This is a genomic window from Vibrio genomosp. F10 str. ZF-129 (assembly GCF_000287055.2).
Lineage (GTDB): Bacteria > Pseudomonadota > Gammaproteobacteria > Enterobacterales > Vibrionaceae > Vibrio.
Genome location: NZ_AJYQ02000064.1, coordinates 1 through 57,671 on the forward strand (window position 1 = coordinate 1; position 57,671 = coordinate 57,671).

Annotated in this window: 53 protein-coding genes and 2 pseudogenes (1 of these 55 running past the window's edge); 29 read left to right on the forward strand and 26 right to left on the reverse strand. The window is 43.4% G+C overall.

From position 1 onward, the window contains the following. Nucleotides 1-1,085 (reverse strand): HAMP domain-containing protein (locus A1QO_RS06425; RefSeq protein ID WP_017041815.1); only part of this gene is annotated, 1,085 nt, incomplete at its 3' end. A gap of 677 nt (nucleotides 1,086-1,762) precedes the next feature. Between A1QO_RS06425 and A1QO_RS06430 the strand changes: the two are divergent. Further along, nucleotides 1,763-2,565: pseudogene (locus tag A1QO_RS06430) on the forward strand (DUF4172 domain-containing protein). Nucleotides 2,566-2,852: 287 nt separating this feature from the next. Here the strand turns inward: A1QO_RS06430 and A1QO_RS06435 are convergent. Then, complete coding sequence (locus A1QO_RS06435) at nucleotides 2,853-3,740, reverse strand: LysR family transcriptional regulator (protein ID WP_017041816.1); 888 nt, start codon at nucleotides 3,738-3,740, stop codon at nucleotides 2,853-2,855. Between the two features lie 107 nt (nucleotides 3,741-3,847). Here A1QO_RS06435 and A1QO_RS06440 point away from each other — a divergent pair, with 107 nt between their 5' ends. From A1QO_RS06440 to trpS, 3 genes are all read left to right on the forward strand, one after another. Next, nucleotides 3,848-4,714: an MBL fold metallo-hydrolase gene (locus A1QO_RS06440; protein WP_017041817.1), complete on the forward strand. Its 867-nt coding sequence runs from the start codon at nucleotides 3,848-3,850 to the stop codon at nucleotides 4,712-4,714. Further along, a complete protein-coding gene (locus A1QO_RS06445) occupies nucleotides 4,708-5,361 on the forward strand; it encodes a DsbA family protein (protein ID WP_017041818.1) in 654 nt (217 codons plus the stop codon). Before A1QO_RS06440 ends, A1QO_RS06445 begins: the two co-directional genes overlap by 7 nt. Nucleotides 5,362-5,919: 558 nt before the next feature. Continuing rightward, nucleotides 5,920-6,942 (forward strand): tryptophan--tRNA ligase, encoded by a 1,023-nt coding sequence (gene trpS, locus A1QO_RS06450; RefSeq protein ID WP_017040001.1) that lies wholly within the window; start codon nucleotides 5,920-5,922, stop codon nucleotides 6,940-6,942. A 284-nt stretch (nucleotides 6,943-7,226) separates the two neighbouring features. Here the strand turns inward: trpS and A1QO_RS06455 are convergent, their stop codons facing one another. Beyond that, complete coding sequence (locus A1QO_RS06455; protein ID WP_017035833.1) at nucleotides 7,227-7,520, reverse strand: 4-fold beta flower protein; 294 nt, start codon at nucleotides 7,518-7,520, stop codon at nucleotides 7,227-7,229. Between the two features lie 392 nt (nucleotides 7,521-7,912). Between A1QO_RS06455 and A1QO_RS06460 the strand changes: the two genes are divergently transcribed. Both A1QO_RS06460 and A1QO_RS06465 read left to right on the forward strand, forming a co-directional pair. Further along, on the forward strand, nucleotides 7,913-8,893 hold the full coding sequence (locus A1QO_RS06460; protein WP_017040002.1) for a Gfo/Idh/MocA family protein: 981 nt from the start codon (nucleotides 7,913-7,915) through the stop codon (nucleotides 8,891-8,893). Nucleotides 8,894-8,964: 71 nt separating this feature from the next. Further along, nucleotides 8,965-9,363: an OsmC family protein gene (locus A1QO_RS06465; protein WP_017040003.1), complete on the forward strand. Its 399-nt coding sequence runs from the start codon at nucleotides 8,965-8,967 to the stop codon at nucleotides 9,361-9,363. 74 nt (nucleotides 9,364-9,437) lie between these two features. On the opposite strand, the gene A1QO_RS06470 is transcribed toward A1QO_RS06465, so the two are convergent. Further along, entirely contained in the window at nucleotides 9,438-10,628 is a 1,191-nt protein-coding gene (locus A1QO_RS06470) for a DEAD/DEAH box helicase (RefSeq protein ID WP_017040004.1), read from the reverse strand. A 136-nt stretch (nucleotides 10,629-10,764) separates the two neighbouring features. After that, complete coding sequence (locus A1QO_RS06475) at nucleotides 10,765-11,388, reverse strand: 3'-5' exonuclease (RefSeq protein ID WP_017040005.1); 624 nt, start codon at nucleotides 11,386-11,388, stop codon at nucleotides 10,765-10,767. 136 nt (nucleotides 11,389-11,524) lie between these two features. Between A1QO_RS06475 and A1QO_RS06480 the strand changes: the two genes are divergently transcribed. Further along, on the forward strand, nucleotides 11,525-11,959 hold the full coding sequence (locus tag A1QO_RS06480; protein WP_017040006.1) for a hypothetical protein: 435 nt from the start codon (nucleotides 11,525-11,527) through the stop codon (nucleotides 11,957-11,959). 99 nt (nucleotides 11,960-12,058) lie between these two features. Next, nucleotides 12,059-12,832, forward strand: coding sequence for a substrate-binding periplasmic protein (locus A1QO_RS06485; RefSeq protein ID WP_017040007.1), 774 nt, complete (start codon nucleotides 12,059-12,061; stop codon nucleotides 12,830-12,832). A 77-nt stretch (nucleotides 12,833-12,909) separates the two neighbouring features. Here the strand turns inward: A1QO_RS06485 and A1QO_RS06490 are convergent, their stop codons facing one another. Then, nucleotides 12,910-13,968 carry a sensor domain-containing diguanylate cyclase gene (locus A1QO_RS06490; protein ID WP_017040008.1) on the reverse strand — a complete coding sequence of 353 codons (1,059 nt, stop codon included), beginning with the start codon at nucleotides 13,966-13,968 and terminating at the stop codon, nucleotides 12,910-12,912. Between the two features lie 261 nt (nucleotides 13,969-14,229). On the opposite strand from A1QO_RS06490, the gene yjjG reads away from it, so the two are divergent. Next, entirely contained in the window at nucleotides 14,230-14,904 is a 675-nt protein-coding gene (gene yjjG, locus A1QO_RS06495; RefSeq protein WP_017035842.1) for a pyrimidine 5'-nucleotidase, read from the forward strand. Nucleotides 14,905-15,186: 282 nt separating this feature from the next. On the opposite strand, the gene A1QO_RS06500 is transcribed toward yjjG, so the two are convergent. Then, complete coding sequence (locus A1QO_RS06500; protein ID WP_017035843.1) at nucleotides 15,187-16,662, reverse strand: peptide MFS transporter; 1,476 nt, start codon at nucleotides 16,660-16,662, stop codon at nucleotides 15,187-15,189. A 306-nt stretch (nucleotides 16,663-16,968) separates the two neighbouring features. Then, entirely contained in the window at nucleotides 16,969-18,339 is a 1,371-nt protein-coding gene (locus A1QO_RS06505; protein WP_017035844.1) for an L-serine ammonia-lyase, read from the reverse strand. A 152-nt stretch (nucleotides 18,340-18,491) separates the two neighbouring features. Between A1QO_RS06505 and A1QO_RS06510 the strand changes: the two genes are divergently transcribed. Continuing rightward, on the forward strand, nucleotides 18,492-19,352 hold the full coding sequence (locus A1QO_RS06510) for a YdcF family protein (RefSeq protein WP_017040573.1): 861 nt from the start codon (nucleotides 18,492-18,494) through the stop codon (nucleotides 19,350-19,352). A gap of 10 nt (nucleotides 19,353-19,362) precedes the next feature. Here the strand turns inward: A1QO_RS06510 and A1QO_RS06515 are convergent, their stop codons facing one another. Further along, nucleotides 19,363-19,626 (reverse strand): putative hemolysin, encoded by a 264-nt coding sequence (locus A1QO_RS06515; RefSeq protein ID WP_017035846.1) that lies wholly within the window; start codon nucleotides 19,624-19,626, stop codon nucleotides 19,363-19,365. A 185-nt stretch (nucleotides 19,627-19,811) separates the two neighbouring features. Between A1QO_RS06515 and A1QO_RS06520 the strand changes: the two genes are divergently transcribed. Then, entirely contained in the window at nucleotides 19,812-20,744 is a 933-nt protein-coding gene (locus A1QO_RS06520; protein ID WP_017040572.1) for an exopolyphosphatase, read from the forward strand. 199 nt (nucleotides 20,745-20,943) lie between these two features. Here A1QO_RS06520 and A1QO_RS06525 read toward each other — a convergent pair whose 3' ends face one another. Beyond that, nucleotides 20,944-21,960, reverse strand: a complete 1,017-nt coding sequence (locus tag A1QO_RS06525; protein ID WP_026026988.1) for a GGDEF domain-containing protein — start codon at nucleotides 21,958-21,960, stop codon at nucleotides 20,944-20,946. A 129-nt stretch (nucleotides 21,961-22,089) separates the two neighbouring features. Beyond that, nucleotides 22,090-22,986, reverse strand: a complete 897-nt coding sequence (locus A1QO_RS06530; protein WP_017040570.1) for a DMT family transporter — start codon at nucleotides 22,984-22,986, stop codon at nucleotides 22,090-22,092. Between the two features lie 125 nt (nucleotides 22,987-23,111). Between A1QO_RS06530 and A1QO_RS06535 the strand changes: the two genes are divergently transcribed. Continuing rightward, the gene (locus tag A1QO_RS06535) at nucleotides 23,112-23,600 is read left to right on the forward strand and encodes a MarR family winged helix-turn-helix transcriptional regulator (protein WP_017035850.1); all 489 of its coding nucleotides are present in this window, start codon (nucleotides 23,112-23,114) and stop codon (nucleotides 23,598-23,600) included. Between the two features lie 211 nt (nucleotides 23,601-23,811). Here A1QO_RS06535 and A1QO_RS06540 read toward each other — a convergent pair whose 3' ends face one another. After that, entirely contained in the window at nucleotides 23,812-24,738 is a 927-nt protein-coding gene (locus A1QO_RS06540; protein ID WP_017035851.1) for a chemotaxis protein, read from the reverse strand. 196 nt (nucleotides 24,739-24,934) lie between these two features. Between A1QO_RS06540 and ppiC the strand changes: the two genes are divergently transcribed. Both ppiC and A1QO_RS06550 read left to right on the forward strand, forming a co-directional pair. Next, nucleotides 24,935-25,213: a peptidylprolyl isomerase PpiC gene (ppiC, locus tag A1QO_RS06545; protein ID WP_017035852.1), complete on the forward strand. Its 279-nt coding sequence runs from the start codon at nucleotides 24,935-24,937 to the stop codon at nucleotides 25,211-25,213. Nucleotides 25,214-25,404: 191 nt separating this feature from the next. Beyond that, nucleotides 25,405-25,998, forward strand: coding sequence for an HAD family hydrolase (locus A1QO_RS06550; protein ID WP_017040569.1), 594 nt, complete (start codon nucleotides 25,405-25,407; stop codon nucleotides 25,996-25,998). A gap of 262 nt (nucleotides 25,999-26,260) precedes the next feature. Here the strand turns inward: A1QO_RS06550 and A1QO_RS06555 are convergent, their stop codons facing one another. The 5 genes from A1QO_RS06555 to A1QO_RS06575 all read right to left on the reverse strand — a co-directional run bounded on the left by A1QO_RS06555 (nucleotide 26,261) and on the right by A1QO_RS06575 (nucleotide 33,487). Continuing rightward, a complete protein-coding gene (locus A1QO_RS06555) occupies nucleotides 26,261-27,418 on the reverse strand; it encodes a GGDEF domain-containing protein (protein WP_017039072.1) in 1,158 nt (385 codons plus the stop codon). A gap of 113 nt (nucleotides 27,419-27,531) precedes the next feature. After that, entirely contained in the window at nucleotides 27,532-29,481 is a 1,950-nt protein-coding gene (locus A1QO_RS06560) for a tetratricopeptide repeat-containing diguanylate cyclase (RefSeq protein ID WP_017041819.1), read from the reverse strand. Between the two features lie 307 nt (nucleotides 29,482-29,788). After that, nucleotides 29,789-31,321 (reverse strand): GAF domain-containing sensor histidine kinase, encoded by a 1,533-nt coding sequence (locus A1QO_RS06565; RefSeq protein ID WP_017040567.1) that lies wholly within the window; start codon nucleotides 31,319-31,321, stop codon nucleotides 29,789-29,791. Between the two features lie 184 nt (nucleotides 31,322-31,505). Further along, nucleotides 31,506-32,486, reverse strand: coding sequence for a glutathione S-transferase family protein (locus A1QO_RS06570; RefSeq protein WP_017041820.1), 981 nt, complete (start codon nucleotides 32,484-32,486; stop codon nucleotides 31,506-31,508). Nucleotides 32,487-32,584: 98 nt separating this feature from the next. Beyond that, nucleotides 32,585-33,487, reverse strand: a complete 903-nt coding sequence (locus A1QO_RS06575) for a pirin family protein (protein WP_017035859.1) — start codon at nucleotides 33,485-33,487, stop codon at nucleotides 32,585-32,587. Nucleotides 33,488-33,614: 127 nt separating this feature from the next. On the opposite strand from A1QO_RS06575, the gene A1QO_RS06580 reads away from it, so the two are divergent. From A1QO_RS06580 to A1QO_RS06590, 3 genes and pseudogenes are all read left to right on the forward strand, one after another. Next, nucleotides 33,615-34,538: a LysR family transcriptional regulator gene (locus tag A1QO_RS06580; RefSeq protein ID WP_017035860.1), complete on the forward strand. Its 924-nt coding sequence runs from the start codon at nucleotides 33,615-33,617 to the stop codon at nucleotides 34,536-34,538. 112 nt (nucleotides 34,539-34,650) lie between these two features. Next, a pseudogene (locus tag A1QO_RS20730) lies at nucleotides 34,651-34,887 on the forward strand (PLP-dependent aminotransferase family protein); the annotation flags it as partial. 513 nt (nucleotides 34,888-35,400) lie between these two features. After that, the gene (locus tag A1QO_RS06590) at nucleotides 35,401-37,002 is read left to right on the forward strand and encodes an ATP-binding cassette domain-containing protein (protein ID WP_017041821.1); all 1,602 of its coding nucleotides are present in this window, start codon (nucleotides 35,401-35,403) and stop codon (nucleotides 37,000-37,002) included. Nucleotides 37,003-37,216: 214 nt separating this feature from the next. Here A1QO_RS06590 and A1QO_RS06595 read toward each other — a convergent pair whose 3' ends face one another. After that, nucleotides 37,217-38,257, reverse strand: a complete 1,041-nt coding sequence (locus tag A1QO_RS06595; protein WP_017041822.1) for an alkene reductase — start codon at nucleotides 38,255-38,257, stop codon at nucleotides 37,217-37,219. A gap of 140 nt (nucleotides 38,258-38,397) precedes the next feature. On the opposite strand from A1QO_RS06595, the gene A1QO_RS06600 reads away from it, so the two are divergent. Next, nucleotides 38,398-38,976 (forward strand): TetR/AcrR family transcriptional regulator, encoded by a 579-nt coding sequence (locus A1QO_RS06600; protein WP_017035865.1) that lies wholly within the window; start codon nucleotides 38,398-38,400, stop codon nucleotides 38,974-38,976. A 180-nt stretch (nucleotides 38,977-39,156) separates the two neighbouring features. Here A1QO_RS06600 and A1QO_RS06605 read toward each other — a convergent pair whose 3' ends face one another. Further along, complete coding sequence (locus tag A1QO_RS06605; protein WP_017039064.1) at nucleotides 39,157-40,032, reverse strand: AEC family transporter; 876 nt, start codon at nucleotides 40,030-40,032, stop codon at nucleotides 39,157-39,159. Nucleotides 40,033-40,243: 211 nt separating this feature from the next. Between A1QO_RS06605 and A1QO_RS06610 the strand changes: the two genes are divergently transcribed. The 6 genes from A1QO_RS06610 (at nucleotide 40,244) to A1QO_RS06635 (ending at nucleotide 47,631) form a co-directional block, all read left to right on the forward strand. Further along, nucleotides 40,244-41,386 carry a sugar diacid recognition domain-containing protein gene (locus A1QO_RS06610; protein ID WP_017040207.1) on the forward strand — a complete coding sequence of 381 codons (1,143 nt, stop codon included), beginning with the start codon at nucleotides 40,244-40,246 and terminating at the stop codon, nucleotides 41,384-41,386. Nucleotides 41,387-41,566: 180 nt separating this feature from the next. After that, nucleotides 41,567-42,922, forward strand: a complete 1,356-nt coding sequence (locus tag A1QO_RS06615; RefSeq protein WP_017035868.1) for a GntP family permease — start codon at nucleotides 41,567-41,569, stop codon at nucleotides 42,920-42,922. Between the two features lie 22 nt (nucleotides 42,923-42,944). After that, nucleotides 42,945-44,078 (forward strand): glycerate kinase, encoded by a 1,134-nt coding sequence (locus A1QO_RS06620; RefSeq protein ID WP_017041823.1) that lies wholly within the window; start codon nucleotides 42,945-42,947, stop codon nucleotides 44,076-44,078. A gap of 344 nt (nucleotides 44,079-44,422) precedes the next feature. Next, complete coding sequence (locus tag A1QO_RS06625) at nucleotides 44,423-45,181, forward strand: RecX family transcriptional regulator (protein WP_017041824.1); 759 nt, start codon at nucleotides 44,423-44,425, stop codon at nucleotides 45,179-45,181. A gap of 215 nt (nucleotides 45,182-45,396) precedes the next feature. Continuing rightward, nucleotides 45,397-46,119, forward strand: coding sequence for an oxygen-insensitive NADPH nitroreductase (nfsA, locus tag A1QO_RS06630; RefSeq protein ID WP_017039061.1), 723 nt, complete (start codon nucleotides 45,397-45,399; stop codon nucleotides 46,117-46,119). A gap of 162 nt (nucleotides 46,120-46,281) precedes the next feature. Next, entirely contained in the window at nucleotides 46,282-47,631 is a 1,350-nt protein-coding gene (locus A1QO_RS06635; protein WP_017041825.1) for a magnesium transporter, read from the forward strand. A gap of 78 nt (nucleotides 47,632-47,709) precedes the next feature. On the opposite strand, the gene A1QO_RS06640 is transcribed toward A1QO_RS06635, so the two are convergent. After that, nucleotides 47,710-48,681 (reverse strand): L-threonylcarbamoyladenylate synthase, encoded by a 972-nt coding sequence (locus tag A1QO_RS06640; RefSeq protein WP_017041826.1) that lies wholly within the window; start codon nucleotides 48,679-48,681, stop codon nucleotides 47,710-47,712. Between the two features lie 300 nt (nucleotides 48,682-48,981). Between A1QO_RS06640 and A1QO_RS20265 the strand changes: the two genes are divergently transcribed. Next, nucleotides 48,982-49,164, forward strand: a complete 183-nt coding sequence (locus A1QO_RS20265) for a hypothetical protein (RefSeq protein WP_141707119.1) — start codon at nucleotides 48,982-48,984, stop codon at nucleotides 49,162-49,164. Between the two features lie 323 nt (nucleotides 49,165-49,487). Beyond that, nucleotides 49,488-50,168 (forward strand): DUF1826 domain-containing protein, encoded by a 681-nt coding sequence (locus A1QO_RS06645; RefSeq protein ID WP_017041827.1) that lies wholly within the window; start codon nucleotides 49,488-49,490, stop codon nucleotides 50,166-50,168. A gap of 108 nt (nucleotides 50,169-50,276) precedes the next feature. On the opposite strand, the gene A1QO_RS06650 is transcribed toward A1QO_RS06645, so the two are convergent. The 6 genes from A1QO_RS06650 to A1QO_RS06675 all read right to left on the reverse strand — a co-directional run bounded on the left by A1QO_RS06650 (nucleotide 50,277) and on the right by A1QO_RS06675 (nucleotide 54,349). Continuing rightward, nucleotides 50,277-50,714 carry a GNAT family N-acetyltransferase gene (locus tag A1QO_RS06650; protein ID WP_017041828.1) on the reverse strand — a complete coding sequence of 146 codons (438 nt, stop codon included), beginning with the start codon at nucleotides 50,712-50,714 and terminating at the stop codon, nucleotides 50,277-50,279. Between the two features lie 76 nt (nucleotides 50,715-50,790). Continuing rightward, nucleotides 50,791-51,258: an OsmC family protein gene (locus A1QO_RS06655; RefSeq protein ID WP_017041829.1), complete on the reverse strand. Its 468-nt coding sequence runs from the start codon at nucleotides 51,256-51,258 to the stop codon at nucleotides 50,791-50,793. Between the two features lie 94 nt (nucleotides 51,259-51,352). After that, nucleotides 51,353-51,613, reverse strand: coding sequence for a DUF5062 family protein (locus A1QO_RS06660; RefSeq protein ID WP_026026777.1), 261 nt, complete (start codon nucleotides 51,611-51,613; stop codon nucleotides 51,353-51,355). Nucleotides 51,614-51,753: 140 nt separating this feature from the next. Next, nucleotides 51,754-53,217 carry a PepSY-associated TM helix domain-containing protein gene (locus A1QO_RS06665; protein ID WP_017035664.1) on the reverse strand — a complete coding sequence of 488 codons (1,464 nt, stop codon included), beginning with the start codon at nucleotides 53,215-53,217 and terminating at the stop codon, nucleotides 51,754-51,756. Between the two features lie 103 nt (nucleotides 53,218-53,320). Next, complete coding sequence (locus A1QO_RS06670) at nucleotides 53,321-53,671, reverse strand: hypothetical protein (RefSeq protein ID WP_017035663.1); 351 nt, start codon at nucleotides 53,669-53,671, stop codon at nucleotides 53,321-53,323. A gap of 234 nt (nucleotides 53,672-53,905) precedes the next feature. Then, the gene (locus A1QO_RS06675; RefSeq protein WP_017035662.1) at nucleotides 53,906-54,349 is read right to left on the reverse strand and encodes a MarR family winged helix-turn-helix transcriptional regulator; all 444 of its coding nucleotides are present in this window, start codon (nucleotides 54,347-54,349) and stop codon (nucleotides 53,906-53,908) included. 234 nt (nucleotides 54,350-54,583) lie between these two features. On the opposite strand from A1QO_RS06675, the gene A1QO_RS06680 reads away from it, so the two are divergent. The 3 genes from A1QO_RS06680 to A1QO_RS06690 form a co-directional block, all read left to right on the forward strand. After that, the gene (locus tag A1QO_RS06680; protein ID WP_017035661.1) at nucleotides 54,584-55,006 is read left to right on the forward strand and encodes an organic hydroperoxide resistance protein; all 423 of its coding nucleotides are present in this window, start codon (nucleotides 54,584-54,586) and stop codon (nucleotides 55,004-55,006) included. A gap of 107 nt (nucleotides 55,007-55,113) precedes the next feature. Beyond that, complete coding sequence (locus A1QO_RS06685; RefSeq protein WP_017041830.1) at nucleotides 55,114-56,043, forward strand: NADP-dependent oxidoreductase; 930 nt, start codon at nucleotides 55,114-55,116, stop codon at nucleotides 56,041-56,043. A 652-nt stretch (nucleotides 56,044-56,695) separates the two neighbouring features. Then, nucleotides 56,696-57,671: the 5' portion of an extracellular solute-binding protein gene (locus A1QO_RS06690; protein ID WP_241790421.1), read on the forward strand. 803 nt of this gene lie beyond the right edge of the window; the window shows 976 of its 1,779 coding nt (coding positions 1-976); the start codon lies at nucleotides 56,696-56,698; its stop codon lies off the right edge, out of view.

Sequence of the window (57,671 nt, forward strand, 5' to 3'; positions counted from 1 at the left end):
GCCGCTGCTGCATCGGCTTGCTCAGACGCATCGGCGGCAGAACTCGCACTTTGAGCCACTTCGTGAACGGTCGCTGTAAATTGATTAATCGCGGTTGCCACCTGCTCGGTCCGTGATTGCTGTGTCATGATGTTTTCTTTAGTTTGCATCGCAACCGCTGAATTTTCTTCAGCAGACCGAGCCAACTGACCAATCGAGTCCCTATTAGTTTGCACAACGTGTTGGAAGCTGGTCACTATTCGATTAACCGACTTAGCAATGTGCGAAAACTCATCGTCTCCAGACGCATTTAAACGCTGAGTTAGATCGCCTGCGGCGATTTTCTCCGAACGCTCTTTAAGTTCGGTTACCGCATGGTTGACACGTTTTATAACAAGCAGTGACATCGAAATAATGACCAGCAGCGATATGATGGTGATTGTACTCACGACCCAGACAAAACGTTCGCTATTTGCTTCGGCCTGTTCAAAACTCTTACGTCCCTCTTCCACTTGCATGGAAAAGAACTGCTCCGCATGCTGGTATGCTTGTTGGAACTTGGGGTTAATTTGCTGCAACAATAGAATGTTCGCGGCGTAATAGTCGCCACTTTTGAGTTTCGCAATCGCTGGTAAGAAGCCTTGTGTAGTAATGTCATCTAAAACTTGTGCTAGGCTATTAACGACTTGTTCTTCATCACTTGCCAGGTCGGATTGGAGTAGTTCGTTGTCAATGATGTGGTGTAATGTCTCAAGCGAATTCTCAATCTGCGTGATATGGAACTCAATAGGATGATCGTGCATCGATGCCGTGTTGGATGAAGGGTCATGCTGGAACGAGAGTAATAAGGCACTTCTCGCATTCCCGAGTTCATCAATCACCTTACTTGTGCGTATGGTATGTTGCATCCCCTGACTATAGAGATCTTCAATGTAACTGGCCGATGTTTGCATCCCAGAGATACCTTGATAACCCAAGAAGACAAAAGCAATTAAAGTCAGTAATACATTGAGTTTGAGTTTGGTTCCGACTTTAGCGAAAAAGCTCAACAACTTCATTTGTTGTTGGTCATTAGCGTTGGTGGATTCTATCTTGGCTGAAGCCATGTGCGATCCTTATTATTAAAATACATTTTACTAATATAGCCAGAATGGCAAATACTCGCCTGCTACTAATTGACATAGGTCATGAATAGGAGTTATCCAGCCAATTTTGTACGGTTTATTGCTGACTCAGCCAAATAGTAAATGAATCACAAGGACACACACCTTAAGTACTGCTCCACTCAGTGTGCAGGCGAACCATATATGACACCGTTCATTAATGCTTTTGCTCTGCAAAGTATGCTATATACCACGGTTTCCGGCAGCTTAGCTTAGTGTCATGGCCCAAGCTAAAGTCGCTTGAAGTTGTCGTAAATCTTCACTTATTTGTCCTTAAGAATCGCTATAATACGGCCTATATTTTGTCATTTGCTATCGGTTGAATAGAAAATTTTTAGGCAGCACAGATTCGAGGATGTCGAGCAAGTTCTTGGTATTTGGCTTAAAGCATCAATACAAGATTATTACTTAACGCGGCGTTATGATTTTAGGATGGAACCTTGATAACTCCAATAATAACAATTTTAATTCTATCTTCTCCCTTAGGGATTGCTTTTTCCTATTCAAAATTAACGAAGACATCTCTTAATATAATCAAATCATAATGTGATTTGATTATTTGAGATAAACGAATCACAATGTGATTTGATTATGGCCGTGTTACGAATCAAGGAATCCCTATGTGGATCTGGAAAAATAACGATTGGCCTAACTTCAGTTGGGACAAAGCTACTGTTGGGCCAATGGTTAGGCGCACTCGATTCAATCAAGGTATCTTATTGGGGAAAATGCTTAGCCATTCACAAGATGACAAAGAATGCATGCTCGATACTCTACTGGCCAACATTGTTCATTCAAGCGCTATTGAAGGTGAAAAATTGAATGCATTCTCAGTGCGTTCGTCGCTTGCGAGTAGGCTAGGACTGACTGAAGAACGACCGTTCCCAACGACTGAGCAAACAGACGGCCTCGCAGAAATAATGCTAGATGCCGTGGATAATCTAGATATAAAACTAACCCTTGAGCGCATCTTAGTTTGGCATGAACGGCTATTTCCTGAAGGTTATACGATGTTCAATCCTGTCGTCGGAGGCCAACTGAGAGGGGATACGCCAATGCAAGTTGTCTCTGGTCGGTTAGATAAACCCGTGGTCCATTTCGAAGCACCAGGACGCGACATTTTAGATCAAGAATTAGAGCAATTTATTGAGTGGTTTAACAGCTCAAAAGTTGACACCTCGCTTGACCCATTAGTTCGCGCCGCGATAACACATCTCAAACACTGCTGACCAATGAACAAGTCAAAGTGCTAAATAGATTGTTAGATGGTGACTTTATCGAAGGAGTGACAACGTCTCAATATCACAAGGTCGCAAAAGTCAGTAAACCGACAGCCACCCGCCATCTTAGGGCGCTTGTGGAGCAAGGGTGTTTAGAGAAATCAGGAGCAGGTAGGAGTACTCGGTACTTATTAAAGAGATAGACGCACTGCATGAGCGGTCAGTCTTCTCAACTCTATTACTCGTTATTGCCCCATTGTAAGCTTGCGCAACAGAACGTTGGTAATTCTTACCAGAAAATAACCTGACTTTTACTAATGACAGACCGCGCAGCACCGATGCGCGTAATCACCCAAAAGCTGTCACATTTTAACATTTCAATCTCTACATCACTTTTGCATAATAATTCGCTTGGGTGCTCTGACTGGCAGGGGGGCCAGTTTGAATGGAGCAGTTTAGTTTCTTGTAATGGCAAAAATCAGGCAAAACATTACCAACGAGTTTCGGCAAAATAGTCTGATAAATAATCAATCAGTGTACGAACAGTTGGTGACATATACTTTCTGGAAGAATAGAGAGCATAAATGGTAAGGTCATTTGGTTTCCAATTCGGCAAAACCTGCTGAAGCTGACCACTTTTAACGTATTGGTTTGCGAGATAAGTTGGCTGAATAGCTATGCCTGCGCCACACAATACTGCATGCAGTAAGGTTGTCGTTTCATTTGCTGTCAGATTACATCTAACTTCTACCGATTGTTGCGAGTTGTCTTTTGTCAAATGCCAGATATGTTGTTCGAAATTTTTATACCCAAGACAAGTATGATTGGTTAAATCGCTCGGTTCAGAAATGGTACTATTTCTGGTCAAATATAGTGGCGAAGCTACCACAACTGACTCACATACCGATATTGGCTTACCTATAAGAGATGGATCAGGTGCCGACGCGATTCGGATAGCAAGATCTATCTGCCTTTCAGTCAGGTCGGTTACTGAGTCTTGCAAGTCGATATCGATTTTTACTTTGGGGTTCTCCGCCATAAACTCTTGAATCGCTGGCACCAGTTGGGAATAACCAAATGACATGCTTGTTGCTAACCGAACTGTACCCGATAGTTCACCACTGGTGTCTGATAGCCCGCTTAGGCTTTCTGCCTGCCCAAGCCATTGTTTAACTTCTTCCAGACATGTTTCGCCCGCTGTTGTCAAAGAAACTTTTCGTGTGGTTCGATGTAACAGGCGGGTATTCAGCCAAGCTTCCATAGTCTCAATGTATCTGGTTACCATGGGACGAGACATATTCAACCTGTCTGCTGTGACGGTAAAACTGCCAGTCGTTGCAACGTCAACAAATACTTTTGCGGCTGTTAGCCTATCCATACACTTGCTCGATTTAAGAAACAATAATGCTCAGTTTGGTGTGTTTTTCTGAGCGCGTCAATTCCTTATTATCTTTTCCGTACCCAAACACATTCAAGGAGAACGGTATGAAAAAATCTACTCTAATGGCCACATCTGTCTTACTGGCTGCAAATGCAACCGCAGCAGAAAATACACCACTAACTTTTGATGTTTATAACGCTGACAAGAACAGCTTCCACGTAAACTCAACACTAGTAATCGGTGAGGGTGAAGTCATGGTAGTCGATACAGGCTTTACCAAAGCCGATGCTCTGCGCATTGCCGCAAAAGTTCTCGATAGTGGCAAAGAGCTCAAAACTATTTTTATTAGTCAGGCCGACCCAGATTATTACTTTGGTGCCGAAGTACTACATACACTATTCCCGGAGGCGCAAGTTCTGAGTACCCCGGCAGTCATTGAGGTCATAGAGAAAAAGCTCGCAGGAAAATTAGCGTTTTGGGGGCCTAAAATGGGGAGCAATGCTCCGGTTGAACCTTATCTACCACAAGCTATCGAAGACAATGTGTTGACAGTTGATGAACACAAAATCGAGATTCGTGGCACTCAAGGAGAATTGGCTCATCGTCCTTACTTGTGGATTCCTTCTAGCAAAACGGTTCTGGGTAATGTCGCCGTATACGGCAATTTGCATCTTTGGATGGCTGACGCGCAATCTGAGGGTAGTCAGAAAGCATGGGTTAAACAATTGGAAGAACTACAGGCGCTAAATCCAGAGATAGTCATTCCGGGACACATGAAAGCCGGAACGAAGCTTGATGCAAGCACTATAAGTTATTCGCAGCAGTATCTGGCAGACTTCCAGCAGGCGAAAAGTAGTAGCCAGAATAGCGCTGAATTGATAGACAAAATGTCTGCAAGCTATCCCGAAGCACAACTGCCTATGGCTCTAAGTATTGGTGCTAAGGCACATATGGGTGAAATGAAATGGTAAAAGTACACTACTTTTTCGACCCGATGTGTGGTTGGTGTTACGGTGCTACTTATCTGTTAGCTGCAATTGCAGCTAACACTGAGATTATGCTGACTCTCCACCCTGGCGGTATGATAGACAACAAGGCTATCGAGCCCAATTTTCGGAGCCATATCCTCGCCAATGACGAGCGCATTGCCAAAATGACGGGAGCACAGTTTGGAGAAAAATATATCCAGCGAGTGAAAGGCAACGATGAAATGATTTTGGACTCTTTCATCACAGCACGTGCAATTCTAACTGCAAAGCAATTGGGTATCGCCCCTTTAGATATGTTGAAAGCCATTCAGCAGGCCCATTATGTTGATGGTAAGCAGGTCAATCATCCCGAAGTACTTGAGGAACTATCAGCAAAATTAGGATTAGAGGGCGCACAGTGGCATAAAGCTATGAATGCAAATCTAGGTATTGAACAGGAAGAAATACAGAAAAGCCAACTGTTAATGCAGAAGTTACAGGTTCATGGGTATCCGACACTGATCCTTGAAGTTAATAATAAGTTTATAGTACTTCCTCACACTGAATTATATGGCAAGCCTGATGAGTGGCGTAAGCTTGTTGATAGCTATATCCGCAGCGATTCCAGTACCTCACAAACCAATATGTAAAAATATTGAAGCCTGAGTTGAGGTACGAGTATTTGCAGAGACAGTATATTGCATATCTCAAGGAAAGCTTTGCATAAAGTGAATCTGATGCCACGGTTCTAGGATGGAAGGTTTTGTCCAGTTCGGCGCAAATCTACCACCGCTGCCAACGGAGGTCTTTGAGGTTTTGGTATACGAAAAGTTATTCAAGGATCGTTAAATTAGCAAAGTCACTGGCAAGCTTTTGTCCAAAAGCTTCTCGGATTGAATTTTTACCCGTGGCACTTTCTAACTCGAAAGTGCCCCTTTATGATTTAGAGCATGTTAATTACCTTTCTCAGAAATAGAGTGTTATTAATTTTTCTATAGAGTAAATTATTTTCAATTGTTGCACTTCAAAACGGTTACTGTTAGCTTATTCGCATGAAATACATATCAACTATCACATCATTCTTCTTCTGGTGGCGCTCTAATTAGAGCGGCACGGAATTCTTACATTCTTGAGCTGCTGGAAGGTGGCTGAGACTGTAATTTCTTTTGTATCTCCAGTAGCGATCTATTTTAACTAGGAGATATACCATGAGTACAAAGCAACATAATGATAAACCAGAAATTATCTTGACTGGTGATAGAGCGACAGGTCCATTGCATCTCGGTCATTACGTCGGTTCATTACAGCAGCGCGTAGCTTTACAGGCAGATCATGAGCAAACGATCCTCGTTGCTGACATGCAAGGTCTTACTGATAATGCCCACAATCCGAAAAAAGTATCATCTAATATTCTAAATGTCGTTGCTGATTATCTGGCTGTTGGTATCGACCCCTCTAAAACCACTATTTGCCTTCAATCACAACTACCAGCCCTTGCTGAGTTGACTATGTATTACAGTAACCTCGTAACCATCAGTCGGCTAGAGCGAAATCCAACAGTAAAAAGCGAAATACAAAACAAAGGGTTTGAACGGTCTATCCCAGCAGGCTTCCTCACATACCCTATATCTCAAGCTGCTGATATAACGGGATTTAATGCATCATTAGTTCCTGTTGGAGATGATCAGTTACCTATGCTTGAGCAAACCAACGAGATTGTGAGGAAGGTGAACGCTCTGGCGGGTCGTAGTGTATTAACTGAGTGTCGACCTTTATTGAGCAATGCACCACGTCTTCCTAGTACAGATGGAAAAAATAAGATGTCTAAGTCGATGGGCAATGGCATTAATCTTGGGGCTAGTGAAAAAGAAATCTCTGCCGCTGTAAAATCTATGTATACAGATCCCAGCCATCTGAGGGTCGAAGAACCTGGTAAGGTGGAAGGAAATGTTGTATTTACCTACCTTGATGCTTTTCACTCTGATACAGACTATGTCAAGCAACTAAAAGAACACTATCGACGTGGCGGGCTTGGCGACGGTACAACGAAAACGGTGCTGGAAGAGTGCCTACAGGAAATGCTTCGACCAATAAGAGAAAGTAGAAGCCAGTTTTTGAATGATAAAGCCCAACTAGTTGATATTTTAGTGAAGGGAAGCCAAGTCTCCAGAGAAAAAACATCCAAAGTGCTTTTTGATGTTAAGGACATTTTTGGTCTGAATCTTTTCTGAGTATCATTTTTTAAAAGTCAGCTTCTAGAATTTCATTAGCTGAATAGCTGAATAGCTGAATAGCTGAATAGCTGGAAGCTGACTTCATACTTATACGTTTGCAGCAGAACTTGGTCACATGTAACTCATTTGTGTCCAAAAATGAGTCTCAAAACGATCAATCTTTAGTGTCAATAACATGAGGTCGAGCAAAATCAAGGCGGTCTGAGATCAATATATTGCCCTCCGACGATTAAAGTCATGAGCGTTCATTCAACGAACGCTTTTCGTCATTTTAGCGGGGGTTATGCTTCGTGAAATTCTTCATATCCATTGAACATGGCGTAGCTGGCAAAATCGGTACAAGGTTTAATTGGTGCTTGGTCGGCGTACGGCTTAAAGGGGCTACTCAACAATGCCTTTTTGGCTTGACTAAAAATCAGTCTTTCATGGTCCATTAACTCGCCTAAATACTGACCCTCTGGGCCATAGATTTCGCCTTCAACAAGCTTGGCAATATGTTTACCTTGGTTTGTCCAAAGATCTTCCCCATCGATATAACCAAAAGATTTACCGCCCCAAGTCCAAACTGATTTCATAGACATACCTTTTTACACGTAATGCATCTACGTAATGTACTGTTAAGTCGTAATAAAGTGGTCATAATTTACGCTAAATGAACACCTTAACCATGAGCGCTGACCATATCAAAAAGAAGGAGAACATTGGAATGGATGGGAATACTTTGTTACATGTTTCTTGGTGGCATAAGCGTGTCGATAAATGGACGCTTCACGATTAAAGTCGGATATCCAGTATGTTTGTTTGGGGGACGGTATCAAGGGTGTTTAGCATTGCTTTAGTAAGAATGATTTATTAACAATGATTGAGTAACAATTGATAGACCTACTTGCGACTCTGATTTAGATTAGCGCTTAAGCTAGAATTTTATGTTTTCATATTGTTTACATCACGCGACAAGGAAATACAGATGATCAGACTCGCTGTCATTGGAACGAACTGGATCACCGATCAATTTATTGAGGCGGCTCTATCGACGGGGCTCTATCAGCTATCAGGCGTTTACTCGCGAAGTCTTGAGAGTGCACAGCAGTTTTCAGAGAAATATGCTTCACCCAAACTGTTTACCGATTTTGAAGCCTTAGCTCACTCGACGCTGATTGATGCCGTTTACATCGCCAGTCCAAACTCTTTTCATGCTCCACAAGCAAAGCGTCTTCTTGAGGCGAAAAAACACGTTATTTGTGAAAAGCCACTGGCTTCAAATTATGCGTTAGCAGAGCAACTTTACCAAACTGCGAAAGACAATGAAGTCGTGCTGTTTGAAGCTTTCATGACACCGCATCTCCCCAACTTCAAGGTGTTAGAACAACAACTGACCACCATTGGCTCGTTAAGAAAAGCGACCATCAGCTACTGTCAGTACTCTTCTCGCTATCCGAAGTACCTTAACGGGGAAAACCCGAATACTTTCAATCCAACATTTTCCAATGGCTCGGTTATGGACATTGGCTATTACTGTGTTGGCGCCGCGATAGCACTGTTCGGAGAGCCTAAATCAATCAGTGCTCAAGCCCATTTACTTGACTCAGGTGTTGATGGTAATGGCACTATTATTTTCCAATACTCAGGCTTTGATGTGGTGATTAACCATTCCAAAACCAGTGATTCTTATTTACCCAGTGAATTTCAGGGTGAAGAGGCTGCTCTGCACGTTGATATGATTTCCATTTGTAATTCAGTGATAAAAATCACCCGTGGAGGCGACAAGCAAGACCTCAGTGTTGAGCAAACAGCAAACCGAATGGTTTACGAAGCAAACGTGTTCGCTCAGCAGGCTTTGGAAAATTCGATGGACGAACAGCACACTGCGCGTTCTTTGCTGGTGGCTAAAGTGCTCACAGAAATACGCCGTCAAACAGGGGTGGTTTTTCCAACTGATCCAGCTTGATTGAATTGCGTGATAACAGCATTCCCTGTTATCGTGCGCGTAAGATTTAATGTTGTTTAAGAGATATGAATATGCAAGCTGAAGTAAAATGGGTTGGAGAGTTTAAGTTCTTGGGTCAATCCCAGTCTGGTCATTCTATCGTTATGGATGGCAATGGTGGAGCAACAGCGCCTAGCCCGATGGAGATGCTACTCATGGCCGCTGGCGGTTGTAGCTCTGTGGATGTGGTAGATGGCTTAAAAGAAGCGGGTCAGCAGGTGAGTGAATGTGTGGCTAAATTGACGACTGAGCGTCGAGAAGTCGCACCGCGTATTTTTACCCAAGTTAACATTCATTTTGTTGTGTCTGGTACATCACTTGATGCCGACATTGTTGCGAAAGTCGCGGCCGATTCGTTAGAAAAATATTGCTCGGTTTGCTTAATGTTAGGTCAAGGCGTAGAAATGACACACAGTTGGGAAATTGTGTAATCTGCCGATATGTTTGTATAAAAAAGGCTTTACCTGATGAGGGTAAAGCCTTTTTTGATTCGCTTAACGAGCGATCAGTTCTGCTCACGTTTATGTTTTGGTACATAGTTTAGAATCGAAATTGGTACATCTTTGGTTGGCGTGAATCCGTCAATTTCTCTTCGTTCGATCAAATGGCCCAAACGACTCTCGATCATACATAGATTCTTGAAGTTATCGCGAGAAACAAATGAAATCGCTTCGCCTTTTGCACCCGCACGACCAGTACGCCCGATTCGGTGAACGTACTCATCCGCTGGGAATGGAAGATCGTAGTTCAATACCCGAGTAAGGTTTTCAATATCGATACCACGTGCCGCCACGCCCGTAGCCACTAGGAACTTGATGTTGCCATCTTTAAAGTCTGCAAGCAGTTGGGAACGAACGTCTTGGCTTCGGCCACTGTGGAAAGACTCTGCGGCAATACCACGCTTCTCGAGTTGTGAGACGAGCTTCGCTGCCCCTTTTTTAGTTTCAATAAAGATAAGGGCCTGATCCCAATTATTCTCTTGGATCATATGGCTAAGTAGTGCCGATTTTTTGTCTTTGTCGACTGTAACCAACCACTGCTCAATCGTATCTTTTGAGGCACTGTGTTTGGCGATAGAAATTTCAGCAGGGTCATCAATGGCTGATTTAGCCAAGTCGCGTACTGGGTTGGATAACGTCGCAGAGAAAAGCAGGTTTTGAATGTTTTGTGGCAATCGTGCGATGATCTTATTGATGTCTTCAATAAAACCCATATCGAGCATTCTATCCGCTTCATCCAGTACAAACGTTTCAACTTCTTCAAAATGAACCGCATGTTGCCCGTACAAGTCTAAAAGTCTGCCCGGTGTTGCGACCAAAATATCGATACCGTCAATCAGCAGTTGTTTTTGAGGCTTTTCACTGACGCCACCAAATATCGCCGTTGATGTTAGGTTAAGGTGCTTACCATATTCGGTCACACTCTTGTTGACTTGAATGGCAAGCTCGCGAGTTGGCGTTAAGATTAACGCTCGAATGCGTTTTTTACGTTGGGTTTCCCCTTTACTCAGCATCTCAAGAATGGGTAACACAAAACTCGCCGTTTTACCGGTACCCGTTTGAGCTGCAGCAATCAGGTTTTGGCCAGACAATACAAGCGGAATCGCCTTTTGCTGAATTTCGGTCGGTTTGTCATAACCTAATTCATTGATTGCTTGTAGTAGTGGATCGCTTAATCCTAGTTTAGAAAATGGCATTGATTGTCTCGGTAAGGGTCAATAAAGGTATGATAGCGCGAAATGTGTAACACCAAAATGTGCAACACTATAGGAGCATCGTAAAGTGGCGCATTTTAACACGCGTACAATGCATGCCAAGCGGTTTGCATCAATATCACGATTGTTTTGTTGCGCGCAGTAGTGTGCCAATTGCACTTTTTTTAGTCTGACTGATGGTTTTCATCAGAGCAAAAGTGACATCGGAATGAGTGTGTTGTTCAACATCTTCCACCATAGACAACCACAGTTTTGCAGTGACCTCTGCATCGGCTAGGGCTCGGTGAAAAACACCGTCATTGTCGATATGTCGATGCTTGACGAGTTCGCCCAATTTATGGCTTGGGGCGTCTTGGATCAGTCTTCTAGCGACAAGTAAAGAACAGACAAACTGACCATTGTATGATCGATTGATGAGCTCCAATTCAGCGTCGAGAAATCGTTGGTCAAAAGAGGCATTGTGGGCGACTAAATGACTGTTTTGAATAAAGTCACTAAATTCATTCATAACCTGCTGGTTACTGGGTGCCTGTTTCAGCATGTTATTGGTTATCCCTGTATACCCTTCAATAAAACTGCTGACACGAAAGCCAGGGTTCATGAGCTGCTGAAAGCTATCAATAACTTTTCCGTGTTGAAGTTTAACGGCACCGATTTCAATCGCTCGATCGCCTTGATTAGGGGAAAGCCCCGTTGTTTCGAAATCGAGTACGATAATGGATTTGGCGGAGGTAGGAATCATGGTAAACCTAGACATAATGAAAAGTACAAGCGCAATGATAACAAGGATCTCACCAGGTAAACTAGCGATTTACTTTCGTTGGCGTTGTTCTTAGATTATTAATGCTAATTAACGAAAAATCAGAAGAGTGAGTGACATGAATAAAGAGAAGGTTTATTTGCAGTTATTCCATCGTGAATGCAAAGGCTCTCCCGCTATTGAGATGGAAACGGTAGACAATGAGTGGTTAAACACATTGGATTATAAGAATTGGCTAGCGAGTAAGAGTGATATTCTACAAGACGAAGTGACGGATTCTCTTTGGATAAAAACATGCACAGAAGGGTACATTACCGAGGTTGAGTTCTTGCCAGATGGAACGTTGAACGAGTTCAAATTGTTTGACCGCTTACCGACAACAGGGCATTGGGCGCTTGTTGAGGGTGTGCTCAGCGTTTCTATTTCTAAGGGCGACAACCGATATCAATTTTTTGTGATTGGTCGAAGGGAGAATAGTATCTATTCAGCCATTGAGTACAAAAATAACCAATTACATTCTTACCTTAAGCTCATACCCTCTCGGCCCAAATGAGTTTATTCACTATCATGGTGTATTTGTATTCTAATATTGACTTAACTCGTTCCGTGTCCGTTAATTATGTTATGCGGTTAGTAGATACTGAGGCGAACAATGAGAGGAGCTTTTTGTTTTTTCCTGTTTTTTTTATTTTCTTCAACTGCTTATGCCCAAATAGAAGTAGTCGTGTATGGCGACGATTCCTACCCCCCTTACTCGTATACTGAAGACGGGCAAATGAAAGGTATTTATACCGAGATACTGAGCCGAGCTTTTTCTCGTATGCCCGATTATAAGGTGACTCTTCAAGGTCGACCATGGAAGCGAGGTTTACTTGAAATAAGTCATGGGAAAATATTTGCTCTGTACCCACCTTACAAGCGCGAAATACAGCGGCCATACATGGAATACGACTTTCCTATCCTTAATGAAACACTGATCGTTATTTGTGGTGAAAAAGTGCTGTCTTCACCTAAACCCACATGGCCAAATGACTATCTGGGGCTAACGATCGGTAGCAATATTGGTTTCTCATCAGGAGGCGCTGAATACAGAAAACTTGTTGAAGCTGAAATGATTCAATCGGATGCCGTCTCAGGAACGTCTAGCAATCTGTTAAAGCTTATTGCGGGTAGAATTGACTGTTACATGAACGATGAATTGTCCATTCAGTGGGAGCTAAAACAACTTCAAAAAGTTGGTAAATACCAGGGAAAAGGGCTTAAAGTTGGCACGACGATAAGTTCAGAGCATGGCTACCTTGGATTTTCTGCAAATGGCGAGAATTTTCCTTTTAAAGCGCATTTCAAGAGTCAATACCAACAGGCTTTATCAGAGCTGAAAAAGAGCGGAGAGATTCAAAGGATAGTTGAAGACTTCGTGCAGTGACTTCGTTTTGTGGTTGCGCATTAAAGCGAGATAATGCCTGAATATTATTAGAAAGGTCGACGAAGGGTCACGCTGAACTACTTATGTCTGCTTTTTTCGTTCCAGCAGCACACTCGATTACGTCCTGAATTTTTTGCGTCATAGAGGGCTGCATCTGCGCGTGATAGGACATCACGAAAGTTCTGATCAGATAGTTTTGGGGAAGAGATACCAATGCTCACCGTACAGATAAGAGGTTTTTTCTTGTAGTAAGTGACCATCCCTTCAATGGACAAACGGTATTTCTCTGCGAGTGCGGCGGCATCAGCTTCTGTCACCTCACTCAGTAATAAGACGAACTCTTCTCCGCCTAACCGAGCGAACACGTCACATTTACGTTTTATGTCTTGGATCTTTTTTGTCATTGCGATGAGGAACTCATCCCCACCTAAATGTCCATGTTGGTCATTGAGCTGTTTGAAATAGTCAATATCGATAATAAGCAAAGCATAGTTTTTATCAAACGCTCTTGGCTTATCATTAATTAACTGGGTAGCTTCAAAGAAAGCCCGTCGATTCATGATTCCTGTCAATGCATCGATGTTTGCTAGAAGTTCCATTTCTAGTATGTGCTGCTGCACTCGCACTTGAGAGGCAATCCAACTCACCAAGCTCGAAATAACGCGGGCATCTTGTTCATGAAAGTGGTTTTTATCATGGTGTCCGATATTAATAGTGCCATAACATTTACCGTTGCTAACCAGTGGGGCATCCATGCAAGACAGCAAACCGCCTTTCGCTAACCATTGACAATCTAACCATGCCTCGCGGCTGGTATCGTTACAAATGGCCAGTTTTTCACACGTAAAAACATGTCCAACCATCGTGTTAGCGATCGGAATCCGATGATCAAGCGGTATAGCTTCATTCCCGCTTAGTGCAAACAAAGACAAAAAATCCGGTTCTTGTTGTAAAGCGATACTGACCCGATCCGATTGAAAGATCTGTTTAATCCAAAATGAAGTACTGCGGAGTATGTCTCCTAAGGTTTTGGCTTGAGACAGTTCATCAAAGAATTCCAAAGGGAAATAGGTATGTTTTCCACTTTGGAGTTCTTTGGATCTCGTATTTGTAGGGTCATGGTTCAATTCAAACATCCTTTTCTTCAATGTATAGGGGGCGATGTTATGTAATCTAAAAGTTTAGGAAACGTATTGGTGAATTGCCATTCATCATTAATGATTAATCGGTCAATAATCTGAAGTATGAAGACCTTTTAACCCTTGTTATTACCTTTTAGTATATTTCTCATGGCATCGCTAATTACATAGATGCACAAAACGATTACACTTCACGCCGATACATCAATAGTCGATTTTCCCACGAAACTGTTTTTCCTAGTAATAAAGAGAGCCACCATGAAGTACGATTGGATTTTATTTGACGCTGACGAGACCCTGTTCCACTTCGATTCTTTTAAAGGGATGCAGTTGATGTTTTCGCGCAAAGGTGTGGATTTCACTCAGAATGATTTTGATGCTTATCAGCAAGTGAACAAGCCGCTTTGGGTTGATTATCAAAATGGTGACATTACCGCATACGAGTTGAAGCATGTACGGTTCGATGGGTGGGCAAATAAACTGAATACGACAACGGCAGAGCTCAATTCTGCCTTTTTAGAAGCCATGGCAGACATATGTACATTGCTACCTGGCGCAAAAGAACTCATGGAAGGGCTAGCCGGAAAAGCAAAACTGGGTATTATTACCAATGGATTCACTGAGCTTCAAGCTATTCGCTTAGAAAGAACAGGAATGACCGACTATTTCGAGCATGTGGTGATTTCTGAAGAAGTGGGTGTGGCGAAACCGGATGGCGACATTTTTGCACATGCGATGGAAAAAATGGGTAACCCATGTAAATCGAAAGTGCTGATGGTTGGGGATAACCTCCACTCTGATATTGTCGGTGGCCTGAACTTCGGAATTGAAACATGCTGGCTTAATTCCAACAATGTTTGCTCGGTGGAAGGGATAGAGCCTCACCACACGGTTGATTCATTGCATCAGCTTAAAACCATTTTGCTGGGTTAATTCTTCAGATTCTTGGTCACTTTTCCTTTTTTGGTGTGCAATTGCAGCCAATATCATGCTCTATGCCTATACTTTTACGGCATCAGGACAACAGACGCTGTATAACGTTATTCAGGTTCTTGAAAGCGTCTTTTAATGAGCGGTATTGATAGCAGCGTTGTTAGATAAAGGCGTGCATGGTAATGGGATCAAGATGAGCAAATACAATCCATTAAAAAAGCCCTAAGTCAGTAGATTAGGGCTTTTTTCTTACTGGAACCGCGTGTTTATTGAAACAGGTTTTTAGCTCTTTGCTTCTACCAGTTCCGGTTGTTCAGCTTCTTTGGCTGCTGCAAGCATCTTACGAATAATAACCGATGAGATAAATGCAATACCCACCATCACCACGGCTAGAATGGTTAATAGTTGGAAGTAATCGCCATAAACCGTTTGTACGATTTCTTGCGTCAATTCCTGACCTTTTTCCAGTGCGATAGAGGTTGAGAACACTGCTCCTACAATACCACTTAGTGCAATCGCAACAGAGAATAGGCTTACTGAGAAATTTTCGATGTGTTTAGGTGCGACAGAAAGGATAAAGGCCACCACTAAGCTACCAACAATGACTTCTGCAAATGCTTGGAAGAAGTGGATCACTAAGAACACTTCAGGTCGAATAACCACATCTTCACCTACACCCATTACTGCCATGGTTAAAATACCAAATGCGATCGCCGTACAGATAAATGAGAAACCAATCTTGGTGGCCGTCGAGAAGCTGACACCACGCTTTTCAAGTGATGAGAACGTAACCGCAATCACTGGGCCTGCCACTATACACCATAGAGGGTTCATTGCCATTGAGGCCTCTGGTGCGATAGGAATCAAGCCGAATAGGTCGCCACGCATGGTGTTGATGGTTACCATGGTCATGGAGGTCATCATTTGACCATAGTAAACAAAGAAGCATGTGGTTAAGACCACCATGATCAGGATTGTCCCCATTTTTAAGGCGTCAGACTTATTCGCCTTAAGCATTAATGAGATGAAGTACAAAATCGCGGCAGCGCCAATGGCATAAACGATATTTTGACCGATATCCATGTTCGAGAACATAAAGAATACCAAGCCTACCATTGCAGTAGAAAGAGCGAAGAAAGCGACCCAGTTTTTCATTGTTACTGGTGCTTGGTCAATATCGGCGGCAACGCTAACGAGCTGCTTGTTAAAGATAATCAGGGTAATAAACGCAAAGCCCGCCATGACGGCAGATAACATAAAGCTACCGTGAAAACCAATAACCAGCACGAACATCGGGAACAAGTATTGCCCCAATAGCGCACCCACATTGTTCACAGAGTAGTTGACAGGGTAACCATTCTCGAAGTCTTCTTCGCTAGAAAAAGTGCGTTTGTATAAACTTGGGTAAGAAGGAGACATCAATCCGCGAGCGTAACTTGCTAATGCGATACCGACTAAGCTCATTGGAACATTTGTAGTCGATGCGCCAAGGATCAGCAAAATATATCCGAAGGAAAACGTGCCGTAAGAAATAGTGAGAGATCGATAGGATCCTAAAAATTTGTCGGCAATGAATCCGCCAGCGATCGCAAACAATGGGCCAATGGATGAAAAGGCACCGACAACCATCATGGTATCGGCTTCGCTGTAGCCCAAGTCTTCTAAGAAAAAGCGAGTCAAGATGACCATGACCCCATAGAACGATAGGCCAAACATCATTTGGCAGAACATCATTGATTTATTGAGTTTATTCCACATAAATATCTCATTATTGGTTGATGTATTAGAGTTAACATCTGCCAATTTTATCATTGGTAGTGTGTAATATTTTGACACAATTATCGCAGAATGAGCTTGATAGTCACGACTTTTTCTAATGTTCGCATTCGTTTTACTAATGTGAGTACCGTTATTTCCTTTATATCTATTGAGTAAACGATTGCTTCTAGAGTTAGGGCTGCTAATGAAAACTATGATTTCATTAATGAGTGCTTATGGAGGGGCTGTAATACGAAAAAACGCCCACAGAAGTGGACGTTGATTGAAGAATTAGGGTTGAATCACTTATTCACAAGGCGGCGCTTGATAAATGGTTGCCAAACCGCCTAGTGATGTTTCTCGGTACTTTCTGTTCATGTCCTTCCCTGTTTCATACATCGTCTCAATCACTTTGTCGAGAGAGATTAAACACTTGCTGGTTCGTTTTAGGGCCATACGAGAGGCATTAATCGCTTTCATAGCCCCCATTGCATTACGTTCAATACACGGCACTTGAACAAGCCCCCCGATAGGGTCGCAGGTCATTCCTAAAGAGTGTTCCATCGCAATCTCGGCAGCAATACACATTTGTTCGTTGCTTCCCCCTCTAAGCGCGGTAAGCCCAGCCGCAGCCATGGAAGAAGAAACACCGACTTCACCCTGACAACCGACTTCGGCACCAGAGATAGAGGCATTGGTTTTGTACAAAATCCCAATAGCCCCAGAAACCGCAAGAAAATCTTTAAGCTGCTTAGTGTCGATCTCTTTAATAAATCGATGGTAATACATTAGGACGGCAGGAATCACGCCAGCGGCACCGTTGGTTGGTGAAGTGACCACCTGCCCGCCCGCCGCGTTATCTTCGCTCACCGCAAAGGCAAAAAGGTTCACCCAATCCAAAATTTCCATTGGGTCATGTTCTATTGATGAGTTTGCTTCCAGTTTTTTTAATAGGTTAGGGGCACGTCGTGTTACGTTCAAGCCGCCTTCTAAAATTCCTTCGGTCTCAAACCCTCGTTGCATACACAAAGACATGACTTTCCAAATTTGGTCTGTTTTGGCGTCAATCTCGTCAGCATCGAAAAACTTCAGTTCATTTTTTAAGATCATGCTGCCAAGGCTCAATCCCAGTTTTTCGGCGGTGTCTAACATTTCTTGCGCAGAGCTGAAAGGGTGATCGACTTCTGTGGGTACAATGCTGCCTTTGTTTTCCAGTTCAGAAGCGGTTGCGATGAACCCCCCACCAATGGAATAGTAAGTTTCAAAAGCCAGCGTCTCTCCGTTTGCATCAAAGGCCGTGATGGTCATGCCGTTTTCGTGAAGCGGTAAATTGGTCGTGTGGAATAAGATATCATCGTTGTAACTAAATTTGATGTTGTGATCACCGGCGATGAGGAGTTGACCTTCATCGATAGCCGCTTGCATTGACACATTCGCACTGGCCACTTTAATGGTGTCGGGCTTGTTGCCAAGTAAACCTAAGATAGTCGCTCGGTCAGTATGGTGCCCACGACCTGTCAGCGATAACGATCCGTATAAGTCTACCTGGACACGATCTACCTTTGAAATATCTTGAGCGATAAGACAAGTAAAGTTATAACCGGCAATCATTGGGCCGTTAGTGTGAGAGCTTGAAGGGCCAACACCGATTTTATAAATTTCAAAGATCGATAGCATAAGTAAGTCCTACCTAAGTTGAGGTCTGTTAAACTGTGGTTAAGAAAACAGTGTAGTTGTTAAGTAAATGATTGTGCGCCTTGTTTGTAATGCAATCTAGCTTGAATGTACATTTTTTCACGAAGCCAATAGATAGAATTGAGACATGCGTGATGAGTATTGATAAAATTATTATTTTGCTAGGAAAGAGACTCCAAGATAGTCAATTGACGCTAGAAGGAAAAAGTCGAGTAGATGGCTTGATTCAGTATTTGGCGGTGGAAAAGCCCACTCAAACTGCGTTGTTATTTTGTGGTGGTGTGACCAAAGGTCAAGCTATCTCTGAATCTCAAGCAATGTATGACTATTTTCTATTGAATGGACAAGAATTAGATTTTCCTGCCGAGTCTATTTTACTAGATCAAGATTCCACTAGTACTGTTGAGAATATTCAGCATGGTGCTCAAGCACTGCTCGATAGCGGATTAATACACCAAGGAACCACACTCAAGGTCGTGTTTGCTTCTAACGATTATCACTTACACCGTATCTTTGAAATCCAGAACTTAATGGATGAGCAAGGGCTGTTAGGTGTGCTGTATAAAAAATGTTTAGCACAGGGCGTGACGCTGAGTATTTCTTATCAGCTCAACGATCATATTGTTATTCCGTATCCCTACACGCATTTGAACGCTGATCTTTTTATGCAAGTGGACGCTTTAACCACTTATCGAGTCTATTTAGAAGGGGTTGTCGCCAATGCGTTTGATAGAGAGTTATCGAAGGTTAGGGATCAGCCTTACCAGATAGCGCAGGCTGCTTTAGAGCGAATTCACAATACACTGGATAGTAATGCTTCCTTTCTGCCGTTAACACTAGTGCTTAGCGCTCTCGAACACGCAGTGAACGATACTGTGCCATCCATGCCAATAAAAAAGGTAAGAGAGTATCTTGCTGTGCTTGATACCAATCTTACCTTATTGAATCGCTATCTTGATCCAGAGAGTCAGTTAGATACTCGCTGGTGGCGTTAAGCGTTCGTGATTACTGTTGTACTTTTTTTTGCTCTTGAGCATTACGGAAATATTCCCATTGCTCAGTACGGTCTTCTTCTGAAAACGCACAATAAGTGACACGCAATTCATTTTCAGTCACGGTGTCTAATTCACCACCCTGTTGAACACAATATACGGACGCAGGGTTAGCGATAGAGGTATATTCTTTAACCTCATACTCATCTGGCTCGCTTGAGCAACCAGCCAAGACAGCTACGGCTGCTAAACTTGCAAAGATATAGGTCTTTTTCATTGTTTTCTCCAAAATAAATACCTCGTTTCCATGATCAGTATAAAAGAACCTTTAAAAAATAGTGTGTTAAGTTTGTCAAAAAAGTGAAGATGTCTAAAATTAAGACAAACAATACGTTAATTCTGCATTGATGCTGTAAATCGTGTTGTACCAAATAACAATAAATACCAAGTAAGGATCTAGGTATGCCAGTGAATAAGTTTCGCCTTGTTACTCGTAGTGATTTTGATGGGTTGGTTTGTGCAGTCCTATTAAAACAACTTGATTTGATTGAAGATATTAAGTTTGTACACCCCAAAGATATGCAAGATGGCATTGTGATGATCACTGAAAACGACATCGTAACGAACTTGCCTTTTCACCCCAAAGCTCATCTTGTATTTGATCATCATCTGTCTGAAAAAATGCGTAATAAGGGGGAACACGACAATTACATTATTGAACCCGATGCTCCTTCCGCAGCTCGAGTTGTATGGGATTACTACGGTGGTCTTTCGACCTTTCCTAAAGAATGGGAAGAGATGATGATTGCTGTCGATAAAGGCGATTCAGCCGACTTCACCCGTGATGAAGTGTTGGACTCAACTGGTTGGAATCTACTTAACTTTTTGATGGATGCCCGGACGGGTCTTGGTCGTTTCAGAGAATTTCGAATTTCTAATTATGCTCTCATGATGGACTTGATTGATTGCTGTAAAACGCAAACGATTGATGAGATTTTGGCACTTCCTGATGTGGTTGAACGCGTTACGCTTTATCGAGATCATGAAAACCTGTTTAAAGAGCAAATTACCCGTTGTGCAACGGTATATAAGAATCTGGTGGTGTTAGATTTAACGCAGGAGGAGACTATTTACGCGGGTAACCGATTTATGATTTATGCGGTGTTTCCGCAATGTAATATCTCTATTCATAAAATGTGGGGCTTTCAAAAGCAAAATATTGTCTTTGCTACGGGTAAATCCATTTTTGATAGAAGCTCAAAAACCAATATTGGTGAGTTAATGTTAAAGTACGGTGGGGGTGGGCATAAAGCCGCAGGAACTTGCCAAATAAGCACCAATCAGGCTAAAGAGGTGGAATTGAGCCTGATTGAGAAAATAACGGCAGACGGCTAGCTTCTGAACGATTAGCCCTCAAAATAGGTCAACACGATTTTAGAGCGGGTCATCATTTACATAACGCCTACCGTTTACAAAATAGCCCGCCATTTACAAACAAGCCCAATATCAGCGTATTGGGCTTGTTACATTCTATAATCTGGGTTGTGATTTAGGAATTGAACGAGTGGGATAAAACTTATTAGAAGCTTATCGATTACAAAGGCATAACTCTATTTCGACCCAGTTGTTTCGCCTCATAGAGCAATGCATCTGCTCTATCAATCACTTTATCGATAGTATCGCCTTTCTCAAATTCAGTCACACCGAACGAAGCGGTAATATTGGCTATTTGCTTACCAGAGCGGCGATCTTTAATAGACAGCTTCTCTATGGCACGTCGAAGTGTCTCTGCAAATTGCCTTGCAATTCTAATGGATTTATTTGGCACAATCAGTGCAAATTCTTCTCCACCAAAGCGATAAGCGGTAATCCCTTCCCGGCAACTCGATTGTAAACGTTTAGCCAGTGCTTTAATGACGGTATCTCCGAACAGGTGCCCGTAGTTATCGTTAAAACTTTTGAAGTGATCGATATCGAGCAATATGAGGGACATCGGTTGTTCAGCGCGGCACAAAGCAAACAAATCGGCATCAAATGCTCGTCGGTTATAAAGACTGGATAAACTGTCGAATAAAGCGTCTTTTTGAACATCAGCAAGTTGCGTTTTTAGCCTGGATATTTCTTTGGTTGCGTTGGTCAGTTGCCCGTTAAGGAAATCGGTAGAGGTTTGAATTTGGCGAGATTCTGAAATGAGCTGGCGGATAACCCCCATCACTTCATCTATTGATAATCCCTCTTTTTCTACTCGGCTTAGATCGGTGAAGCTTTTATCAATGAACTCTGAGAAAGAAGACGTATCTGAAAGGGTGTCCGTCATTGAGCTTGAAACCTCATTGACTAACACCTCAATATTCTCTCTGAGGCAGGTCAAATCAGTTTCAGTTTGGTCTGCTAGATGATTATTGTACAGATCTTTCCCTGCTGCTGGTGGGCACAAGCCAAAATTCTCCACCACCATGTCGAGCTCTTGATTCAGTTCCGGGTTACTCTCGTCGACATACGTATACCAGACTGCGTAGTTCGCAGGTGTCGCAGCAACATGATTTTTCATCATCAATGGTACGGCTTTCTTTAGGTTGGCTGTCGATTTCTTGAAGTCGTCGCTCGTCATTTCTATTTTTGCTGCCATAACTAACAAATACTTATAAAGCTAAGATTAGCTGATTAATTTTAATTCTGCTTCGGAATTATCCGCATATTTTTAAAAAAATGATAGCTAAAAAGACCGAAAAACGAATGGCTATCGAAGATTTACAGATATCGGCGACTTAAATGCCCTGAGAGCAACGAGAAGCTGAGGTAATAGTGATGTAACAATCATACTTACCATCAATGCGTATTGATATAGCGTAAAGGAATCCCCGATTAAAACAAAACCACTGACGATTCCAGCAATTGGGTTTGCAATGCCGCCAAAGCTAAAGTCCACGACTGACATACGCTGTAACAACCAAACATACAGGCTGTATCCAAGTGCTGTGTTAAGGCCAAAAACCCAAATGAGTCCGATCAGATTTTTAGCACTAAAGTTCTGGTAAACCTCAATGTAAGGGGTAGGTTGAACTAAAAATTGCCCAATAGAAACGAAGGCCAAAATGACCCCGCCAATCAACAGTTGCCAGGTCAATACGCCCCACCAATCCATTGTATTTCCAAGTGACTTGGTGATGCTACTGCCAACGACAATACACATGATGGCTGCGAACATGGCCCCTAAACCTATTGGATTTAGGCTAATGGAGCTTGGGTCAAAGAGTAACCATGCGAGTATAACGAGCAGTGTCCCTGATACTACTTGCATTAAATTGGGTTTCTTTTTATCCATCAACCAATGATAAATCATGGCGAATATTGGAACAGAAACCATGCCTACCCCTGATATTGCTGCCGGTAATGTCAATGCCATTACAAATATCAAACCGAAGAAGGTAGCGATATTAATTAGGCCCAAGCTAAACAGGACTCGCCAATGGCCTTTTTTAGGCAAAGTGGGTTTGATTAACAATAGTAATAGAGCCGCTGGCAAGGCGCGAAGAGCACCAAGCAATAATGGAGGCCAGTCGGGGAGGGTATACTGAGTCACAGCATAGGTTGTTCCCCAAAAGAATGCAGGGATCATAGCGAATAGTATGTTCATGGCGTATTTATCTTTACGTTAAGATAGTTTAAAGTCAATGTACGCTGAAAATTCAGTGTTGTAAAGTGTCTTTATGTTAAGATACTTAGCGTTTACCTATATAGAAGATGGAGAATAAGTGGGCTATGGATGCAATTGAACGAGTTGTAGAGCAATGGGCAAAAGAAAAACCTGAACTCGACACTGAACCTATGGCGATGTTGGGGCGTTTGTTGCGAATTTCTAAGCATTTGGAAACTCAGATCGCAGACACCCATAAGCGGTATGATTTGAAGTTGGGTGAGTTTGATGTGCTTGCCACATTAAGACGCAGCGGAAAACCGTTCAGCTTAACGCCATCAGATTTGATCAATTCAATGATGTTAACCTCTGGAGCCATGACCAATCGACTGGATAAGTTAGAAAAAAAAGGGCTTATTGAACGTTCTCATAGCCAGGAAGATCGTCGCAGCGTTCATGTTAAACTCACTAACGACGGATTGGTCTTAATTGATGAAATGATGATGCAGCATGTCGCAGTGCAAAGTAATTTGGTTGAGTCTTTATCAGATGCACAGAAGAAACAATTGAATCAATTATTGACGACTTGGCTTACGCAATTTGAATCGGCTTAGTGTATAGATTGAGTCAGAGAACCTTAACCATCGGATAGATTAAGAACGATAAAGTGAAATTCAGTAAAGGGAGGCTCAATGAGAAAAGAGTGACTGAGCCTAATACCACAGGACAATTCAACTGAACAATTCAACTTAACGAATAGAGCAGTGCCGATGTGACAGTCTTATCAATGCGAGTAGAGCCGTTGTCAAAGCAAACCGACCAAAATCAACCGCATCCTACGCTCTGTTTACTTTCTTCGATGGCTTTGGCTCCTTTGAGCATGGCTTGAATCAATTCACCAGCATTAAACTTTTCTAGCGCTTCATGAGCACCGACTTGATGAGCCCGATCAATACAAATCTCGCTTGATAAAGAAGTGTGCAAGATACAATAGGCGTTATCGAGATCCGGCGAGTTTTGCACTTCAAATGCTAACTCATAGCCATCAAGACCTGGCATTTCGATATCACTGACGAGCAGATCTATCGCTTTGTCCGTTGAAGATTGAGCTTTCATGAGTTCTAGTGCATCTAGACCATTTTTACAGATTTGATAGGGTATATTGATTCTATCAAGAGCGTCAGAAAGCTGTTTTCGAGCGATCGAAGAGTCATCAACGAGGAGAATATTCAAGGCTTTCAGACGTTCTCTTTCTATATCAGTCAGCATAGGGATATTTGCAGATTCGTACTGAGGGTAAATTTTTGAAAGCAATAATTCCACATCCAACATTTGTACGATCTGATCCTTGTGTCGGGTAATGCCCGTAACAAAAACATCTTTACCTGCAGTTGAAGGCGAAGATTCAATATTTCTCCAGTCACACTCAATGATTTTTTCAATCGAACGAACCATGAAACCAACTATAGTTCGTAGGCAATCTGTCACAATTAAATAGCAGCTATCATATTCTTCGGGCTGAATTGGACGAAACCCAATCGCGGCCGCCATATCGATAACGGGCACTGTTAAATCGCGAATGGTCACTGTACCCACAACATGGTGGTGGGAATAGGGAATTTGGGTGGTTGGCATAAAGGGAACTATTTCCCGTACCTTCAGAGTCCCAATGGCAAACAGCTGTTTTTGCGCATTTAGGGTAAACATCAGCATACCTTGAGATTGATTTGCTTTACTTGGGGTCTTTGCCATGATGTGTCTCGAATATGAACCGACTACTGATAATAGTAACTCATTTTGGATACTGAGCAATGTAAACTCATGCACTAAATAGTAACAGTAGAATGTTTATTGATCTGGTTCGGTAAATTCGCAGGATGAACATCTCGATATGTTAGGGTAGAATTGCGGCCTACACGGGATAAGGTCTACACAGCAGAGAGTAAACATGGCAAGCACCGCAGCAGCACTTCATATTTTAGTGAAGCATAAAGAGCAAGCAGAAGACATTATTAAGCAACTGAAAAAAGGGGCTAAATTCCAAACGTTAGCGAAAAAATACTCAAGCTGTCCTTCAGGTAAAAAAGGCGGAGACTTGGGCGAGTTTCGTAAGGGGCAGATGGTGCCAGCGTTTGATAAAGTGTGCTTTAGCGGTGAAACTTTAGTCCCCCATCTAGTGAAGACCAAATTTGGCTGGCATGTTGTGAAAGTGCTGTATCGGACTTGATCATTTCGTATTCGATTTGCAAAAAGTGAATTTTAAAAAGCGAGCGTGTAACTCGCTTTTTTGCCATTTATGGATTGGATCACGACTCATCCTAGTTTGATTAGTCGGGATCAATCACAGAACCAGACTAGATTGTTTAAAAAATACTCGGTAATGTGGAAAGGCATTATTATCTATCTTTGGAGTTACTTTTGAACCTTTCGCATATCAAAGCGGTTATTTTTGATCTCGATGGCACGCTCGTCGATTCTAGACTGGATTTTGACCAGTTGAGGCAGCAGTTAGGGTTTCCACAAGGAGAGCCCATTCTTGAATACATTGAACAAATGACCTGCGAGAAAGAACAAGAATTAGCCCATAAAATTGTGTCAGATTTTGAAATCTCAGCCGCCCACACTGCTGACTTAATGCCTGGAGCGTTAGAGCTTATCAATGCGTTACATCGTTTGGGTTACCCGACAGCGATATTGACTCGCAACATTAAACAGGCCAGTCAAATGATGTTAGAAAACCTAGGTTTGCCGATAGATTTGTTACTCACTCGGGAAGACTGCGAACCGAAACCTAGCCCTGAGGGATTGTTTATTATTGCGGATAAACTCGGATTACCAACCAGGGATTTGATTTATGTGGGGGACTACAAGTTTGATTTGGATACAGCGAAGAACGCCAATATGCTGAGTTGTCTTTTCGATAGAGAGGGTAACCGCCCATACCAAGAAGAAGCTGATGTGGTCATTAGGGACCTTGAGCAACTGTTGCCAATGCTTAGATTTCAAATATAAATAACGTTTTAAACGTAAATATGTGGTGCTTAGTAACTAAGTGGTTGCCTTTTATCTTGTGACAAATGTGTTAAATAGGGATAATTGAATTCCTCTCTACCCTACATTAGGTTTTACATGTTCATTTTTTACCGTCTTTTAAAACTTGCGATAATTTGCGCAGTGTTTCTCACTGTGTTCGATTTGATTGCATTCGGCGAAATCACTTGGGTCGAGCGTTTAATGGGTGAACTGGGCTTATAGGCGGCCCTTCGATCTGTGCTCATTCGCTAATCACAACACGGTTTCTCCCCGTTTTTTTTGCGTTGTATAGTGCTTTATCTGCTCGGTCAATGGCGGATTCCCAGTGTTCGTCTTCTCTTAATTCGCTGACCCCAAAACTAGCGGAGCAAAACTCCTTATTACTCGGTAGCATAGAGGTTCTAGCAATAACATTCTTTAGTTTTTCGGCAACTATTTTCGCGTCTGGCCCAGAGGTTTCAGGCAGCAACACCAAAAACTCTTCTCCGCCGTAGCGAAAAGAAAAGTCATTACTACGCGTTTCTACTTGCAGAATTCGACCTATATCCCGCAATACTTTATCACCAGCTTGATGCCCATAGACATCGTTTATGTGTTTAAATCTATCTATATCGATAAGAAGTATCGATAGCGAGTGTTTATATCGATGAGTTCGAGCCGCTTCTTTAGGGACGAGATCCTCCAACGCTCTTCGGTTATAGAGTTTCGTGAGTTCGTCTTTGAGCGATGAGTCGTAAATGGTGGCAACCAAGCGGCCCGTCAACATCCAGGTAATCGCGAAGCCAATAAAGATAACCAAGAGAAGGATGGTGAGAAAGGAGAGTTGCTGAACTAAGTCTGCGGCCATGAAGTCATCAATACGCTGGCCAAAAGGCAATCGAATCAGTCGGAACAGAGAATAGAAGGCATAGATCAATAAGCCGACAGACAGTAAATGTTTGGATGGCGCAATGTCTTCCGTCATGCCTTGATAGTTGGCATAGAAGGCCAGCAGGCTTATAGCTCCTGTATACGTTGCCATGATAGCGATGCGAGCTTCGGTAGACACAGAGAAATAAGTGAAGTACGTCAACCCAATAATAACGATTGGAAAAAAGCTATAGCCAATATTCGCAATGGCAACAGGGTAGCCTCTAATGCGACAGACACCGTGTAAAATCAGCGTAAAACTCAGAGCAATAATAGAGTTAGCCAATATTTTCGACAGCCATAGCGTGGTGTGATTGCCGAAACTAAGGAGAAGAAAACCAGTCCCCAATAATAGCAGTGCGAGCGCCATAATATTGATACCGCGAATAGTAGGCTGTAGCCTTTGAACAAGCGCAAGACTAATGGCATATGTGAAAGAAAGTAATACACAAATGACAGATAGAGTGGGGATATCAAACTCGATCAACATTCAGCTCCCAAGCAGTAGTGGTATTGTTTAGTTTAGGCCATAGTGAGCTGTTTAGGCGGTTTGACGTTATCTTTTGTTTCATTAGCCACGTTGAAAAGAGAGGCTTTGTTTCACTAAACAGGAAATGAGGTTTGATTTCTCCCGTTTTTCTTAGACTGATAGAGGCATTTATCGGCCACGACAAAAGGTGCCGTATCTTGTCGCAATGAAAAGAGACTATTAGGGTAGCTCACCCCTACTGAAACCGTAATGTTGAGTTCTCCAGCATCGGTTTGGTAAGGGGATGCATTCACTATTTTGAGTAACGACTCAACACGACTATGAATATCATCGGTTTCTTTTATTAGACACAAAAACTCTTCACCACCCCAGCGAATCAGCAACTCATCAGCTCGAATCTCTTTTTTCAAACGTTTGGCTGTTTTGATCAATACTTGATCGCCAACATCGTGCCCATATTGGTCATTGATGTTTTTGAACCAGTCTAGGTCGATTAAAACCACTCGATATTGAGATGAACGGTTGAGTACCGAGCCTGATTCAATTTCCTTTTGGTAGTAACGGCGATTATTAGCCCCAGTCAGCGGATCCTGATACGAGTAGTTTTGCAATTCAATATTATGGTTTTTAATGGCGATGGATCTACGTATTACAAAGGCGAGCACGAGAATCGCGACGACAATCCATATGAACAGTATCTTAAAACGCAGTTTTTCTTCGTTGAGTTGCAATTCACTGAGCTGGTTTTGTACGTTTAATAGATCTCGTTCTTGTTGTACTTCTTGGGTTCCGAAAGCAAATTCCAATGCATAAATCTCATTAGTAAACTGCGCTCGTTCTTTCGCATTATATTCTTTATAAATGCTGAGCGCCTGGGCTGTATCTCCTAACTGTTCATATATCTCAGCTTTTGTCTGGTAGGTACGGATTAACCAACGTTGATGATCAATGTGATAAAATGTGTCAATACTTCTATTGAGGTGTTCCATTGCTTCATCATAATTTCCCAGGCCAATAAGGCTTTTTGCCAATATGAACCCACAGATAGCGCTTTGCTTTCGGTAAACGACGGGCTGAGTAAAATCACGACATTGTGTTGCCACTACGACAGCCTGCTGGTAGTTCTTTTCAACCATTAAAATCCGGGCTTTTGCTTTGAGCATGAGTATTTGATAATAGTTTTTTGACTCAAGGTTTAAGTAAGAGCGTGCTTTCTCATAAGCAACACGTGCCTCTTTCGGTTTATCAAATTTGGTATACACATACGATTGATTTAACAAAACCACCATTAACCGATCATCTGTCACGTTGTGACTGGCTCTAAATTGGTTGTCTGCGAGCTTTAGGTATTCCAACGCTTTTGCCCACTGTGCAAGGTGAGCATGGAGTAGTCCCAGGTTGTTATATAATCGGCCATTGTATTCATCAGTAGGGTATTTTTTGCCTAGCTTAATGCCTTTGTAAAAATACAATTGAGAAGATTTGAGTTGGTTTGAAGCGTTATAAAGAGCGCCAGCCGTGTTATAGGCTCTTAACAGCAAAAACTCCGCATGATTAGACTCAGCTATATTCATTGCGTTAGTGATGTTAGCTATCCCTTGTTCTATTTGGTCAGTTTTTAATGCTTTCTCGGCCTGTTCAATTTCAAGTAGCGCCTGAAGCCATGGGATATTTTTCTGATTGGCTAAGTGTGATAACTGCTGATTAATTTCAGTAGCGGCTAATTCCTGTCTTTCTGATATTGCGATGTCTCTGCGCAGCAATAGCACATAAATTTGCTCGATCGTTGTTAGATCCTGGCTTTTATTGGACAGCAACAACGCGTGAATGGCTTTTTTTGCGAGTGCTGGAGATTCATCAATAAGGGGGCGTATGCTCACCAACTCTCGTCCAATAGCGCTGTCTGCCAACTGTTGTTCAGGGCTTAAGGTGACCGGTTCAATGGGTGTTGAGGCCACGTTGAATCGAAAAAGGAAAACGTCAATGGTGAAAATAAACAGAACGATCACTACTGTAATAGAGCCTACCCATCGAATCTTTTTCGATATAAATTTTTTACTCATTAACAGCCTTTTATGAAACGAAAGATTTAAAAACTTTTATTATTAGTGATAGTTTTGACATTATAGCGTGAAGCGCCGAGCGAGAATATGAACGCTCGATGTATAGACCGCGTGAATGGTAAAAACTTTCACGAAACATCAGATTATTTTCGTTTATTAGTGGCTTGTGAAGTCAATTTACGTAAATGCAAAGTTCGTTTTTGTTGTTAACTTGTTTATTTCAAACGCTTATTTTTAGTGTGGTAAGTTGTTTCTTACGTTGAAGCACTGTCTCTCAGTGTCAACAATACTGTACTCTCTGTCGTATTTAATCTGGGTTTAACGGCAATGAAATGGCCAGTCCAAAGCCTCCCGTTAGTGGAGCATAGCTATTTATGCTGCCTTTCATTCCTTGAGTCACCAAATTATAGACAAGGTTCAGCCCCAGCCCTTTATTGCCTTTTCCTCTCGCTGTCGTTACAAATGGGTCGAAAATATGATCCAACACCTCTGAGGAAATACCCTTACCGTTGTCTTCTACACTTAGCTCTAACTCGTCATTGAGTACGTTAGCAATAATAAGGATGTTGTCAGTTGGCGTGTTCGTTAAACCGTGTTCAAGGGCGTTAAAAATGAGGTCTTCTACTATCTGACTTAATTGCCAAGTATTGAAGTTTGCTGTCGCACCAAGAGGCATAACATGAATATCGATTTGCGCTGTATAGGGCTTTTTATAATGTTCTAATGCCAGTTTTGCGGTGTTTTCCAGCCACTCTTGCAGATCAATACGTTCTAGCGGTTGAAGTTGCGTTTCGTGAATGGAAAGGCGTTTAAACTGAGCCACGAGCTCTGCCATTGTTTTGGTATTCTTTTCGATAATTTCGCAGGACTGCAAACCTAACTCAATGCTCTCAGTCAGTGAACTCTTTGATATTGAGCCTGTCTCTAAATCGTTTTTAAGGCCATTGAACAGTTCAGGTTGTAAACTGATTGCTACATTGATATTGCCCAATGGCGTATTCAATTCATGGGCCATCCCCATAACCAGTTGAGCTAAGGAGCTCTGCTTCTCAGCCTCTATCAGTTGGCTTTGTGTTTCTTTTAGATCGTCCAATACGGTTTGTAAATGGTGGGTTCTTTCATTGAGTTGAGCCGTCCGTTCTATCACTTTTTGTTCAAGCAGAGTGTTGGCTTTTTCGAGTTCTTTCTGCGCTTTTGAAAGCTCTTGTGTTCGTTCAAGAATCCGACTTTCTAATTCACTGTTAATATTTTTTATTGCTTCTTCGGCGTGTTTACGTTTAATAAATTCTCCGAGAAGTGATCCAAATAGCCTCAATGTATGGCTTTGATAGGTTTGAAAGGGTTGATGATTAAGCAGGTTATCACAGGCAATCCAACCGATTACTTCGTCATCGTCCCATATCGCTAACGCCGCGTTCCACCCTATACCAACGGCACTGAGTTTTCCTTGACTTTCACTAAACTCATAGAGCTCTTTGTCATGCCAAACACACACTTTGCCTTTGGTAGACATCTCTTGAATTACTTGCTTTACTTCATCAAGCATTGGCGCAGCAAAGTCCGATTCCGATCTTACATTGCCTTCTTCATCCGTGCCCCATGTGCCAATCATCCAGTCTCGCTCTTTATCGATCATTAGGATGCCCATCCGGTCGATTTGTAGATGATTGAGGCAAGCCGTGACTGCTAGGCGATAAAGATCGTCCAATGAGTTTGCTCGAGATAGTTCGATCGCAATTTCATGGAGTTGAAACAGTTGATGGTAGAAACTCGTTGCCTGCTCACTATTGGCTGCGAGTTCTTCTGAAGCATCATGTGAATAGGTAATTAGTCGGCTCACTTTGCCTCCACATTAAAGATCGGCATACCTAAATAGTGTAGATGAGAAGTGGCCGTATGGAAGGTTATTCCGTTATTTATCTTGTTGTCGGGGGAGAGAAGGGCTGCGATAGTTTCGTTCGATAATTTGCTTAAATAAGGGCCAAATTAAAGCGGAAGGGGAGCCTCCTGCTCCCCTTTCATTACTAGCCTTTATTCTCTCTATTATGTGGTGCTAAGAAATCGAGGTCAGGCCCGTTTGGGATAATTAATGTCGGATTAATGGTGTCGTGGCTGCCGTAATAGTGTGCTTTGATATGGTGCATGTTGACGGTTTCAGCAACGCCGGGCACTTGGTACAAATCGCGAAGATAGCCACTGATATTAGGGTAATCCGCTATGCGTCTTATGTTGCATTTGAAGTGACCGACATAAACGGCATCAAACCGTATTAATGTCGTAAATAAGCGCCAGTCGGCCTCGGTAATGGTATCGCCAGTGAGATATCGTTTATTAGCCAAACGACCATCTATCGTATCAAGCGCCTCAAAAACCTCTTTTACTGCATCATTATAAGCGGTTTGTGTGGTGGCAAATCCAGCTCGGTAGACACCATTATTAATTGTCGGGTAAATGTAGGCGTTTAGCTCGTCAATCTCTTCTTTGAGATCGCCTGGGTACAAGTTGAGAGGCGTCGCGCCCACATCGTCAAATGCCTCATTGAACATTCTGATTATCTCCGACGACTCATTGCTGACAATGGTGCTGGTTTTCTTATCCCAAAGGATAGGCACTGTCACTCTACCAGTGTAGTTAGCATCTGCAGTGGTGTAGATTTGGTGAGCAAATTGAGCATGGTTAATAGGATCAGAGATCACGCCGTCATCGGGCTCAAATGTCCAGCCATTGTCACCCATATATGAATTGACGACAGACATTGAAATCATTTCTTCTAGGCCTTTAAGAGCACGATAAATAATCGTACGGTGAGCCCATGGGCAGGCAAGTGATACATAGAGGTGATAGCGATTCGGCTCTGCTTTGAACCCAGAATCACCAGTAGGGCCTGCACTGCCATCTTTGGTTACCCAATGGCGAAAGCTCGACTCTTTTCGTTCAAATTTCCCACCTGTCGATTTGGTATCGTACCAGTCGGTGTGCCATTTACCGTTTACTAGAAGTCCCATCATTTTCTCCGTATCTCTAACTAAACCATGAATAAAAATAACTGTATTTAAGAAGCCGCATTATTTACCAAAAAACATCGTTTTATAGACCTCATTATTTATGTAAATAGGCCGTTGTTATAATCTTGGTATGCTTGCATAAGCTCTTCTCGGGTATTCATTACAAACGGGCCGCTTCGTGCGACGGGTTCGTTCAACGGTTGACCAGCGAGCAGTAAAAACTGAGCATTCTGGTGCGCTTCAATAAAGACCTGCTCGCCTTCCCCAAAAATACCAATATACTTTTTGTTTATCACCTGAGCTGCATCATCGCGGCCTGGTTCTCTGCTTGCCTGATTCTCAGCGTGCTCTTTAACACTGACGCTGCCTTCTACCACGTAAATGAACGCGTTGTGCCCCGCGGGTATTTGTTGCTCAAAATGTCCGCCTTGTGGCACTGTGACATCCAGGAAAAGTGGCGATGTATAGGTGTTGTTAACCGGCCCTTTTGTCCCATGGTCAGTCTCACCTGAAATCACGCGGACAGAAACGCCGTCGCTACGTTGCTCTAAAGGCGTATGCTCCGGTAAAAATTCTTGATAATCCGGTTCCACCATTTTTGCGGTTTGAGGAAGGTTGACCCACAGCTGAAATCCTTTCAGAAGCCCGTGATCTTGTTCTGGCATTTCAGAGTGTAATATCCCTTTACCCGCGGTCATCCACTGGACACCCCCTGACCGAATAACACCTTCATGGCCTGCACTGTCTTTGTGACGCATATTACCGTGGTGTAAGTAAGTGACGGTCTCAAACCCTCGGTGTGGGTGAGTCGGAAATCCACCAATGTAATCAGACGCTTGATCGCTTTCAAAGCAGTCGAGTAGAAGGAAGGGATCGAGCATGTTTAGCTCGTTGGTACCAATGATACGAGTGAGTTTTACGCCATCACCATCTGATGTTTTGATTCCTTTGAACACTCGTGTCAAAGGTCGGTACGACGTCTTTTCCTGGGTAACATTCATGGGTTAGTCCTTACTCTTTACTTTCTAAGACTCATCGTAGTTGTTGATGAAAAAATAATAAACATCCACAATGAGAAATTATTGTTCTCACTTTGAGAATAATTAAGGGCGAATAAAAGGGATTGAGATGGGTCAACTAGAGAGCATCAGAATATTCATTAAGGTGGTAGAAACGGGCAGCATCACCAAAGCATCGGAACAGCTCGGTTTGGCTAAATCGGCCATCAGCAAAAGATTGAGTGAATTAGAACAACAGCTAGGCACTCGACTGATCAATCGTACCACTCGAAAATCGAGCCTAACGGAAGCAGGGCTCATTTATTTCCAGAAGAGTAAGTTGATCGCAGAGGAAATCGATGTACTGAATGGCCAAATATCGTCTGATCGGAAAGATCTCGTGGGAACGCTAAAACTGGCGGTGCCCCTCTCATTTGGCGTTGAACATTTGGTTCCTGCATTGGATGAATTTTCTAAACAGCATAAGGATCTTAAGCTAGACATCGATTTTTCAGATAGAAAAGTGGATCTTATTGGCGATGGATTTGATTTGGCGGTGAGAATTGGAGAGCTTACCGACTCGACACTGCGAGCCAAAGCGATTACGCCCATTCGTCATTTACTGTGTGCTAGTCCTGCGTATCTGGATGAATTTGGGACACCACAAACACCCGATGATCTGAGTGAGCATCAATTTCTTCGATACAGCCAAATGGCGCCGTCAGGGCTTTCTCTTTTAGGCGAAAAGAAATCGGGTTCAAAAAGAGAAAAAGTCACAGTGTCGTTGAATATTGCGCACAATGCTAATAATGGTGAGTTTTTAAAAAGCATGGCAGTTTCTGGGCATGGGATTACTTACTTACCCCAGTTTATCATCTGGAAAGAGTTAAAGAGTGGGGCATTGAAACAGATACTGGCGAGTTATACCCCGGCCCCTTTCAATGCGTATGTTGTTTTTCCTGAAGCACGTTATCTCCCTCAAAAAAGTAGAGTATTTATCGATTTTCTTAGCGACTACTTTGGAGAAACACCGTATTGGGAATCTGACGATTAAAGTCGCTGTGGCTAGGGAATCACTCTTCCTTTTGCGCGATTTTTATTCCAACAATGGCCAGAGCTATCATCGAAATGGGCGTTAACGCGAGGGTTATTTTAGCTAAAGGAAGTTTGATATTCTACAAGCCAGTCGAACGAAAAAGGCGGTGGTGAATTTTGGGTTCGCTTACCCAGACCCTATGCTTTACCCGCAAGATAAAGTGAATAAATCCTTAGTTCAGGCAACTCGAACTATGCCGACCTCACACGCACTTGATAATCTCCCTCCGGGGAATGAAACGCTAAGGAATATCATTGCCGAGCGATATGCCGCTCAAGGTATGAACATTAGCCCTGAGGAAATCGTGAATAGAGTTTTGCAGCAAGACAATATCAGTATTGCACCAGGAGAAATGTTTTCCCCGGATCAGCAGTTTACCCATGGCTTTCGACTCAATGCTTCACAGGATATGACTGAATCAGTGAAGGGTGCAATTAAGCGGTTAGGGGAACAGATAGCTAACATGTTGTCGTGCTAAGTTTGGGCGTCGTTCTAGGCAGAAGAGTTGCAATTTTCATCAAGATGCGGTTACAATTCGCTCACCGCATCTCTAGGAGTTTACGCCAATATGAAGAACTAATGCCTGTCATCCATTTACATTACTTTTTTTGGATCCACAGGGTTAGTAGGCGTAGCTTTGTCGCTCGTATCGAGCGCGATTTTCTGCACATCACACGAATAATAGAACGCATGCTATTTATGTTTGCCATTAAAAAATGTGGCCGTCATATTGCTGCTGTCTATTTTGGTTTCTATCTTGGGTTTTCTTGAGATTTGACCCCGCTGCGCTTTACGCCCCCTGTCTAACAGGAGGCTACTTATGCCACACCTAACATTACAACCGTTATTTCAAGCGAATAAACTGAGCTATCGATTCGATAATGGCGAAATCTTATTCGATAATATTTCTTGCACGTTTACGCATCACAGGGTGGGTTTAGTTGGACGCAACGGAGTAGGGAAATCCATTCTTGCTGCTCTGCTGGTAAAAGATCGAGCCCCTTCTTCTGGTCATGTGGCACTGCACACTACCGTCGCCAATTACAGTCAACTGCCCTCTACTTTGCTTCAAAGTGACACAACGATTGCTCAATACCTGAAGCTTGATGAGATCATTCTGGCGTTGGAAAGCATTGAACTCGGAGAATGTGGCTCCGATCTTTTTGCTCTGGTTGAAGGGTGCTGGACGGCCAAGCTCGATCTAGAACAGCAGCTTACCACGCTGGGTTTACCTAAGGATGTTCACTTCCCGTGCCATTTGCTAAGCGGAGGGCAGTTGGCTCGTCTTCGTCTATGGCAGCTTTTTACCGAACACGTTGGGTTGCTTGTTTTAGATGAACCATCGAATCATCTTGATAGGGAAGGAAGACAGTGGTTAGTCGAGCAAATAAGCCTGTATCCAGGCGGTATTTTGTTGATCAGCCACGATAGGCAACTGCTTCGACATATGGACCGAATTTGGGAGTTATCGACTTTAGGCTTGACTCAATACGGTGGAAATTTTGACTTTTACGTAGAACAAAAGCACCAAGAGTCTTCGGCCATAGATCGCCAGCTTACGAGCGTGACGAAACAACAAAAACACTTAGAGCTACAGGCTCAAAAAAATAAAGAAAAATCTGACCAAAGAGCAGCGAAAGGAAACAAAACTCGAATGAAGGGCGGCATGCCAAAGATTGTACTTAATCAGCTTCGGAGTCGAGCGACCGCCAACGTGTCGAATCGAATGAAAAATGAGGGTGGACGGAGAGAGTTGTTACAAGAAAAAGCGAGCTTACTACAAGCGCGGCAAGAGCAGTTAAAAGAGCAAAAAGTGTATCTTTCAGATGGGGTTAAGCGGTCGAAAAGTTTGGTATCGATTGTCAATGGCTTACTTCCTTTTGGCTTTTGTGAACCTATTGATTTACAGATAAGTCATGGCGTCAAATTGCATCTTCAAGGAGGGAATGGAAGTGGAAAGTCGACTTTGCTAAAAGTGCTGTTAGGTCATGCCAAATATGCGGACGGGACGTGGTCCATCAACACGCCAATGATGTACTTAGACCAGCACTTTGGATTGTTGAACGAGCGCCTCTCTCTGCTTGATAATGTGTGTCTACTTTGTGATGGGGTGCAACACAGTGAAGCAAGAGCATTGCTGGCGGGTATTGGATTTCGTCGAGATGACGTTCATCGTTTAGCAAATAAACTCAGTGGTGGTGAGAAAATGAAGCTCTCGATGCTCGTGGTAAGCCATCAAACCGAGCACCCGCTGTTACTTCTCGATGAGCCGGATAACCATCTGGATCTCGACTCTAAAATACTATTGTCCCGCGCTCTTAATCGTTATCAAGGGGCGTTTGTAATAGTGAGTCACGATGAAGAGTTTGTGCAAGAGTGTGGAGTGAATAGTACTTTTGTGTTGTCAATGTTGGGTGCTTGACCAAGCTGATTTTTATTCTCGGAATACTGAGTCTCGAAATATTGAGCAGCTGAACCTTGAATGGCTAGATATTGAGTAACTGGATACTGAGTAACAGACCATTGTGTGTACGGTCTTTGATGTCAATAAAAAATGCCGTCAATAGTATTGACGGCAAAGCAAAGCTCAGGAAAAAATGAATCAAAAGTTAGACAGGGATGGATTGAAATTTAGCTTAAACGAGCGTCATCAGCATATCGTCTGAATAGGTGACTATTTCCTTGCCGGATTTTACTTTGGCAACGTAATCAGGGTTGGCTATAAGAGGGCGACCAATCGCCAGCAAATCAAACTTATTCGCTTTAATCGCTTCACTGCCCGTTTCGGCGGTGTAACTTCCAACGCCCACTAATGTTTTCGAGTAGTTTGCACGCAGATAACTGGAAGCGCTTCCCCCCAAATAATCAAATGTCATTGAGTCGTCGAAGATGCCCACATGAAGATAAGCAAGATTGCGCTTTTCCAGCTCAACAAGTAAGTGATCGAAGACATCTCTATCACGGTCATCGCTATCAATATTGAAATAAGCCCCAGGAGAGACACGCAGAGCCGTGCGATCTTCACCGATTTTAGCGGTAATAGCATCAATAACCGCGAGAGGGAAACGAACCATGTTGACAGGGGTTCCACCAAATTCATCATCACGAATATTGCTGCTGTAATGCAGGAACTGATCAATCAAATACCCATTGGCACCGTGAATTTCTACGCCATCAAAGCCGGCTTCAATCGCGTTTTCTGCGGCTTGGCTGTAGTCGTTGACCAGTTGTTCTATTTCGCCGCCCGATGCCGGTTTTGGTACGGTGTACGTGAGTTCACGCATTCGGGGTACTGATCCTTCAACCGCAATAGCAGAGGGGGCCAATACAAAGTCGCCATCGAAAAAATGAGGGTGTGCGACACGCCCGGTATGCCAAAGTTGAGCAAAAATCTTTCCACCATTGCTATGAACGGCATCGGTGACTTTTTTCCAACCGCTAATTTGGTCTTCACTAAATAGCCCTGGTGTATTTGGATAGCCTTGCCCATCTGGTCGAATAATGATTGCTTCAGAAATGATCAGCCCAGTGTCAGCACGGCGAGCATAGTAATCCACCATTTGTTGGGTAGGGACTAAGTTTTCATCAGCCATACAACGAGTGAGTGGTGCCATTAATATACGGTTTTTCAGTGTAATCGTATTGTTGAGGCTGAGCGGTTCAAATAGGTTTTCCATGCTGATCCTTATGGTCTGAGTGTCTATTTCTTGAATGCCCATTCAAATTAGACCAAGTTGAATGATCATTCAAGTACTATTTTGAATGATTGTTCAAAATAGGGTAGTATGAGCGACAGTTAGAAAAGGTGAGAACGAATATGCGCAGTGCAGAGTTTGATCGAGAAAAAGTATTACGGTCAGCAATGGATGCCTTTATTAGTAAGGGCTACAGTAAAACCAGTATGCAAGATTTGAAAAAAGCCACAGGGTTGCACCCAGGCTCAATCTATTGTGCGTTTGAAAATAAACGAGGACTGTTGGTTGCTGCGCTTAATCAATACCGTTTAGAAAGAAACACTGAATTTATGGCTGTGTTCGACAGCAAAAATACCATCATGGAGGGGTTGGAAGCCTACCTTGGTAGCGTAGTAGAAGAGTGTGAAAGAGCTCAAATTAAGCACTGCTTGCTGCAGAAGGCCTTGAATGAATTGGCCGACCAAGACGAAGAAGTTGAAAACATCATCAGTAAAATGCTCAATGATTGGCAGCAAGCCTTTACTGAAAAACTCCGCCAAGCTCAGCAAGATAAAGAAATATCCGAAGGCAAAGATTGCGAGGAATTGTCGCAGTTTTTAGTCATGGGTATTTATGGTATCCGTACTTTTTCGTATACCCATCCAGCGGCGGGATCTCTGGGTCGATTGAGTCAGCAGTTACTGACGTATATTCGCAGCTAATCGCTTCCCTTACCCCTCTAATGTTTACTTTTCCTGCACGTAATCAAGCCGTCGTTACGTCTGATTCGTTCAACGGACAAACAGCGGCTGTTTGCTCATTTATCTTCTTCATTATTTGTACTTTCCTTCCCTTTCTTTCTAGCCCCCTGTAACTGAAGTTCCGCCAGCCTCGGTGAAAATTTACAAGGAGAGCGCAAAAATCAGCAGCAAGGGTAACGTGGCCACACTGAGAAAGTTACCAAACAAAACCATCGACGCAACCTTATCAGGTTCAACTTCAAACCTTTCCGCAAAGAGATAGTTCATCACAGCTGGCGGAAGCATGGTAAATAGCACCATCATTTGCAGGTGAAGCGTTGGCAGTGGGATCAACCAGTAAATAATTGCAAATGCGACCGCGCCAGTTGCGATAGATTGAAGCGTACTGAGCAATCCGATTTTAAGCCCACTTAAACGCAGGTTAACCATTTGAGAACCAAGCGATAGCAACATAATGGGAACTGCGGCTTGCCCTAGAAGTGAAGTGGCTTCGATGAGTGGGTTCCAAACAACGATCCCTGATAGATTGAGAAACATCGCCAGTGCGGCCGCTAAAAACACAGGCATGGAGAATATTTGCTTGAAAGGATTCCCCTTACTAAGCAGTGCTAAGCCAATACTAATGTGAACACAGGCCGACATGACAAACAGTAAAACCGCAGGAGCTAAAGCCACATCACCAAAGGTATAAGTAAAAAGTGGAATGGCCAGATTACCACTATTACGAAACATATGCGGCGGTGCCCACGCTTTGAAATTTAGGCCCATGTATTTACAGATCGGAATCATGAGTAGGCCCGGTACCAGGATCGCAACCAAAGAGGCGTAAATCAGGGGGAGCTGTTCTGTATCGAGAGGCATGGTTGCCAGCGAGGCAAATACTAATGCGGGGATACAAACACTCATGTTGATTTGATTGATCGGTTTGAAATCTGGTTTTAACCATCGACCGACAGCAAAGCCAACGAACGCAAGAGCAAAGACGGGGAATAAGATATTAATCACTTGCTCGAACATAAAGTTCCTCTAGGAAATACGAAGGTAAAAAGGCATGGCTGCATTACGTTAGCAATATTTTAGGGCCTCGTCACTTGCCTTATGCATGCGGATGAAAATGAGGTGAAACGCAAAAAGAAATAAGAGTGGGTTGGAATATTTTCTATTCAGTACAAAAACATAAGCGCAGTTTGGATATACTGAATGTTGGTTAACCTTAAGAGCTTCCACCATGCAGTTAAATTCACTGATCGCACGTCAGATTGTAGAAAGAGCCAGTAAGATCATTCAATACCCTGTCAACGTAATGGATGAAAATGGGCAAATCATCGGTTCAAGCGATCCGGCTCGATTGCATCGTACTCATGAAGGAGCGCTGTTAGCGATTCATGACAATCGAACCGTAGAAATAAATAAAACAGTAGCAAGTACGTTGAATGGTGTAAAAGAGGGGATCAACTTTCCCATCCTGTATCAGGATCAAGTCATCGGCGTGGTGGGGGTTTCTGGTGTCCCAGATGATGTGAGAAGTTTTGGTGAACTGGTTCAAATGACGGCTGAGTTAATCATTGAACAAGCTGCAATGATGGCGCAGATGCAATGGAACAATCGACACCGTGAAGAGTTGCTAAGCCAACTGATTGAAGGGTCGAGTTTAAGTGACAATCAACTGATGTCGATTGCAGCGCGTTTGGATTTGGACCTTACCCAACCGCGAGTGGCGGCGCTGGTTAAAGTGGTCCCAAGGCTGAATCAATCGGTGACACAAGAGCAGTTGCAAAAGCTCGTTGATTTATTGGAGTACCCCGCCAGAGATAATATCGTCGGTATTGTTTCTGTATCCCAAAATGAGGTGGTCGTCCTAAAACCCATTACGATTAAAGAGGATCAGTGGTGTATAGACGCGGAAAAAGAACGAGTCAAAAAGCTGGCTAGACGGGCCAAAAAAGAGTGTGATTTTACCATCCAGATATTTGTTGGCGGTTACTTCCCTGGCTTACTTGGCCTCGCGAGATCCTATGAAACGGCGAAAGCCACATTGGATTCCAGTGTACCGACGGCCCAAAGTACTCTGTTTTTTGATGATCACAAGCTGTCTGTCTTTATAAGCAGCATAAAACAGGACGCTTGGAAAAAAGAATTATTGATGGCTCCAATCAATAGATTGAATGAAAAAGACAGCAAGGGAGTATTGATTAAAACCCTCAATTGCTATTTTTCTCAAGATTGTGATTTAGCTCGAACTTGTCGTTTATTACATATTCATAGAAATACACTGAGGTATCGGCTAGACAGGGTTGAAGAAATTACAGGGTTAAATATCAATAGGTTAGATGAGTCTATTGAACTCTATCTCGCTCTGAAAAGTCAGTGATACTCGGCTTATAATTGTGCGTGTGCACAATAAGTAAATATTGATAGTGTGAATAATTTGTAAACTTGCCCAAAGGAAAGTGACGGAGTTCGTTTGATAATAGCGACGTCCCCTACAGGCAAACCCAGTATCGGCAGTCATAAGTACTGGATACAAATTACATAACGAAAAGGAATTACCATGACCCTAGTTCTCATACTATTGGGGGTGATAGCATTCATCGTCCTCTCTACAACCAAATATAAATTACACCCATTTTTATCGTTGATTCTAGCCGCATTTATTGCTGCTTTTGCCTACGGATTACCGGCTGATAGCATTGCGAAAACCATCGCATCAGGCTTTGGTGGAATACTCGGCTATATTGGCCTTGTTATTGTCCTCGGTACCATCATTGGTGTGATACTAGAAAAAAGCGGCGCTGCTATCACCATGGCAGACACCGTTATTAAAGTATTGGGTGAGCGATACCCAACACTGACCATGACGATCATTGGTTACATTGTTTCCGTTCCTGTTTTTTGTGATTCGGGCTTCGTGATTCTTAACTCATTGAAAGAGTCTTTATCTCATCGTTTAAAGACGTCCAGCGTTGCTATGAGTGTGGCTTTGGCTGCCGGTCTTTATGCTACGCATACCTTCATTCCTCCAACTCCAGGGCCAATTGCGGCTGCGGGTAATCTGGGATTAGAGTCTAATCTAGGTTTAGTCATTGGTGTGGGTATCTTTGTCGCCGCGGCTGCATCATTGGCTGGTATGTTATGGGCAAATCGTTTTAAAGACGTAGAGCCAGATGTAAAAGCTGAGGAATTTGAAGCAGCGAATCAAGATTGGAAAACACTAAAAGCCTCTTACGGTGAATTACCAACGGCAACCCAAGCATTCGCCCCTATTTTTGTTCCTATTTTGCTTATTTGTTTTGGATCCATTGCCCGTTTCCCAAGCCTGCCTCTCGGTGAAGGTGGCGTCTACGATGTGTTGAATTTCTTAGGTCAGCCGTTAACCGCGTTGTTTATTGGTTTACTACTGGCGACTCGTTTGCTTAAAGCCAGTAACAAAATTGAAGAATTTGGCGAGCGCATTAATCAAGGTATTCTGTCTGCAGCGCCAATCTTATTGATCACTGGTGCAGGTGGTGCGTTTGGTGCGGTACTAAAAGCGACGCCACTTGGTGACTATCTTGGTACGACATTATCGGCGCTGGGTGTGGGTATATTCATGCCATTTATTGTCGCAGCGGCGCTAAAATCGGCCCAAGGTTCATCGACCGTTGCTTTAGTGACCACATCTGCATTGGTTGCTCCGATGTTAGCGCAACTAGGGTTAGATTCGGAAATGGGCCGCGTATTGACCGTGATGGCGATAGGCGCTGGTGCAATGACTGTGTCACATGCTAACGACAGCTTCTTCTGGGTAGTGTCTCAATTCAGCCGCATGTCAGTCGGCTTAGCTTACCGAGCACAAACGATGGCGACGCTAGTACAGGGTATTACTGCAATGACATTGGTGTATATCTTAAGCCTTGTTCTTCTATAACAATAAAAATTAGGAAATCTCTATGAAAGTGGTTATTGCTCCGGATTCTTACAAAGAAAGCTTAACAGCAATGGAAGTGGCTTGTGCGATTGAACGTGGCTTCAAACAAGTGATGCCCAATGCGGAATACGTTAAGTTACCGATGGCAGATGGCGGAGAAGGAACCGTTCAATCTCTTGTTGATGCGACGGGAGGAATCATTGTTGAACAGCAAGTCACCGGTCCAATGGGTGATAGGGTTGATGGTTTCTTTGGATTGCTCGGTGATGGCTCGACCGCTGTCATTGAAATGGCCGCCGCTTCAGGGCTTGACCTTGTTGAACGCAATAAACGCAATCCATTATTAACCACTTCATATGGTACGGGCGAACTGATTAAAGGCGCGCTCGACAAAGGGGTAAAACACATCATTATTGGTTTAGGTGGCAGCGCGACTAACGATGGTGGTATAGGCATGGCACAAGCTCTCGGTGCAAAGCTTATCGACAAGCATGGCAATGATTTGGCCTACGGTGGTGGTGCACTAGAGAACTTAGTGAGCATTGATTTAACCGAACTCGATCCGCGCTTACAAAGTGTTTCTCTCGAAGTCGCTTGCGATGTGGACAACCCATTGTGTGGCATAAAAGGGGCTTCCCATGTGTTTGGTCCGCAAAAAGGGGCAACATCTGAGATGATTGATACCTTAGACGCTAACCTTGCGCATTATGCAAAAGTGATCGCTGAAACCACAGGTAAAGACATCAAAGACGTAGCGGGAGCTGGGGCCGCAGGAGGCTTAGGCGCTGCACTCATTGGAATGTTTAACGCCACGCTACGGCCCGGGATCAGCATTGTTATGGATGCGGTAAATCTTGAAAATGTGGTAAAGAGCGCGAACCTGGTTATTACGGGTGAAGGCCGCATCGATAGCCAAACCATTCATGGGAAAACCCCGATAGGCGTTGCGCGTGTTGCAAAACAGTTTAAGCTTCCTGTCATCGCGATCGCAGGGTCGACAGCGGCAGATTGCAACGTGGTTTATGAGCATGGTATTGATGCGGTCTACAGCGTTGTTCTTGGCGCTACGGATCTACCAACGGCGTTAAAAGAAGCCGCATTTAATGTTGAAATGACATCTAGAAATGTCGCAAAAGCTCTGTCGATTCGGCTGTAACTGAATGAAATAATGAGTTTAATGTAGAGTAAATCTGAGACCAAAGGACATCATATTGATGTCCTTTTTTTCATTGTAGGGTGGGAGATTGACGACCGAATAGCAATTTACAAAGGTTGGTATCCCTGACACACTTCCAGTGAACTTAATCCCAATGAGTTTATGTTTAGGGTTTATGTTTCAGCAGTACCGAAATACTTAACCCACCGCATTTCGGTGGAGAGTTATTTTTGTTTGTTTACTCGTTAAACATGTAAATAAACAGATAAACGTGAAATTTTAGAGGCCGTCATTTGCATACTGATCAGAATCGAGTCAAAAAGGCAACACGCATAGAAAGTGTCATGAACTCTGCCATGTGGCATTTGGGCCAGCGCGATCTGACCGAAAGCGAGCTGTTCAATAAGCTTCGAATCAAAACCGATAACGAAGATTGGATCACTCAGACAATAGAAAAGTTGCGCCGGTTAGATTACCTGAAGCCAGATAATGAATTCGCTGAACAGTTTGCAGAGCGCGCTTTTTCAAGTGAGTACGGCTCGGGTTATATTCTGGAAAAATTGAAGAAGAAAGGCATAGCCGGTGCGCTGATCCAAGAGGCCATCGAGAAAGTAAAGCAAGAGCGACAAATCGATGAACAGACGATACTGACCGAACGAGTGAATCACTATTATCAAGAATTCACCATGAGCAAAGAAAAGCTGGTGGCCGCGCTACAAAAACGCGGGTTCAGTTACGCTCAAATTAACGAAAGTCTTCGGCAGCATCCCAGTTTTGCTCAGTTACGTTCAAACCTAGAAATTAAAGCTGAAAAAGCCGATCTGGAAAAGGAAGTGCTGAAATATGTGCGTAAAGGAAAGGGCCTAACGGTGATTCGTCAAGAATTGCGTCAGCGAAAAATTGATGTGACGGATCTCGACGCCTTGATCGGCAAGCTCGTTGAATCAGGAGAAATCGATTTTTATAGCGCGTGTTTAGAGCAGTTGGAAAAGAAATCGTACGATCTAAACATCCATAAAGAACGAAGTAAAGCGTACGCAATGTTGAGCCGAAAAGGGTTTTCTTCAGAAGAAATTCAATTCGCACTCAGTGAAATCAATTAAAAAGAAAGCAGAAAAAAAGAAAATAGTGAGGACGAAAACAGCAAGAAAGCGACAACATAGAAAGTCGACTCGGTTGCATTCATGTACAGACGCTGTGCAGAAATTGGCTGGTACAGAAATTAGACCGTTGATCATGGCTTTTTTGTTTACGCTAACAACAAATATCGTTACTGTAATTCGTGAATCATAATAACAACAAGGATTGTCTGAGACGCATGAACAGCACAATAGAAACCATTTTAGGTCACCGATCCATTCGTAAATATACACAGCAGCCAATAGAACAACAGCAGTTGGAGGCGATCATTCAAGCGGGGTTAGCCGCCTCATCGTCCAGTATGTTGCAGGTTGTCTCTATCGTCAGAGTGACAGACAAAGATAAGCGAAAACTGCTGGCTCAATATGCGGGTAATCAAGCATACGTAGAGAGTGCTGCTGAGTTTCTTGTGTTTTGTATCGACTACCAGCGCCACGTTGAAATAAACCCACAGGTCCAAGCTGACTTCACGGAGCTGACTCTTATTGGCGCTGTCGATTCGGGAATCATGGCGCAAAACTGTTTATTGGCCGCTGAATCATTAGGGTTAGGTGGCGTGTACATTGGCGGATTACGTAATAACGTTCAACAGGTTGATGAACTTCTCGGGCTTCCTCAAAATAGCGCGGTACTTTTTGGCATGTGTTTGGGGCACCCGGATCAACAACCTGAGCTGAAGCCTCGTTTACCTGCTCATGTCATTCTGCACGAGAACCAGTATCAGCCGCTGAGTTTGGACGATATTAAAAACTATGACGATTCCATGCAAAGTTACTACGCTAATCGTTCAACTAACCAGAAACAAACGAGCTGGTCACAAGACATAACAGGTAAGCTTTCAGGGGAGTCACGCCCACACATCCTTCCTTACTTGAATGGGAAAGGATTAACCAAACGATAGAGCTTTAAACACACTCATCATGAAGTGCCTAGTGAACTTTGGAGTGGTACGCCATTCTAGCTCAGCCATAGGCTCTTCATCTATTTTTCCGTTGATCTTTTCATTGATGTTTTAAGATTATCCCCTATATTCTGACAAGTCTCTGTCTCCTCAGGAAAAAACATGGAAAATAACACCATTCAGGATGTGGTCAGTGAGTTGCTTACTGATTCTGGTGATGCCAACTCGCAACAAGCCGTAATAGAGCAGTGGGAGCAAGATAACTCGGCTGTCGATGTTGCGCTGTTACTCGAATCTCTCCCGCTTACCGAGCGTTTAGGTACATGGGAGCAACTTTCAGATACGATGAAAGTGCCTGTGCTGGTCGAGATGCGTGCAGATGCGAGCACGTCGATCCTAGATAATCAAGACGACGGTACATTGCTGGCTCTGTTTACCGGGATAGATGCTGATACCTTGCTCGAATTGCAAGACAGCATCCCTGATCATTTGCTCGAAAACGTACTTGGGCTGATGAATGAAGAGCAGCAAAATCGCTATTCTGCTGCGCAACAATTTGACGATGAAGAAGTAGGGCACTGGTGTGATCACCAGCCTTTAGTGGTGCCAGCAAAAACCAAAATCAAAGTGGTCATGCGATTGCTGCGCCGCAACCTTCCACCACATAGTCACGTGATTTATCTGGTCGATAGCCGTGGCAACTGGACAGGAACGGTGCGTATCAATCGTTTATTTGATGTTGAACCGACACTGCGAATTTCAGAGCTGTCAGAAGATGATTTTCCATCCCTTGATGCAAAGGAAGACATTTATTCCGCGTCCAATAAAGTCTCACTCAGTGGCGAATCTTCTTTACCCGTTATCACTGAAAGTGGCTTATTGATTGGCCGTTTAGACATGGGCACCGCCTACAAACTCCAAAGTGAGAAAGCGGAATCTCAATTGATGGCACAAGCGGGTCTTGGTGAAGATGAAGACCTTTTTGCCTCGGTACGAAAAAGCGCACAAAATCGAGCTATTTGGTTAGGCATTAACCTGATGACGGCGTTTTTGGCCTCGTGGTTTATCGGCTTGTTTGAAGCGACGTTGCAGCAGGTCGTCGCATTGGCAGTGTTAATGCCTGTTGTCGCGTCAATGGGGGGAATAGCGGGTAGTCAAACATTGACGCTGATTGTTCGGGGGTTAGCACTTGGGCAAATATCTAAAGCTAACCTTAAACCCTTATTAACGAAAGAAGTGAAAGTCGGCGCGCTGAACGGTGTGTTATGGGCAGTCGTCATTGGCCTTGTTGCCGGTTACTGGTTTGAAAACCCAATGCTGGGTGTGGTGATTGGTATTGCCATCGTTGCTAATATTATTTGCGCGGCGATATCAGGGATTTTTATTCCCGTGATACTCGACAAACTCAACATCGATCCTGCGTTATCTGGCTCGGTGATTTTAACGACAGTTACGGACATCGTCGGCTTTGTGACTTTCTTAGGTTTGGGCAGTGTGCTTTTACTTGGTTAGCTGCTTGGTTAGCTGCTTGGTTAGCTGATCGATTAGTCATAAAATACAGTATTGGCTGCGGGTGCAGCCAATGACGAGTTATTCAGCGGCAGCGCGGCTTAATCTATCCCAGATATCGGCCCATGCTTCAAGGCGGGGTGGAGCTTCAACCAAAAGCTTTTTCACGCCTTTACCATCAAGTGCATGCAAAGAGGCGTAAAGTGCCTGACGATAGCCATGATGATCCTCGGGTAGGACGATGCGGTGATCACTATCAATATTGTGCAGAGACGCCGAATAGACCAGCACACCGGTGCTAGTTTGCTCTGTTTTTAATTGTGCTTCGAGTTCGTGAGTGGGGCAGATCACCACTTTCGCATTGGGCTGATAATGCACCTTTTTATTCCCAGACACGGCTTCCTGGTGGCTTTCCGGTGTCACAACCGGAAATGGCAAGTAGGGCTGTAAATCCTCTGCTGAGAGTGGACCGCTGCGTAAAATCTCGGCTTTATCATCACTGATTCGTAAAATGGTCGATTCCGTACCGACACCACAACGTCCGCCATCGAGTACCGCGGCTATTTTTCCATCCAGACCACTCAATACCTGTTCGGCACTGGTCGGGCTGAGTTTTTGATATGGGTTGGCCGATGGCGCTGCAACGGCAATATCGAATTGTTGTAATAGCGACAACAGTACTGGGTGATCAGGCATTCTGACTCCAATGCTGGTCATTCCGCCTGAGATGACATCAGAAACGTTAGGGTGGCGTTCGAAAATCAGCGTCAGTGGCCCTGGCCAAAAAGCGTCTGCCAGAGGCGTAACCCAGTCTGGAATATCTTTTACCCAGCGTGAAAGTTGGTCAAAGCTGCCGATATGGGCAATCAGTGGGTGGTTTTTCGGGCGTTGTTTAGCCTCAAAAATCTTGGCCACCGCTTCTGGGTTACTCGCATCTGCTGCTAATCCGTAGACGGTTTCTGTCGGTACTGCGACGAGTTCGCCAGCGGTTAACAGTTCGCCTGCGCGTTGGAAATCGGCAGGAAGTTCAGCGTTAAGTCTTTCTGTTTTCATGGGGTATACACCAGTGGCTACGATAAAGGTATGCCACACTATCCTCTGTTGGTTCAATGTCTTACTTTGAGCAGTGACGACACCACTTCATATGGGCCTCTGCGAGACTCGTTGTTGTAGCATAATCATAGCATGGATAGAGGCTGACACGATCACATCATGATCAACCGTTAATCCGGTGCATGGTATTCTGTTTAAAGGCGCTGCGCCATATTTGTTGCACAATTACTCGATTAGCGGTGCAATGTAAAAGGGCATTACTAGCAACGGATATCGCTAGTAACGGATATTGTTAGCAAAGTGACGACTGCTTTTTCACATTCACTCAACGAATTCCAAATACCCTGTTTGGAAAGTCGAGTTTACCATTGTCAAAGCTTGCCAGATACAGGTCACTGGTTCTTTACCTGTATTTTGGCCGAACCCTTCGGGCAGCACTTGTTGGGTATTGATACTGCGTTAGCGGCTTCTCAAGTAGAGTAACGACATATCTAAGCCTCTGCCTTGTGTAAATACCCAACGAGTTGCTGCAAAAATCAACTCACCCTAGCCACGGTTCCCAAAATAAACTTGGCCAACACTCGTTTAAATGCTGCCTCAACTCGTATTCCATAAGCGTCATCTGAACAAATTTTGTCATCGGATGAATAGACATGCTGCTGTCTTAGCGGGTCCATTTTCTAGCAAAGTTGTTTTTGTTTACCATTTGTTATGTTATAACATTTCAATTGTCGATTCATGGCACATCATACATTTCAAGGCTGCATGAGAGACGACAAATCGACAACAACATAGGAGGTTACGTAATGGGCGCTGTTTTAATGGAATCGCCAGGCTCTAAAACTGGCAATGAGTTCAGTGGACAAGACAGTTTCAAAGTAGGAGATCAACCCACAATTTTGACAGGTATATACGAAGACAACATCAATATCGCGATTTGGCGAAGAAGCTTTAGTGAAGAGCTAACGGATGCCGTCAATCAATTTATATCTGTTAACCAGAACGTAAGAAAGTCTATGACACTTTCTCCGAAAACGGCGTATACCGAACTTGAAAATGCCACAAATGGGACTGCGCCTAAGCTACTGTTAGAGAATATGGTGGAGCTTGTCGATATGTTTTGCTGCCTATTCGATTTAAAAGAAGCAGGTTTTCGTTTAGCGGTGCTGGATGACGCGATGTGCCCGCGTTTTCACGTAGACCAAGTACCTTGCCGCTTAGTCACGACTTACCAAGGTATTGCAACGCAGTGGTTACCCAATGACGTCATTGACCGTTCAAAGTTAGGACGGGGAAGTCATGGTCAATCTGACTCTATGTCTGGGTTGTATATTCAAGAATCCAATATTCAGCAACTCGCCAGTGGTGATGTTGCACTTCTAAAAGGAGAGCGTTGGAGTGGAAACGAAAGTAGGGGGTTGGTCCATCGTTCACCGACTCTTTTATCTGATGAAAGGCGATTATTGTTAACGTTAGACTTTGGTTAACGTCAGACTGTAGTGCATCGACGTTAACCAAACGAAAAATGTCACAAGAGATGGGGCCATCTTTTCCATTTCTTTTGCCTGTTCGTTCTAATTCGGGTCGCGGTCGGTTTATTCATCTATTTTTGACACATATTTTCTGAGACCAATTCGACTGTGTCCCGTTGGGAAATTCTCAAAACGGGTGAATTCTTCAAACCCCAAACGTTCATAAAAAACAGGTGCCTGCCAACTTTGTGTCCAAAGCCATAAACCGGATAGATCTTGAGCCTTTGCAAATTCTTCCGCCTTGTTCATGAGCTGTTTACCTAATCCGGTTCCGCGACAGCTTTCATCGACCCAAAGTTCGTCGATATAGAGCCAATCCCACAGTAGATCGGCGGTGAGTGCAGCAATGAGGGTGCCGTGCTCATCCTGAGCCGTCCAATTCAAACGCTCTTTGCTATAAGGTGGCGCCATCTGTGCCTGGCTGTGGGACTCAAAACCAGCGGTCAATTCCGCTTGTATCAGTGTATCTAGATCACCGTTAGTGAAATCAATCTTAGGCATCATTTACCTCTATTATTGGCGGGCTGATATGTCGAGCAGGCATTCGTTAAAATAGGTTTCTCATTACTCCAAAGCTTTAGGTGATGATTTCCGTCACCACATCAGTCTTCACCGAATTGGCGATAAAACAGTTCTCGTGAGACATATGATGCATTTTTGCAAGTTGTTTGAGGGTAGGGACTCGATCATTTGAAAAGATGATGTGCGGTCTTAGGGTTACTCTTGTTATGGATGTTTTACCGCGCGAATCTTCTTCTAGAATACCCACCGCTTTATCCACATAGCTTTCGATGACGTATTGACGTTTCGCAGCAATGGAAAGAAAGACCAGCATGTGACAACTCGACAAAGCCGCAATAAAGGCCTCTTCGGGATCCACATTTTCTTCTACGGAATAGGGAAGAGGCACAATATGAGGCGATGGCGACGCAGGGACAGTGACACCGCCATCAAACTCCCATTGATGTGCTCGACAGTATCGATTATCACTGAAGGGTTCGTCTTTTCCGCGAACCCAGCGCACCGTTGCTGAATAGTTAGACATCCATTTCATTCCTATTAACTGAGTAGAGGCTGAAGGCATATTAATAGCGTTGCAAAGAGCAACGCTAAGGGTTTGGGATAAGTTTAAGCCCTGTTTATTTTAAGGGGTCGTTGTCTGGAAGGGCTTTATGCAGCCACAGTGCTAACCGCTTTTTAATATTCGCTCCGTCGAGCTTATCGGCAGGAAGAGGGGTTATTTGGTTAACTTCAACCAAGAACAAATACACGGCTTTGATCTTGATGGGTTGTGAGGAGCTTGGCAAGTTTAGCCCTTGCAGTTTTGCCATCTTAAAACCGACGTCTAACGCCTTTTTTACCAACTTATCTTCATTAAGGATCTTTGCGGTCTTCGACATATCATCATTATCCTCAGTATTGATTGAGTGAGCAGTATACCAATTGGGGAGCATTACACGATTGTATGGCTCCCATATTGATAAGTATCTCTCGTTAATCAGCGGTGAGTTTTAAGTGTGGTAACCTGTGAAATACAGCGTTAGTTCTTTAAAGCAGCGAAAGACTTAAATCGACTAAAAAGAAACCAGTCAAGCAGCAGCGTGAGTACGATTGTCATCCCTGCTAAGGGAAACGCCAGGCATATCAGAGAAAGTGTTACTACTGCGGTTTTCCAAGTGCCAGGATGAGTAAATCTTGGAGGTACACCTAAATGGGCCCGATTTTTTGGTCGCCTAATCCACCACATAACCGCCCCAGTTACCGAAATAACGATGAACATGACACAAAAAAGAACGTTAAAGACTTTATTGATGATGCTGATATCGCCCTGGTGCAGTGCTATACCTGCTGCCATCATTTTGGCCATCACTCCATAGTCGTCCCAGCTGACATCGGCCAATATTTCTCCGGAATACTGGTCAATATGCGTGGTTCTATCTTGGGTTGGGTCGATAATGTCACCACTCATGGTATTGGCTGACACAGTAAATACCCCTTGTTCCCCGCGAGGAAAATGAAGTTTGTAGTGCGTGTATCCTAATTGGAGGATAGTGGCTTCGAGACGATCGATGTTCTGCAGTCCTGTGGTGGAAGAAGCATCATCTGTTCCCATCTTGCTGTGGTCGTGATTGGAGGCAGGCAGCGGCGTTTGTTCTAAGTTCCACGGTAACTCTTCTTCTGCCAGATGGTTCAGTGATTGATGCGTCTGTGTTGACAGTGGCACGTCATCCCATTTCTGAGCAGGGAATGTGCTCCAAGCTTGTACCATCTTTCCACCCCATACCCCAGCCCACGCGAGACCCGAAAGAATGAAAAACAGAAAAACGAACGATAAAGTTCCGCCAAGGTTTGCGTGTAGATCGCGCATAAAAATGCGTGGACCGTGACTTGTCCGAATTTTTAGAAAACCCGCTTTGGAGGCGTTATCGAACGGAAGCCATAGGTATATACCGGAGACTAACAACAAAATACATAGGCTAGCAGCAACTTCGATGAGATGGTCTCCCCAATCCCCAATCAGTAATGTGCCATGTATGTCGTTGGCTAACTGATACCAACTGTCGCTGCGATCAATGGTGCCAAGTACTTCTCCGTTGTATGGATTAATCGTGGCGAATAAAACCTTACCATCCGTGTCTTTTATAGAGAATCGGTTGGCAACATCCGCTGTTTTTGCCGGAATAAATTGAGTGACCGAATGGGTAGGGAATGCTTGCTGAATGATATTGAGCTGTTCAGAGATCGACAGCTTAGCAAGCGGTGCTGTAGAGAATGTATTGGTTGATGTTTCATGCGGAATCGTTTTGGGAGATAGCTTAATAATATCGCCATAACGGGCAGTTTCAATTTCCTGGTCAAATAACATGACTAAGCCCGTAAGGCTGAGCATGAGTAAGAATGGGACAACAAATAATCCGGCGTAAAAATGCCATCGCCAAGTTAAAAAGTAGCGAGATTTCAGTTGTTGAGCTTCCATATTTTTGTTTTCTGAATGAACAGACATTAATTCTTCCTTATTGATCACATGAACACGCGCGCGAGACGAAATCGACGAGACTCGATTCGCAAGCGTGTTGTGAAGAAAATATTGGTATAGGTAAACGGAGTTAACTAGAAAGAAAAAATGTAGGTGGGGCGCGAGGTAAAAGGGGAGTAGGGTGATTGAAAATTTGGTTCGGTTGGTAAAGGTGAGCTTTGGCGAGGCGTACTTGCAATGACACCAAGAATGGAGTGATGCAAGGATCAGTATCGTAAGAAAAATGACTAGCAGGGCAAGGTGAGCCAGCATGGTTGTTGCCCTTACCGCTGCTGGTATCGCGACTTTTAGCACCGAGTTCATGGTCGTTTGAGGGAGGGGGGATTAATACTCTCTCAAATCCATTTGCCGTACACAGCGTTGCCCAGACGCCCGCCGATTGACCGTGAGCATTAATCACTGGCATCAATATAATCAACATCCAGCTCAATAGACTAGATAAGATCATGGCTCGTCGAAATAGGGCGTTGTGCATGTAAAATTTAGGTTAAAGAATTTGGCTGAGCACTATACCTATTTTTCTTAGTATTAACAGTGTATTGGGTTATTTAATTAACCTTGTCGCAACATTGGATATCAAGGCATACTCAAATGTTGATTTTATGTGCACATCAAGTGCGCCGGATCCGTGAAACTGAGTTAAGGGGATGCCCCTTTACTTGGTGAGATTATCCAGTAACTTTTCACAGTCGTGCTTGAGTTTAAGTAGTTCATCCACCTTCATTTTAGACAAACACATCATTTCAGTCGGGACACTTTTGGCTTGTTCACGTAAATGAGTGCCTGACTCTGTGACCGAGATAACTCGAACACGTTCGTCTTTTTCGCTGCGAGTACGAGTTACGTATCCTTTTGTTTCTAAACGCTTTAAAAGAGGAGTCAGTGTTCCAGAGTCTAAGTGGGTTTTTTGTCCTAGGGTTTTTACATTCACGACTTTCTCTTCCCACAACACCATCATCACGATGTATTGCAAGTAGGTGAGATCCAGTGCCTTTAAGAGAGGCTGATACGCTCGCCCCATGGCATTGGAGGCGCTGTAGAGTGCAAAACAGACTTGGTTATCCAGAGCGAGGTAGTTCTCTTCGTTGGGTTCATTCATGTTTACGATCCATCTCATTAATTTAATTGTGCACAATATACTTGCGCACTTAGATTGTTTCAATTAGTATTGTTGAAAATTAAGTTGTGCACAATTTAATTGCTATCAATTTAAATCGTGTTCAAAGTGAACCCAAAGCAGTTTGAATACGTATAGACCAGGCCAATAAATTTAAGCCAATAACGACTTAAACAAAGACTGACCAGAACAATTGAAAATAAAAGGATTCAGACCATGACAACTATCTACACAACATCAGCAACCGCACTCGCTGGCCGTAACGGTCAAGTTTCTACTGACGACAATAAATTGTCTTTAGCCCTGAGCTACCCAAAAGAAATGGGCGGAAGCGGTGAAGCGACCAACCCAGAGCAGCTTTTTGCTGCGGGGTATTCAGCTTGTTTTTCTAATGCAATTTTACACGTAGCCCGCGAAACAAAGGTGGCTATTTCAGCGGCCCCGACCACAGCAACCGTTGGCATTGGCCCGAATGAAACTGGTGGATTTGCACTGACTGTGAGCTTGTCGGTAGAGCTCGATTTAGAACAAGGCCAAGCGGTTGAATTGGTGAAAACGGCTCACCAAGTGTGTCCGTATTCAAATGCGGTACGTGGGAATATTGATGTTCAGTTAACTGTAAATGGTGCTGAGCTATAATGACTCGCGACACACCACTGACATTTGACCATCATAACTAACGATCCAGGTTCTGAGCGGATTGCTTTGGGCCTGATCTTCTAACAAGTCATCAATAGGAATAATTTATGCGCGCTGTTCAAATTCACCAATATGGTGGCACAGAGACATTAAAACTAGAGAATGTAGCTAAGCCTGAGATCAATGACGATGATATTCTAATTTCTGTAAAATCAGCTTCAATCAACCCTGTCGATTGGAAAATACGAGAGGGATATTTGCAAAGCTTTATTCCTTACGAACTTCCGTTAACGTTAGGTTGGGATGTGGCCGGAGTGGTTGCTGAAGTTGGCAGCAATGTAAAAGAATTCAGCGTCGGTGATGAGGTGTTTAGCCGCCCTGATATCAGTCGAAATGGAAGCTACGCTGATTACATTGCCGTGAAAGCGGACGAGGCTGTGCTGAAATCGACGAAACTCGATTTTGGGCAAGCCGCTTCGTTACCTTTAGCAGGTATCACAGCATGGCAATGCTTAGTGGATGTTGCCGATGTACAGCCAGGTCAACGAGTTCTCGTGCATGCGGGTGCAGGTGGGGTTGGTCACTTGGCCATTCAAATCGCGAAAGCAAAAGGAGCCACGGTGATTGCAACCGCTTCATCGGTGAACTTAGATTTGTTGAAAGAATTAGGTGCCGATCAAGCGGTCGATTATGCGAAAGCCCCGTTGATTGAGCAAATTGAATCCGTTGATATTGTCTTAGACACCATGGGTGGTGATGTACAGAAAACGTCTTGGGCACTGCTGAAGGAAAATGGCATTCTTGTGTCTGTGGTTGATCAGCCTGATGAAGCGGTGGCAAACGAGCACAAGGTTCGATCGGCGTTTGTTTTTATTGAACCAAGTAGTCGAATTTTGAAAGAGTTAAATCAACTCGTTGATGCTGATCTTCTAAAACCATTGATTGAACATCGATTTTCTCTAGAGAAAATAGTGGATGCGCACTTACAAAGCCAATCAGGGCGCACCCGTGGAAAGATTGTCATTGATGTCAATTAACCTCTTGGTTGAACGTCAAAAAGTGAATTGAAAGTACGAACTAATGGAAACCGCTGAAGTATCAGCGGTTTTTCCATATCTATTTCATAATTTCAGATGGCGCTGAGCGTTAGGAAAGATGTACAAAGCAGAGAACAAAAAAAAACCTCGTACCGTGTACGAGGCAGAATTGGAGATATAAGCCGTTATTATTTTCTATAGGGTTTACGTAGTTGGAGACTGACGTTTAGTGAATATTGATTGATTTTTTATTCAACATACAAACCTTAGTCGCAATTCTACAAATAGCGATGTTTCCTATTGCAATGCATCTAATTTCCTATATTTTTGTGATCTTGGTTCAATTAATGTGGTGCTAATCGATATTGAGTTAAGTGAAACTAGAGGGCTTTCCGATCTAACTATCGCGTTTCTATCGCCTATCGCGTTTCTAAAAACAGTCCAGTTGAGTTTACGAGACAAACTCAACAGAACAAAACCTCGCTTTGGGGAGTCTTGGGTATATACTTATCCAAGTAACTGAATTATTAATAGATATTAATGATGGGTATATTCGCTCGAGTAAGCAGCGTATATATGGTAACAAGCGCCAAGGAATGCAAAGGGAGAGGTCATGCGACAGAAAAAGCGTCTTATTTTAGGTTTGATTCTGATGATGATGGGGACGGGAGTCCAAGCAAAAGTTATTGAAACAACCCGCTTGGTCGGCTTTGGGGAAGCAAAGTATCCTGAGAACTTCACTCATTTTGATTATGTAAACCCAAACGCCCCGAAAGTTGGTAAAGTGACTTATGGCCAAATTGGTACCTTTGACAACTTTAACCGTTACGCATCACGTGGGGTCCCAGCGGCAAAATCGGGTGAGCTATATGACACGTTGATGTATTCCCCAAGCGATGAAATTGATGCCTACTACCCTTTGATTGCGTCTAAGGTTCGTTATTCAGATGACTATACATGGCTTGAAGTTGATATAAATCCTAAGGCTCGATTTCATGATGGACACCCAATAACCGCCCATGATGTCGCGTTCACTTTTGACAAGTTCAATAAAGAAGGGGTGCCGCAATACCGAGTCTACTATCAGGATGTCAAATCAGTCACCGCCGTCAGTGATTTGGTGGCTCGAATTGATATGAAAACACCCAATCGAGAAAAACTGTTCAGTCTTGCTCAAGGCATGAGTGTTCTGCCGAAACATTTTTGGGAAGATAAAAACTTTTCTGAACCCCTTTCAGAACCGCCTATCGGAAGTTCTGCTTATAAGATTAAAGAATTTAAGCTAGGACAGAGCGTCACTTATGAGCTAGTCGATAACTACTGGGCAGCCGATCTTCCTGTGAATATTGGGCGTAATAACTTTAAGCAAATTCAATATGACTACTACCGTGATGATACGGTGATGTTGGAAGCCTTTAAGGCGGGCGAGTTTGACCTGCGACAAGAGAGTTCCGCTAAGTTTTGGGCAAATTCTTACACTGGCACAAATTTCGATAAGGGCTTCATAAAAAAAGAAGAGATCGCTCATCAAAGCCCTCAATCTACGCAAGGATTCGTGTTCAATACACAGCGTGATATTTTTAAAGATCCCAAAGTTCGACAAGCGTTAAATTATGCGTTGGATTTTG

Excerpts from the sequence above, each read along its gene's own strand:
- A1QO_RS06520 (WP_017040572.1), top strand. The coding sequence starts at position 19,812 with ATGCCAGTGAATAAGTTTCGCCTTGTTACTCGTAGTGATTTTGATGGG.
- A1QO_RS06460 (WP_017040002.1), top strand. The coding sequence starts at position 7,913 with ATGATCAGACTCGCTGTCATTGGAACGAACTGGATCACCGATCAATTT.
- A1QO_RS06650 (WP_017041828.1), bottom strand. The coding sequence starts at position 50,714 with ATGCCTAAGATTGATTTCACTAACGGTGATCTAGATACACTGATACAA.
- A1QO_RS06680 (WP_017035661.1), top strand. The coding sequence starts at position 54,584 with ATGACAACTATCTACACAACATCAGCAACCGCACTCGCTGGCCGTAAC.
- A1QO_RS06445 (WP_017041818.1), top strand. The coding sequence starts at position 4,708 with ATGGTAAAAGTACACTACTTTTTCGACCCGATGTGTGGTTGGTGTTAC.
- A1QO_RS06590 (WP_017041821.1), top strand. The coding sequence starts at position 35,401 with ATGCCACACCTAACATTACAACCGTTATTTCAAGCGAATAAACTGAGC.
- A1QO_RS06575 (WP_017035859.1), bottom strand. The coding sequence starts at position 33,487 with ATGAATGTTACCCAGGAAAAGACGTCGTACCGACCTTTGACACGAGTG.
- A1QO_RS06615 (WP_017035868.1), top strand. The coding sequence starts at position 41,567 with ATGACCCTAGTTCTCATACTATTGGGGGTGATAGCATTCATCGTCCTC.
- nfsA (WP_017039061.1), top strand. The coding sequence starts at position 45,397 with ATGAACAGCACAATAGAAACCATTTTAGGTCACCGATCCATTCGTAAA.
- A1QO_RS06480 (WP_017040006.1), top strand. The coding sequence starts at position 11,525 with ATGAATAAAGAGAAGGTTTATTTGCAGTTATTCCATCGTGAATGCAAA.
- A1QO_RS06660 (WP_026026777.1), bottom strand. The coding sequence starts at position 51,613 with ATGTCGAAGACCGCAAAGATCCTTAATGAAGATAAGTTGGTAAAAAAG.
- A1QO_RS06645 (WP_017041827.1), top strand. The coding sequence starts at position 49,488 with ATGGGCGCTGTTTTAATGGAATCGCCAGGCTCTAAAACTGGCAATGAG.
- A1QO_RS06635 (WP_017041825.1), top strand. The coding sequence starts at position 46,282 with ATGGAAAATAACACCATTCAGGATGTGGTCAGTGAGTTGCTTACTGAT.
- A1QO_RS06435 (WP_017041816.1), bottom strand. The coding sequence starts at position 3,740 with ATGGATAGGCTAACAGCCGCAAAAGTATTTGTTGACGTTGCAACGACT.
- A1QO_RS06675 (WP_017035662.1), bottom strand. The coding sequence starts at position 54,349 with ATGAATGAACCCAACGAAGAGAACTACCTCGCTCTGGATAACCAAGTC.
- A1QO_RS06555 (WP_017039072.1), bottom strand. The coding sequence starts at position 27,418 with ATGTTGATCGAGTTTGATATCCCCACTCTATCTGTCATTTGTGTATTA.
- ppiC (WP_017035852.1), top strand. The coding sequence starts at position 24,935 with ATGGCAAGCACCGCAGCAGCACTTCATATTTTAGTGAAGCATAAAGAG.
- trpS (WP_017040001.1), top strand. The coding sequence starts at position 5,920 with ATGAGTACAAAGCAACATAATGATAAACCAGAAATTATCTTGACTGGT.
- A1QO_RS06685 (WP_017041830.1), top strand. The coding sequence starts at position 55,114 with ATGCGCGCTGTTCAAATTCACCAATATGGTGGCACAGAGACATTAAAA.
- A1QO_RS06440 (WP_017041817.1), top strand. The coding sequence starts at position 3,848 with ATGAAAAAATCTACTCTAATGGCCACATCTGTCTTACTGGCTGCAAAT.
- A1QO_RS06525 (WP_026026988.1), bottom strand. The coding sequence starts at position 21,960 with ATGACGAGCGACGACTTCAAGAAATCGACAGCCAACCTAAAGAAAGCC.
- A1QO_RS06625 (WP_017041824.1), top strand. The coding sequence starts at position 44,423 with ATGAACTCTGCCATGTGGCATTTGGGCCAGCGCGATCTGACCGAAAGC.
- A1QO_RS06610 (WP_017040207.1), top strand. The coding sequence starts at position 40,244 with ATGCAGTTAAATTCACTGATCGCACGTCAGATTGTAGAAAGAGCCAGT.
- yjjG (WP_017035842.1), top strand. The coding sequence starts at position 14,230 with ATGAAGTACGATTGGATTTTATTTGACGCTGACGAGACCCTGTTCCAC.
- A1QO_RS06665 (WP_017035664.1), bottom strand. The coding sequence starts at position 53,217 with ATGTCTGTTCATTCAGAAAACAAAAATATGGAAGCTCAACAACTGAAA.
- A1QO_RS06530 (WP_017040570.1), bottom strand. The coding sequence starts at position 22,986 with ATGAACATACTATTCGCTATGATCCCTGCATTCTTTTGGGGAACAACC.
- A1QO_RS06470 (WP_017040004.1), bottom strand. The coding sequence starts at position 10,628 with ATGCCATTTTCTAAACTAGGATTAAGCGATCCACTACTACAAGCAATC.
- A1QO_RS06490 (WP_017040008.1), bottom strand. The coding sequence starts at position 13,968 with ATGTTTGAATTGAACCATGACCCTACAAATACGAGATCCAAAGAACTC.
- A1QO_RS06655 (WP_017041829.1), bottom strand. The coding sequence starts at position 51,258 with ATGTCTAACTATTCAGCAACGGTGCGCTGGGTTCGCGGAAAAGACGAA.
- A1QO_RS06485 (WP_017040007.1), top strand. The coding sequence starts at position 12,059 with ATGAGAGGAGCTTTTTGTTTTTTCCTGTTTTTTTTATTTTCTTCAACT.
- A1QO_RS06570 (WP_017041820.1), bottom strand. The coding sequence starts at position 32,486 with ATGGGACTTCTAGTAAACGGTAAATGGCACACCGACTGGTACGATACC.
- A1QO_RS06670 (WP_017035663.1), bottom strand. The coding sequence starts at position 53,671 with ATGTTGATTATATTGATGCCAGTGATTAATGCTCACGGTCAATCGGCG.
- A1QO_RS06605 (WP_017039064.1), bottom strand. The coding sequence starts at position 40,032 with ATGTTCGAGCAAGTGATTAATATCTTATTCCCCGTCTTTGCTCTTGCG.
- A1QO_RS06600 (WP_017035865.1), top strand. The coding sequence starts at position 38,398 with ATGCGCAGTGCAGAGTTTGATCGAGAAAAAGTATTACGGTCAGCAATG.
- A1QO_RS06595 (WP_017041822.1), bottom strand. The coding sequence starts at position 38,257 with ATGGAAAACCTATTTGAACCGCTCAGCCTCAACAATACGATTACACTG.
- A1QO_RS06475 (WP_017040005.1), bottom strand. The coding sequence starts at position 11,388 with ATGATTCCTACCTCCGCCAAATCCATTATCGTACTCGATTTCGAAACA.
- A1QO_RS06455 (WP_017035833.1), bottom strand. The coding sequence starts at position 7,520 with ATGAAATCAGTTTGGACTTGGGGCGGTAAATCTTTTGGTTATATCGAT.
- A1QO_RS06580 (WP_017035860.1), top strand. The coding sequence starts at position 33,615 with ATGGGTCAACTAGAGAGCATCAGAATATTCATTAAGGTGGTAGAAACG.
- A1QO_RS06640 (WP_017041826.1), bottom strand. The coding sequence starts at position 48,681 with ATGAAAACAGAAAGACTTAACGCTGAACTTCCTGCCGATTTCCAACGC.
- A1QO_RS06540 (WP_017035851.1), bottom strand. The coding sequence starts at position 24,738 with ATGGCAAAGACCCCAAGTAAAGCAAATCAATCTCAAGGTATGCTGATG.
- A1QO_RS06500 (WP_017035843.1), bottom strand. The coding sequence starts at position 16,662 with ATGTGGAATAAACTCAATAAATCAATGATGTTCTGCCAAATGATGTTT.
- A1QO_RS06505 (WP_017035844.1), bottom strand. The coding sequence starts at position 18,339 with ATGCTATCGATCTTTGAAATTTATAAAATCGGTGTTGGCCCTTCAAGC.
- A1QO_RS06515 (WP_017035846.1), bottom strand. The coding sequence starts at position 19,626 with ATGAAAAAGACCTATATCTTTGCAAGTTTAGCAGCCGTAGCTGTCTTG.
- A1QO_RS06465 (WP_017040003.1), top strand. The coding sequence starts at position 8,965 with ATGCAAGCTGAAGTAAAATGGGTTGGAGAGTTTAAGTTCTTGGGTCAA.
- A1QO_RS06560 (WP_017041819.1), bottom strand. The coding sequence starts at position 29,481 with ATGAGTAAAAAATTTATATCGAAAAAGATTCGATGGGTAGGCTCTATT.
- A1QO_RS06510 (WP_017040573.1), top strand. The coding sequence starts at position 18,492 with ATGAGTATTGATAAAATTATTATTTTGCTAGGAAAGAGACTCCAAGAT.
- A1QO_RS06535 (WP_017035850.1), top strand. The coding sequence starts at position 23,112 with ATGGATGCAATTGAACGAGTTGTAGAGCAATGGGCAAAAGAAAAACCT.
- A1QO_RS06620 (WP_017041823.1), top strand. The coding sequence starts at position 42,945 with ATGAAAGTGGTTATTGCTCCGGATTCTTACAAAGAAAGCTTAACAGCA.